Source organism: Levilactobacillus acidifarinae DSM 19394 = JCM 15949 (genome assembly GCF_001434835.1).
Classification (GTDB): domain Bacteria; phylum Bacillota; class Bacilli; order Lactobacillales; family Lactobacillaceae; genus Levilactobacillus; species Levilactobacillus acidifarinae.
This window is the reverse complement of sequence record NZ_AZDV01000027.1, coordinates 29,856-87,526: the sequence shown is the minus strand read 5'-3', so window position 1 is coordinate 87,526 and position 57,671 is coordinate 29,856. Positions and strand designations below refer to the sequence as shown.

The 57,671-nt window shown below is 52.5% G+C and carries 28 protein-coding genes (1 of these 28 only partly in view); 16 read left to right on the top strand and 12 right to left on the bottom strand.

The genetic code is table 11. The annotated features are described in order from the left end of the window. From FD25_RS11520 to FD25_RS11510, 3 genes are all read right to left on the bottom strand, one after another. Nucleotides 1-1,698, bottom strand: the 5' portion of a protein-coding gene (locus tag FD25_RS11520; RefSeq protein WP_057804436.1) for a heavy metal translocating P-type ATPase. It extends 204 nt beyond the left edge of the window; the window shows 1,698 of its 1,902 coding nt (coding positions 1-1,698); it begins with the start codon at nt 1,696-1,698; its stop codon lies beyond the left edge, outside the window. A gap of 256 nt (nt 1,699-1,954) precedes the next feature. After that, nucleotides 1,955-2,506 (bottom strand): ferritin-like domain-containing protein, encoded by a 552-nt coding sequence (locus tag FD25_RS11515; protein WP_057804435.1) that lies wholly within the window; start codon nt 2,504-2,506, stop codon nt 1,955-1,957. 19 nt (nt 2,507-2,525) lie between these two features. After that, entirely contained in the window at nt 2,526-2,753 is a 228-nt protein-coding gene (locus FD25_RS11510; protein ID WP_057804434.1) for a heavy-metal-associated domain-containing protein, read from the bottom strand. 340 nt (nt 2,754-3,093) lie between these two features. Between FD25_RS11510 and FD25_RS11505 the strand changes: the two genes are divergently transcribed. The 5 genes from FD25_RS11505 to FD25_RS11485 all read left to right on the top strand — a co-directional run bounded on the left by FD25_RS11505 (nt 3,094) and on the right by FD25_RS11485 (nt 8,534). Continuing rightward, nucleotides 3,094-4,266, top strand: coding sequence for an MDR family MFS transporter (locus FD25_RS11505; protein WP_057804433.1), 1,173 nt, complete (start codon nt 3,094-3,096; stop codon nt 4,264-4,266). Between the two features lie 151 nt (nt 4,267-4,417). Further along, on the top strand, nt 4,418-5,431 hold the full coding sequence (locus FD25_RS11500; RefSeq protein WP_057804432.1) for a LacI family DNA-binding transcriptional regulator: 1,014 nt from the start codon (nt 4,418-4,420) through the stop codon (nt 5,429-5,431). 240 nt (nt 5,432-5,671) lie between these two features. Next, nucleotides 5,672-6,412: a glutamine amidotransferase gene (locus FD25_RS11495; protein ID WP_057804431.1), complete on the top strand. Its 741-nt coding sequence runs from the start codon at nt 5,672-5,674 to the stop codon at nt 6,410-6,412. Nucleotides 6,413-6,469: 57 nt separating this feature from the next. After that, nucleotides 6,470-7,465 (top strand): DMT family transporter, encoded by a 996-nt coding sequence (locus FD25_RS11490; RefSeq protein WP_057804430.1) that lies wholly within the window; start codon nt 6,470-6,472, stop codon nt 7,463-7,465. A 19-nt stretch (nt 7,466-7,484) separates the two neighbouring features. Next, nucleotides 7,485-8,534, top strand: a complete 1,050-nt coding sequence (locus FD25_RS11485; protein WP_057804428.1) for a linear amide C-N hydrolase — start codon at nt 7,485-7,487, stop codon at nt 8,532-8,534. Nucleotides 8,535-8,636: 102 nt separating this feature from the next. On the opposite strand, the gene FD25_RS11480 is transcribed toward FD25_RS11485, so the two are convergent. Continuing rightward, nucleotides 8,637-9,386 (bottom strand): NADPH-dependent oxidoreductase, encoded by a 750-nt coding sequence (locus tag FD25_RS11480; protein ID WP_057804426.1) that lies wholly within the window; start codon nt 9,384-9,386, stop codon nt 8,637-8,639. Beyond that, nucleotides 9,379-9,852: a class Ib ribonucleoside-diphosphate reductase assembly flavoprotein NrdI gene (nrdI, locus tag FD25_RS11475; RefSeq protein WP_057804424.1), complete on the bottom strand. Its 474-nt coding sequence runs from the start codon at nt 9,850-9,852 to the stop codon at nt 9,379-9,381. The genes FD25_RS11480 and nrdI overlap by 8 nt, the downstream gene beginning before the upstream one ends. Before the next feature lie 347 nt (nt 9,853-10,199). Here nrdI and FD25_RS11470 point away from each other — a divergent pair, with 347 nt between their 5' ends. From FD25_RS11470 to FD25_RS11460, 3 genes are all read left to right on the top strand, one after another. Next, nucleotides 10,200-11,720 carry an ABC-F family ATP-binding cassette domain-containing protein gene (locus FD25_RS11470; RefSeq protein ID WP_057804422.1) on the top strand — a complete coding sequence of 507 codons (1,521 nt, stop codon included), beginning with the start codon at nt 10,200-10,202 and terminating at the stop codon, nt 11,718-11,720. 92 nt (nt 11,721-11,812) lie between these two features. Next, entirely contained in the window at nt 11,813-13,255 is a 1,443-nt protein-coding gene (locus FD25_RS11465) for a DHA2 family efflux MFS transporter permease subunit (protein WP_057804420.1), read from the top strand. Between the two features lie 258 nt (nt 13,256-13,513). Further along, nucleotides 13,514-13,780 carry a helix-turn-helix domain-containing protein gene (locus FD25_RS11460; RefSeq protein WP_057804418.1) on the top strand — a complete coding sequence of 89 codons (267 nt, stop codon included), beginning with the start codon at nt 13,514-13,516 and terminating at the stop codon, nt 13,778-13,780. Between the two features lie 56 nt (nt 13,781-13,836). On the opposite strand, the gene FD25_RS11455 is transcribed toward FD25_RS11460, so the two are convergent. Beyond that, nucleotides 13,837-15,198 carry a hemolysin family protein gene (locus FD25_RS11455; RefSeq protein WP_057804415.1) on the bottom strand — a complete coding sequence of 454 codons (1,362 nt, stop codon included), beginning with the start codon at nt 15,196-15,198 and terminating at the stop codon, nt 13,837-13,839. Nucleotides 15,199-15,555: 357 nt separating this feature from the next. On the opposite strand from FD25_RS11455, the gene FD25_RS11450 reads away from it, so the two are divergent. The 5 genes from FD25_RS11450 to FD25_RS11430 all read left to right on the top strand — a co-directional run bounded on the left by FD25_RS11450 (nt 15,556) and on the right by FD25_RS11430 (nt 23,314). After that, nucleotides 15,556-15,927, top strand: a complete 372-nt coding sequence (locus FD25_RS11450; protein WP_057804413.1) for a hypothetical protein — start codon at nt 15,556-15,558, stop codon at nt 15,925-15,927. 485 nt (nt 15,928-16,412) lie between these two features. Then, nucleotides 16,413-17,501: a bifunctional glycosyltransferase family 2/GtrA family protein gene (locus FD25_RS11445; protein WP_057804411.1), complete on the top strand. Its 1,089-nt coding sequence runs from the start codon at nt 16,413-16,415 to the stop codon at nt 17,499-17,501. Then, nucleotides 17,491-19,482 carry a glycosyltransferase family 2 protein gene (locus FD25_RS11440; protein WP_057804409.1) on the top strand — a complete coding sequence of 664 codons (1,992 nt, stop codon included), beginning with the start codon at nt 17,491-17,493 and terminating at the stop codon, nt 19,480-19,482. The genes FD25_RS11445 and FD25_RS11440 overlap by 11 nt, the downstream gene beginning before the upstream one ends. Before the next feature lie 52 nt (nt 19,483-19,534). After that, a complete protein-coding gene (locus FD25_RS11435; RefSeq protein WP_057804407.1) occupies nt 19,535-21,370 on the top strand; it encodes a hypothetical protein in 1,836 nt (611 codons plus the stop codon). A gap of 87 nt (nt 21,371-21,457) precedes the next feature. Next, a complete protein-coding gene (locus FD25_RS11430; protein ID WP_057804405.1) occupies nt 21,458-23,314 on the top strand; it encodes a glycosyltransferase family protein in 1,857 nt (618 codons plus the stop codon). Nucleotides 23,315-23,496: 182 nt separating this feature from the next. Here the strand turns inward: FD25_RS11430 and FD25_RS11425 are convergent, their stop codons facing one another. From FD25_RS11425 to secA2, 6 genes are all read right to left on the bottom strand, one after another. Next, nucleotides 23,497-24,369, bottom strand: a complete 873-nt coding sequence (locus FD25_RS11425; protein ID WP_057804404.1) for a hypothetical protein — start codon at nt 24,367-24,369, stop codon at nt 23,497-23,499. Then, nucleotides 24,359-25,807, bottom strand: coding sequence for a glycosyltransferase (locus FD25_RS11420; RefSeq protein ID WP_057804402.1), 1,449 nt, complete (start codon nt 25,805-25,807; stop codon nt 24,359-24,361). Before FD25_RS11420 ends, FD25_RS11425 begins: the two co-directional genes overlap by 11 nt. After that, on the bottom strand, nt 25,804-26,556 hold the full coding sequence (gene asp3, locus FD25_RS11415) for an accessory Sec system protein Asp3 (RefSeq protein ID WP_057804400.1): 753 nt from the start codon (nt 26,554-26,556) through the stop codon (nt 25,804-25,806). Before asp3 ends, FD25_RS11420 begins: the two co-directional genes overlap by 4 nt. Beyond that, nucleotides 26,553-28,139: an accessory Sec system protein Asp2 gene (gene asp2 / locus FD25_RS11410; RefSeq protein WP_057804398.1), complete on the bottom strand. Its 1,587-nt coding sequence runs from the start codon at nt 28,137-28,139 to the stop codon at nt 26,553-26,555. Before asp2 ends, asp3 begins: the two co-directional genes overlap by 4 nt. Beyond that, complete coding sequence (gene asp1 / locus FD25_RS11405; protein WP_057804395.1) at nt 28,063-29,661, bottom strand: accessory Sec system protein Asp1; 1,599 nt, start codon at nt 29,659-29,661, stop codon at nt 28,063-28,065. Before asp1 ends, asp2 begins: the two co-directional genes overlap by 77 nt. A gap of 74 nt (nt 29,662-29,735) precedes the next feature. Beyond that, complete coding sequence (secA2, locus tag FD25_RS11400) at nt 29,736-32,135, bottom strand: accessory Sec system translocase SecA2 (RefSeq protein WP_083484158.1); 2,400 nt, start codon at nt 32,133-32,135, stop codon at nt 29,736-29,738. A 492-nt stretch (nt 32,136-32,627) separates the two neighbouring features. Here secA2 and FD25_RS11395 point away from each other — a divergent pair, with 492 nt between their 5' ends. The 3 genes from FD25_RS11395 to FD25_RS11385 form a co-directional block, all read left to right on the top strand. After that, nucleotides 32,628-33,056 carry an Hsp20/alpha crystallin family protein gene (locus tag FD25_RS11395; RefSeq protein ID WP_057804393.1) on the top strand — a complete coding sequence of 143 codons (429 nt, stop codon included), beginning with the start codon at nt 32,628-32,630 and terminating at the stop codon, nt 33,054-33,056. 601 nt (nt 33,057-33,657) lie between these two features. After that, a complete protein-coding gene (locus tag FD25_RS11390; protein ID WP_083484157.1) occupies nt 33,658-34,422 on the top strand; it encodes a KxYKxGKxW signal peptide domain-containing protein in 765 nt (254 codons plus the stop codon). 29 nt (nt 34,423-34,451) lie between these two features. Further along, nucleotides 34,452-57,671: hypothetical protein (locus FD25_RS11385; RefSeq protein WP_202814021.1), on the top strand; the 23,220-nt coding region annotated here is incomplete at its 3' end.

Here is a 57,671-nt window from a genome sequence, read left to right as displayed (position 1 = left end):
GGTGTTGGCGGACGTCTTCCGGGCTAACCCCACCGCGTGATTTAAGGCGGTGAAGCTGGACTGCATCAGCACCACGTCGGCGGTTTCGATGGCCACGTCGGTCCCGCCACCCATGGCAATCCCAATGTTGGCAGTGGCTAACGAGGGGCTGTCGTTGATCCCGTCGCCCACGAAGGCCACGTGACGGCCTTGGTCTTGAAATTTCTTAACGAAGGTCACTTTGTCGGCCGGCAAGAGGTCGGCGTGAACTTCGTCGATGGCTAACGAGGCGGCCACGGCATCGGCGGTGGCTTGGTTATCCCCGGTCAACATGACCAGATGCTTGATGCCTTGGCGTTTCAAGGCGGCCAGAGCGGCCGGAACTTCTGGACGAATCTGGTCGGCAACCCCTAAGATGTAGACCAGTTGCCCCTGGTAACCCACTAAGACCGTGGATTGACCGTCGTCTTGCATGGTGTGCAGGTCTTTTAATTGGGCAGCGGTCAACGAAATGTCGTTTTCGGTCAGTAACTTGGCGTTGCCGACGTAGAGGGGCGCACCCTGCCAGGTCCCAATCATCCCGCGACCCTTGACAGTTTCGGTGGTCATGTCGGCGGTGGATTCGGTCAGGTGGGCGTTGAGGTGTTGGACGATGGCCTGGGCCAACGGGTGGTCGGAGGTCTGTTCGACTTGGGCGACCCCGGCTAATAAGGCACGGTCGGTGGTGTAGCTTTGGGTGGCTGTGACGGTCATTTTACCGGTAGTTAAGGTCCCGGTCTTATCGAAGACTAGCGTGTCGACTTTAGCCAGGCTGTCGACCACGTCGCCCCCCTTGATCAGAATGCCGTGCTTGGCACCGTTCCCGATGCCGGCAACGTTGGAGACGGGGGCCCCGATGACCAGAGCTCCGGGGCAACCTAGGACCAACACCGTGATAGCTAACCGCAGATCACGGGAGAAGAGAAAGACCAGAATGGCAATGACTAGAACGGCGGGCGTGTAGTATTGCGCAAATTTGTCGATAAACTTTTCGGCGGGCGACTTGGTGTCTTGTGCTTCTTCGACCAGTTCGATGATCTTAGCGAAGGTGGTCTCGTCACCGACCTGGGTGGCGGTAATCTGGACCGTGCCACTTTCGACGATGGCCCCGGAGAACACGGTGTCGCCGGTTTGCTTATTAATTGGGCGCGACTCACCGGTAATGGAGGCCTCGTTGACGTAACCGGACCCGCTGGTGACCGTTCCGTCAACGGGAACTTGCCCCCCGGCCTTGACGATGACCACGTCGCCTTCGTCGAGATCGTCGACGTCGACTTCGCTGGTGGTGCCGTTAGCGGCCAACAGGGTGGCGGTGGTCGGGGCCATGTCGGTCAGCGACTTGATAGCGCCCCGGGTCTTGGCCAGGGTCTTTTGTTCCAGGTAGGATCCGAAGAGAAAGAGGAAGGTCACGATGGCGGATTCCTCGAACTCGCCGATGGCAAACGCGCCGATAACGGCGATGCTGACCAAAAGTTCGATACTGAAGACCTTGGCCTTTAACGCGCTGATGGCCCGTAAGACGATGGGGGCCGCGGCAATCACGGATGCAATGATCCAGGCGGTAGCGGTCACGGCGCTGAGGTGGACGAACCAGGTGTTAAGAAACCCGAGAATGATGAGGCCGGCCGACCAGAAGGTGATTGGGGTGGTGTGCTGATAAATATAACGTTGAACTGTCATGTCAATCGTTCCTTTCTAACGTGGGGATTGAGTAAATTAGCGATTTCCTTAATTGATGAGTTCATTATGCGCGGGAAATAATCCCTTTAACTTGATGTAAATCAAGTAAGCAAGAAAAGTTGTGAGTTTCTGTTAACGAAGAAAAACATTCATCATTAAGTCAGCAGCTAACAATCAAAAAACGTCCCAACTTCCATTGCGGAAATTGGGACGTTTTTTTGACTAGGCCCAGCTCGCAGTCTCGGCCTTGAAGGCGTTAATCTTCGTCATCATCGTCTTCTTCGTCCAGCCCGTCGCGAGCATCGTTGCCCAAGACGGCTTGCAGTTCGCGGATGATGTGGTTGTTGGTTCCCCGTAGGCTGATCAGGAAAGCGGCTAATGCTGGCCGTTCTTCGTTTTCAGCTAACTTGATGGCTCGGTCGATGAAGAGGTTGTGGGTGTCGGCGTCGTGGACCAGCTCACTGACTTGGTCTTCGGCACTGAGGTACTTCTTGGCGCCACTTTCGTTTAACATGTTGTAGTCGTGAAACTCTTGGGTGGTGGTCGAGACGATTTCGCCTTCGTCCAAGAGCAGTTCACCTAACGCGTCGAATTGTTGACGGTAAGTGGCGATGTAGGTGTTCAGTAACGTACGGACACTCAGGGCTAACGGGCCCTTAATCGACCACTGAACTTGGTGGAACTTCACGATGGAGATGTGCAGGTTGGCCAGGATGTGGTTGGTCATGGCGCCGGCCGTTGGGACGTGGTGGTCGTGGTCGGTTTGGGCTTGTTCGGCAGCGTAACGGTCTTCAATCGATGTGGTCATGGGAAACTTCCTTTCTAAATTAGAGGGCTTTAACTTTAGAACTCTTCACTTCGTAGCCAAGGTCGGTGACCACGTTGGCCAGGTCATCGGCGGAGGTTTGACTGTCGTCAAATTCGGCTTTGATCTTGCTGGCGTTAAACAGGACTTTGACGTTTTGGACGCCGGTTTGGTGGTTCAGGGCGCCTTCGATCTTGGTCATGCAAGATGGGCACGTCAGATCGCCTAATTTCATGGTTACTTTATTCATATTGAATTCCTCCTGTCTTGATAACAAAACCTAGTATACGGGCAGGGCATCGAAGAAAACTTGACTCAAATCAAGTTAGCCTCAAAAAGTTTAAAAATTTTCGGTGTTCTAAATTTTATGCAGAAAATTAATAAATGAATGGTTTCCAATAAACATGCAGTTCTCTGTAACCTGATCGATGAGTTTTCCGAAACGGGGTGCGACCGGGTATGCACCCGCATTAATATTCCCGCTAAGCTAATCAGGGGGTCGGGGGGATTGTTGGGGTTAGGTGTTTTAGTTTAGCGCGAGATATGCGACAATGAGCCATGGAATCAAAGAATAAGCGAGGGAAATATAAATGTGGAAAACCAAGCAAGAAGTCAGTTTGTTGGGGATCCTGGCTGCGACCTTACTGTTAAACGCCGCGGCGGCCTGTATGTGGCCGTTGACCACGGTGTATATGCATAATCAATTGCATCAAAGTTTGACGTTAGCCGGCATCGCCCTATTGGGGATGTCGTTGTGTATGATTTTAGGCAACTGGCTGGGGGGCTGGTTGTTCGACCACTGGTCACCGTTCAAGTCGGCCTTGATTGGGACGATGTGTTCGTTTATCCCGATGGTCACGTTGATCTTCTTTCATGGCTGGCCGGTCTTTGGCATCTTATTACTCTTTATCGGCCTAGGCGACGGGATCGTGATGACCGTGGTCAATTCGTTTGCGGCTAACGTGAAGAGTATTGCTAGCCGCAAAGTCTTCAACTACCTCTATATCGGGATGAACCTGGGGGTCGTGATTGGGACCCTCACGGTGGGGTACCTGATGGATCACGGGGTGGTGCTGGTCTTTATCGTGGCAAGTCTTTTCTACTTAGTGTTATTGGTAATTCTGCTGGCCGACTTCAACGTGCAACTGACCAAGTCGGCGCATACGCGCGAACAGGGGCCCGTCAAGCCTGCGCACATCAAGCTGATTTGGCTAATTGCGGCGATGGTGTTCTGCCTGTACCTGAGTTATACCTTGTGGGAAAGTGTCATTTCGGTCCACATGGTCAACCTGGGAATTTCGTTTGAAAAGTACAGTCTGCTGTGGACGTTAAACGGGTTGATGATCGTCTTCGGCCAACCATTGGCGAACCGGATTGGGGCTAACTTTAAAATGAGTCACCAGATTTTCGCGGGGACGTTGGTCTTTATCCTGTCATTTCTGTTGTTGGTCTTCGATCGAACCTACACCATGTTCGTGGTCACGATGGTAATCCTAACGTTGGGGGAAATGACCGGGTTCCCGGGAATGCCGGCGTGGATCGATAGCCTGGCCGGGGATAACGACAAAGGGAAATTCCAGGGGATTTATAACATGGCGATTTCTTTCGGTCGGGCCATTGGACCCTTGTACGGGGGATTGTTGATCGAATACAGCAGTTATCAGATGCTTTTCTGGTCGGTCACCATTTTGATGCTGATCTCGTTAGGCGCGGTAATGCTGCACAACCGGCAGATTCAGCGGCGACGGATTAAACAGAATTAGAAATTATTTTTATGAAGGGCTCTTGAACTGAAATTGGTTCAGGGGCTTTTTAGATTTCCCGTTTATGGCAAAATACTACTAATTTAATTGAGTATCGACCCGAAAAATGCCTATAATTAAGCCAATAAAACAGGAATGGAGGCGGTTGCACATGGCATATTCAATGAAAGATATTGCCAAAGAGGCCAAGGTATCATTGACGGCAGTTTCTTTAGTGTTGAATGACAAAGACACGCGAGTTTCTGAAAGTAAGAAGGCAGAAATCAAAAGAATTGCTAAGCAAATGAATTATCGACCAAATTCGGCAGCAGTTTCATTAAGTAAGAATGTCAGTTATAACGTTGCTTTGATTGTTCCGGATATTACTAATCCGTTTTTTGCTCGAATTGTACGTGAAATTACAACTTTCTTGAACACGAAGGGGTATGGAACACTCTTAGTGGATAGCGATAATTCTTATAAAAATGAAAAATCGGCTTTGCAGAATTTAATCTCTCGCGGCGTAGACGGGGTTTTATTGGTTCCGTCGAACGAAATTTTTTCGGAGAATCAAACAGAGGTCACAAAACTGCTACAAAATCTGGCTAAACCGTTAGTCTTATTGAACGCTTATACCACTCGTAAGGTTAGCTATGTCAATTTTGATAACGTAAAGGGGGCTGAGATGGCTACCCAAGAGCTTATTAATTATGGTCATAGACAAATTGCGTTTATTCGGGGAGAAAATAACTTCGTAAATGCTCTTGAACGGTATGAAGGGTATGAAAATGTTCTTAAGAAAAATCAAATCACGTTAAATCAAAACTTAGTTTTTAGGGGAGATTACAGCATGGAGAGCGGATATCGCTTAGCTCCCGATATTTTGAAGAATCGACAGATTACTGCAATTGTAAGTTCAAACGATTTAATGCTTTTTGGGGTAATTAAGTGGGCTAAGGAACATCAGATTCCAATTTTTAAACGTTTGTCAATGATTGGATTTGATAACACACCATATACTGAAATTCTGGAAGTTCCATTAACCACAATTGATCAGGATACGGAAAAAATGGCGACGGATGCTAGTGAATTGTTATTGAAAATGATTCAAACTAAGCAAAAAATTGTAAAGAAAATTATTATTGATCCAATTTTAATTCGACGCCAATCAGTTTGGAAACGATAGTGATTAGTCGCTTTCATAAAAGATTTGAAAAAATGTAAAAAAATACAGGTTTAAACTTCTAAGGGTGAGCCTTGACTTTCGGAATAACCATGATAAACTGGGCTTGAAAATGATAACGCTTCCAGGCGTTTTTATTTTTAACTTTTGATAAAGCGCTTTACCAAATCAACGACAATATTTAAACCCTCTGTGCGCACAGAGGATTAGGTATTAAAAAGAGAATAATTAGGAGTGTTCAAAATGGCTAAAATTCTTTTGGCAGGCGAATCATGGATTTCAACAACGACAGAATATAAAGGATATGACTCCTTCACGAGTACTAAGTTAGAAATTGGTTGTACGAAACTACTGGCGGACTTACGGCAATTAGGTCATGAAGTGACGCACTTACAGGCCCACGATGTTCCAGAACATTTCCCGTGGACTAAGGCTGAATTGAATCAATACGATGTCGTTATCTTATCAGACATAGGTTCTAATTCGCTTACGCTTGCAAATCAAGTTTTTGCGGAAGGTCGACCGACTGTTAATCGGATGGAGCTACTTAAACAGTGGGTGTTAGATGGTGGCTCCTTAATGATGGCAGGCGGATACCTATCGTTTGGCGGATTTGAAGGTAAAGCGCATTATCATAATACGCCGATTGAAGACATTCTCCCTGTCAAAATTTCAGCATCTGATGATCGATTTGAAGCGCCGCAAGGTTTAGCTCCACAAGAGGTTCAAGACAATCCTATTAGTGAGGGATTAGGGACATTTCCAAGTCTATTAGGCTATCAACAAGTTACAGTTAAACCAGAGGGAACTATGTTGATGACTATTAACGATGATCCATTACTGGTTACGGGAAAGGCGGGGCAAGGACGGACGCTGGCTTATATGACGGATATTGCGCCTCATTGGGCTTCTCAAGACTTTATGGCTTGGCAATATTATGGTGAATTTTTCTCACGGTGCTCAACCTGGTTAGCTCAAGATTAAGTCATGTTTGGATGATAGTGGTTAATGATGCGTTTTGATAGAAATGGAGAGAGTATTATGAATGAATCGGAAACGAATCACAAAACCGAGAAAACGGTTGTTGTACCTTTACTATTAATTGCGACAATCTTAGCCGGAATGTTATCCCCGATGCAGTCAGCTGTAAATGGGCAAGTGGGTAAGCAACTTGGCGATGGGAATGCTTCAGCAGTTGTTTCATTCGGATCAGGTTTAGTGGTTATGGCAATTATTATTTTAGCTCGTCGCTCAACACGGAAACAATTCGCCTCAATTCCACATAAGATTTCAAAACGTTCAATTCCTTGGTGGAACTGGTTAGCTGGTTGCTGTGGTGCGATGGTTGTCTTTTCAGAAGGTGCTTCAGCATCGGTATTGGGAGTTGCAACTTTTCAAACAACTTTGATTTCAGGGATGGTTATTTCTGGATTAGTCTGTGACCGTTTGGGAATTGGTGTGGCAGTTAAGCAGCCTTTCAACTTACCTCGTATTTTGGGGGCGATTTTAGCAATTGCTGCCACGGTACTCGTTGTACTACCGAGCTGGCAGGCACCTAAGGTTATTGCGTTAGCAATTTTACCATTTTTAGCAGGATTGCTAGCTGGTTGGCAACCTGCAGGTAACTCTGCGGTAGCCCAAGAAACAGGTTCGATGTTAGTTTCGATTACTTGGAACTTTATTGTTGGATTTAGCATTTTAGGATTAGCCCTCTTAGTACGAGTTTTGATGGGACAGGTTACATTTAGTCTTCCTGGAACTTGGTGGATGTATCTCGGCGGCCCATTAGGATTATTATCAATTGCGTTAATGGCTTTATTGGTTCGAGGGCTAGGCCTTCTGTTATTAGGGTTAGCTTCTACGGCGGGACAATTAATTGGTTCAGTTTTGATTGATTGGTTAATCCCAGCGTTAGGTAATCAAGTCTACATGGTCACTATCTTGGGTGCGGTAGTTGCACTAATTGGAGCGGGCATTGCGATGATTCCGTCCGCTGGAAAACATGTTGCGTTAGATGACCTAGAAGGAAACAATTAACCAGATTGGAGGAATTAGGATGTGCACAGGAATTGAGTTGATTAGTCAACAAGGGCATCCATTTTGGGGTAGAACTCAAGACTTTGAGCAACACTTCGAATACTCTGGAGTTAAGGTCCCACGGGGATATCAGTTTACAGCGACATTTACACCGTTTACTGCTGAAAGAAGCGTTATGGGAATCGCGTGGGCCAAGGATTTACATCATTCGCCGGTAATCCTAGACGGAATTAATGATTACGGGATTTGTGGCGGATCATTTTACTTCGATCACTTCTTCAATTACGCATCGACTAAAACTATTGAAGCGGCAGGAAAAGTAGCAATTCGTGGTGAAGAACTGTGTACTTGGATTTTGACACATTATCGTAGCCTGGATGAGATTAAACAACGGCTTAAGAACGATGTGGGAATTACGAATGAAACGGGTCCCATGATGGGAATGTCAGTTCCACAGCACTGCGTTTTTCAGGATGAAACGGGACGTTCTATTGTGATTGAACCGTCCGTTGAGAATGGATTTAAAATTTTTGAAAATCCTGTGGGTGTGTTCACGAATGCCCCAACGTTTGACTGGCATCTAACCCAATTAAAAACCTGGTTGGAACGTACAACTAAGCGGACTTACACATACGACGTTGCTGAAAAGATTGATCAAATTGGACTTGACGAAGCAACTAGTGGGCTAGTTGGTATTCCGGCCGACTATAAGCCAGAATCACGTTTTCTACGAGCAGCATACGCAAAGCTGTTATCAATCAAGGTAAATGATGATGAGGCGATGAATCAGATTTTTCAATTGCTGACAACGGTTAATACTCCTAAAGGAGCTTTAAGAATTGATCAACCTGAGACACCAGTCGCGTGGACACAGTATACGGCAGGGTATGATATTCAAAATAAAGTGTTATATGCATTTACGTATGACAACCGGAATTTACGTTCACTAGAGTATGGAGACCCAGATGAGTGGGGAACAGAACTCCGTTACTTTAGCTTTATTTCCAAGCAAACGGTGACGCCATTTGTTGAAAAAGAGCAGTGGCATGAGGGTGAAAATACGATCTGAAGTGTGGAAGTTTTTAAATGTAAGATAGATTAAACTAAAGGACCGCCCTGGTAGTTTTCTAGGGCGGTCCTTTGATTTAACAGTTGCTAATGGGTGACTAAATTATTCTTGTAAAAATCCCTGTTGCTGCAACGCCGCTAGAATCCCAGCCCGTTGTTGCGGGTCGCGACTTAGTTCGGTCGCGAGGTGGTGGGTGAAGGTTTCTTCCCGTTGGTTGGTGGTCCGTTGTTGATAGTAGCGTTTCAGTAACGCATCGTAAGCCACCACCTGGGGATCGGCCGCCGTGACGGGGTGGTAGGTGTTTTCAAAATGCATCAGCTTTTGGGGCAAGCGGGGCTTGTGTTCCGGCTGTTCGGCCGGGTGTCCGATGGCCAGCCCCAAGACGGGGAAGGTCAGTTCCGGTAATTCGAACAATTGGATCAGACGAGGCACGTCGTTTAAGATGCTGCCCATGATGGTGCTCCCCAAGCCCAGACTTTCGCCTGCCGTGACCACGGCTTCCGTGGCAATCGTGGCGTCGAAAATACCGGCCAACAACTTGTCCGTACTGTGAAGATTGGTCGCCGTCGTAATCGTTTTGGGCGCCAATTCCTGGTTCCGGTACTGGTCGACCAGAAAGATGAAGTAGTGACCGGCTTGTTCTAGCCAGTGGTGGCCGGTGAGGTCGCCTAATGCGGCCAACTTGGCGGGATCGGTGACGCTTAGAATGCTGTATTGTTGGGAAAAGGTGCTGGTCGGTGCGTGTTGGGCGGCCGTGACCAACGTCGTGATTTCTTCGGGGGTCAGTTTTTGGTCGGTGAACCGGCGAATGCTGCGGTGGGCCAGTAACGTGGCCAAAGTGGGGTTAGTCATCGGTGACCACTTCCTTCATCCGGGTCACCAGGGCCTGGTAGACGCGTTTTTCGTCGGCCGGAACCCCGCGCAATTCGTAGTTGGCAACAAATGGCGCGTCGAACTTCTTAGCGTAGCGTTTGGCGGTTAGGCAGTACTGTTCGTTAAAGTTCCGGTTGCCGCTGCCCACGACGCCGACTAGGTGCTGGGCGTTGGCTCCGAAGTCGATGTACTCCCCTAAAACGTTGGTCATCAGTTCCTTAACGCCGTTGTCGATGCCATTGCCGCCGTTGAGGTAGGTCGGCACGAAACAAAAGTACGGGGTGGTTTCGGGCGTGAAGTCGCTAGCGTCGCTGATTTCGGTGGCTTCGATGGTCGGCAGGTCCGCGTTGGCCTCGTGCTGAGCCAAAGCGTAAGCTGTCAGGTGTTCCACGAAGTTGCGGGTGTTGCCCTCAATCGAAATAAATAAAATCCGTAGTGGTTGCATGTGAATTCCTCCGGTCGTTAGTTTAGTTCTAGTGTACTCGGATTCGGGGGAAAATGTGCGGCGGATTTTGACCGGACTTGCCAGGTGAAAATGACTATGGTATCCTGTAAGCATTCTAAGAAAGAACGAGGTATTGCCGCCGATGCGTAACTAAGTAGACTCGATTGTTAGACTCCTGTGCCACCCGTCAAGGGGCGCAGTGGGTTCTCAATGGGGACTGCTCGTTACGCCGGCTGGGGTACTCAAGGACCATCAGTGGGCGCCGTTTTCGTCAGGAAAACGCGGTCACTTTTTTTGTGCTCGAGACTTGACCAGCAGTCGCCACACGCTTAAAGGGGGACGACTTTTTGACACAACTTTATTTAAATCACATCACCAAATTAATTGCGGGCCAACCGCTTTTTACGACAGACCAACTGACCGCCCAGACCGGCGACCGGGTCGGCATCGTGGGCGCTAACGGGGCGGGGAAGACCACCCTGGCCAAGATCATTACCGGTACCGACCGCGACTTTACCGGCCAACGGCAACTTAACGCGCCCGTCGTGCGGGTGCCCCAGATTGCGCCCACTCAAGGCCAATCCGGTGGACAAAGCATGTTGGCCCGGGTTCGTCAGGCGTTGGCACAACGGCCGGAGATCTTGATTCTCGACGAACCGTCCGCCAACCTAGATGATCGTCACCAGGCCTGGTTAAGTCAGGCGTTAGGCCACTTCGACGGCTTACTATTACTCATTTCTCACGACCGGGACCTGCTCCAACGCGTGGCCACCAAGCTTTGGGTGGTCGATCAGGGGTGCTTTACTCAGTATAATGGGACGTTTGCCGCCTACCAGACGGCCAAACAACAGCGGGATGCTAACGAAATGACTCAGTATCAGAATCAACAAAACGACCGTCGGAAGCTGCAACTCGCGGCGCAAAAGAAGCGTGAAAAGGCCCACCGGGTGCGTAAGGGAAACCGCAAGATGAGTGCCGCCGAACGGTCAAATTCCCGGACGTTGCGTGAACAAAACGCCGGGCGGCTGGAACGTAACGCCCACGACCTCGCCGAACGGGCGGCCCAGCAAGTCACGACCACCAAACCCCACACGACCGCGGGAATCAAGCTGGTGGCGACTGACCTACCGCCGGTCACGGGAAAGTACCTAGTTAACGTGACCGACCTGACCCTCAAGCGGGGCAAACATCAATTGCTGACTAGGGCGTCGCTGCGCATTCGCCCCGGTGAACGGGTAGCCCTGACCGGACCTAACGGCAGTGGTAAATCGACATTGCTAGACGCCTTACTGGCCCATCACGCGCAGACCCATCTGGCGGCTAGCGCCCGGATTGGGTATTTCTACCAGGATATGACCGCCTTACCCGCCGATCAGACCGTCTGGCAAGTGATGAGTCGGGCGACTACGCTGGATGCCGATCGAACCCGCCAGGTGATGGGGGCCTTTGGCTTAGACGCTAAATTCTACGACCGGCTGGTGGGCGATCTAAGTGGCGGTGAGCAGGTGAAACTTCAGCTGTTGAGCATTCTGGTCAGCGCCAGTAATCTACTGTTATTAGACGAGCCGACCAACTACCTGGATTTACCGGCCTTACAAGCCTTAGCCGATTATCTAGTGGGGTATCCGGGAACGGTCCTGTTCGTGGCCCACGACCAGACCTTTCGCCAACAAGTCGCGACCCGGACGGTTCAATTGACCGACCACCAACTAGTGGATCCTCAACGGACGGCCCAGGGCGTTCCGGCCAGTGACCTGCCACGGTTGCGGTTCGAGTACGATCGGTTGATGCTGGACCCCACCGCTGACACCGCTAAAATTCGCGCGTTACGGGAAAAAATCGCCGTTATTCAGCGTGAAAACGGTTAACTTTAACTTTTTATAAAAAAACACTTACGAGGGAAATTTTTTTCTGGTAGAGTAATCCATTGTGTTGAAATGAAAGTGAGTGTGAAAAACCAATGGATACTGTACAAAATAACCAAGCAGCAGCTGCTAAAACTGCACGGGTCCCGGTGGCCCATCCCATGCTGGCCATGATGGGGATGCTGATTGGGGGCTTCGTCGGGATGTTTAGTGAAACGTCGTTAAACATTGCTTTACCGCAATTGATGACGCAACTAAACGTGTCGACGGCAACTGTGCAATGGTTAGTCACCGGCTACATGCTGATGATTGGAATTGTGTTACCGTTATCAAGTCTAATTAGCAAATGGTTTACCACCCGGCAAGTCATTCTCTTTGCCTTGGTGGACTTCGCCGTGGGTGCCGTGATCTCGGCGTTGGCTCCCGGCTTTGGCGTATTACTGTTCGGCCGGATGATTCAGGGGATTGCCACTGGATTGATTCTGCCACTGATGTTTACCGTGGCGATGCAAATCTTCCCACCTTATAAATTGGGGGCGGCCATGGGGATGATCGGGTTAGTCATCATGTTTGCCCCCGCCGTTGGTCCTACGCTGGCTGGTCTGGTCTTAGGTCTAGCGTCTTGGCGGTGGATCTTCTGGCTGTTTATTCCGTTTTTGATCATTGCCTTTGTCTTTGCCGTGATCTCGCTGAAAAACATTGCACCGGTCACTCGGCCTAAAATCGACTTCCTGTCCATCCTACTATCGATGGTTGGGTTTGGGAGTCTAGTGGTCGGGGTCAGTTTGGCTAGTGATCACGGGTGGGGCTCCGCCGTTGTGTTAGGTAGCCTCGTTCTTGGAATCCTGGTGCTGGCCTGGTACACCCACCGGCAACTGACCATGGAGCACCCCATCTTAAACTTGCGGGCCTTCGCCATTCCCGGTTTCCGGGTCGGCGCCAGCCTGGTCATGATTAACTTTGGAATTATCCTTTCCGCCATGTACCTGTTACCGATGTACATCCAAAAGGGACTATTGGTTCCGGTTGCCTTGACCGGGATCATCATGTTTCCAGGGGGACTAGTTAACGCCTTTGTTTCCGCAGTTTCCGGTCGGTTGTATGACCAAATCGGCGCTCGGATGCCCGCCATGCTGGGTTTTATCATCTCGATGGTTGGGGCGTTGATGCTGGCTTTGACGACGACGCATAGTGCGATTTGGTACGTGATCTTAGCCCACATTGTCTTGATGATTGGGGTCCCATTGGCCATGTCGCCGTCGCAAACCCACGGGTTGAACTCGCTGACCGGGCCCATTGCCGCCGACGGGAGTGCCATCATGAACACCTTACAACAGGTGGTTGGGGCCATTGCTACGGCGGTTGCCACTAGTCTATTAGGTATTGGGCAAGCCGCTTACTTTGCTAACGGCGCGCATCAAGCCGCTAGCGCCTTCACTAACGGTGCCCACTACGGGTTTTACTTTACGTTGATTTTAACCATTGCCGGGTTCTTGCTGGCCATGCGGTTACCAAAACACAAGGAAACCGTGCGTTAGGTTGACGGCAATTGTGACAAATATTAAATGAACCTTGAATTTTAAGGCGTCATCGTTAACGGTGGCGCCTTTTAATTGGACATAAGCTAGTTTCAAAGACTAGTTCAGCCCAAAGTTAGTGTGCACTAACCAAGGTGCTTATGGCGATATAATCATCAAATTGACGGATGAGTAAGTCGTCTAATTAACTCCCCAATACGTCTGTTAATTAGGCAATAGTTCATGGTATACTCTTGAAAGAGTTAGGGGGAGTATAGCATGGACTTAGGACAACAGATTCGCGTCGCCCGTAAGCAGCATAACATGACACAGGCTTATTTGGCACAACGACTGGGTGTCCAGCCGATGGTCATCGATAGGTGGGAAGGGGCAATTTGTAATCCAGCCCCTTCACAACTCAAAGAGTTAGGGAAAATTTTGGACATGTCGCTCAATCTGGGCAATCGAACTGACACCGATCGGGGGATGGTGTCAGCAAGTAATCGATTCTGGCCCTGGCGAGCGGTTGCTCGGTATTGGCGGTAGTGCCGTGACGAGCGCAAAAAAAGCACCGATCAACTGGGGGCTGATCGATGCTTTTTTTAATCGTTTTCGTCGGATTCGACGGTCGTTTGTTTGGGTTTTATGGGATTGACCGTAACTTCAAACCAGTTGATAAAGGAATTTTCGTAATCCAGAACCTTCAAGTCGAAGTTTTCCAAATGAACCACATCGTTGATTTTAACGTCAGGATAATTGTCAATAATGTATCCCGCCAACGTCACAGTGTCGGTGGATTCAAAGTCCTTAATGTCGACGCTAAAGTACCGTTCAAAGTCGTAGGTGGTCATCTTACCGTTGACCTGGAAGGTGCCATTGGGTTGCTTAAAGATGTATTGATCATTGGCATCGTCGATTTCATCGCGGACCGTTCCGAAGAGTTCTTCGTAAATGTCCTTATCGGTGATAATCCCGGACGTCCCACCGTACTCGTCAACGACCACGACGATTGGCGTCTGGTGTTTGATCATCTGTTGCAACACCTGCGTAATCGGCGTGGTTTCGGGCGTGGTGGTAATGTCGCGCAGCAATTTGTCGATTTTAATGGAAGAATCCACTTGTTGTTGGCGAATCAAATCGTAATTGTAAACGTAACCCAGGATCTTATCCTTGTCGTTATCGGCCACGACCGGCAGGCGACTGAACCGTTCCTGTAGATACATGGTCAGGGCTTCCTTCACCGTGGCGGTGATATCGATGACCGTTAATTGCGTCCGGTCAATCATGATGTCCTTAGCGACCTTGTCGTTTAATTCAAAGGCCCGTTGCATGTAGACTAAATCGTTTTTTTCTAGTTCGCCGCCTTCCACGGCACTCCGGGAAAGGCTCAGAATTTCGGCTTGAGAGAAGACTTCGTCGCTTTCGTTAGCAACTTTGAGTCCCATTAACTTGACCACGCCGGTCGCACTGGTGTTCAGTAACCAGACGAACGGGTAGAAGATCACGTGGCAGTAATGCAGTGGCGTGACCACTAACATTAGGACCCGCATGGGCATATCAATGGAAATGTTCTTCGGCACAATTTCGGTAAAGACCACTTCTAAGTACGTCAGGAGTAGGACCCCGATGATGGCGCTCACCGTGTGGGCCGTGGCCCCTGTTACGTGTAAAGGCGCGACACCAGCTAACAGGATGTCGACGAAGAAGGTTTCCCCAATCCACCCGAGGATAATCCCGGCAAGCGAAACCCCCACTTGAGTCGTTGATAAATATTCATTTAAGTTCGTGACCATCTTCATGGCACGATTTAACTTAGTCGAAGGCTTGTCACGTTCGTCAATTTTTTCCTGGAGCGCACTCGGGCGCGTCTGGACTAAAGCGAACTCGCAAGCCACAAAGAAAGCTGCAAAGAAAAAAGTAACTAAAATAATCACTAAATTCACAACTATCTGACCACTATCCACACATCATTCCTCATTTCACTTATTCTATCTTTCTATTATAACGCGTCTCCACGTCATTTTGTAGATATCAGATTGTTCCAAATTCTACGCCCTTGGGCCCCTGAACGCAACCGAACACGGCGATTATTCGGGGGAATTGTCAAATCGGCTATTGGGAAGTCGTTGAAAACGCTTAACTAGTTAAAATAAGTACCCACAATCGTTGTGAGTGACGGGAGGGAGACCAAACGAGAGACCTTATGGTTGGGGACATAAGTTATTGACTGGCTAATCCACTGAATAATAGTAGAGACTGCTTAACGTTTGGGTTAAAAAGGACTAGACTGAATTTAGAAACGTTAAAGGAGATTTTGGATTATGGCAGATACACCAAAGAAAGACAAAGCAGAAGAACCGAAAATTGACATTCCGGCAGAGGATGTTAAGAAAGCGGCTGCACTGATCTTAAAACCGGGGTATGTGACGAAACACGATCTACCAAAAATGGTAGAGTTGCCTTGGGCAACCGCATTAGCGGATGCGGTAACGCAGCACTTCTTAAACGATGACGACGATCACGATCCGTACGTCTACTTCGAACAATTCGACTACGCCGGTGGGGATATTGATTCCATCATCTTTAACATGGATGTTATCCCAACGCGAGATAAGGCACTGGAAATTTTAGGGCATGAAGTTGGCGAAAAGTTAGTCACACCACCCGAACATGTTGAAAACTTTAGAGGTTAAAGACCGATTTTAAAGGGCGTCCCCGCGGGGGCGTCTTTTTTTGTGTGTCCGGGACGGGGACGCTAATTATACGTGGATTAAAATAATTTATGATTCAAGTGGTTTAAAGGCGCTTTGATTCGCCACTAGGGTCAATCCGGTTTAACCCCCCAAATGGTGTTACACGTCATTTGCTTCCCGGCTAGACTGAACCGACCGGCTATTCGCTAACCGTGCATGTGGTCGCATGCAATCGGGCAACTAGTGGTTGCTATAACTAGTTTACAGGGGTCAACGGCCAACTGATGACAGCAGCGATAAATCGTCCCGTAATTAATTAACCATTATGGGAATTGTGTCCCAAAACGGCTGGTTTATTTAGGCCGATGCGTTAATATGATAATTGAATAATCAAACATACTTAAATTATATTAACGGCTGGCCGCCGTTAGGACCGAACTCGGGGGACGAGTTCGGTAAGACGCCATTAAAGATAGGGGAGGGCCATGCAAAACTTTGGAATCTTGATCCCGGCATTAGATCCGGACGAAAAACTCATCACACTGTTACGGCAACTATTGGCGAGCCAACAGGCCATTACTAGCATCGTGGTCGTGGATGACGGGAGCGATGCCGCTCATCAGGCCATTTTTACGCAAGTGCAACAGTTGCCCGATAATCGATTACACTTATTGCGCCACGCCCGGAACCAGGGGAAGGGAGCGGCCTTAAAAACCGGTTTTCGGTATTATCTACACCAGGCTAAGACGGCACCGGTCGCGGGGATTGCGACCATGGATGCCGACGGTCAACACACCGTTTCCGCACTGGAACAGTGCCTGCGGTTAGCGACGGGGCGCCCCCACGATCTAATCATTGGGGCCCGACAATTTACCGGGAATGTCCCGTGGCGTAGTCGTTTTGGGAATATATTAACGGATAATTTAGTTCGGGTATTAACTCACCAAACCATTAGCGATACGCAGACGGGACTCCGAGTGATTCCGCTAGATTACGTCCGCCTCGCCGTTGATTTTCCCGGCGACCGGTTCGAATTTGAATTCGATATGTTGTTGGAAGCGAAGAAGCACCACGTCACGATTAGCGAACAACCGATTCCCACCATCTACCTCGACGGTAACGCGTCGTCGCATTTTCGGGTGATTCGCGATTCACTGGCGATTTACGCGCGATTCTTTAAGTTTGCGGCGAGTGGTCTGGTGTCGTTTATCATTGATATTGGTCTATTTAGCGTCCTGATGTTACTACTGGACCAGAATCAATCGTTGCGGGCCATCATGGTGGCAACGGTACTGGCCCGGGCGGTGTCGTCGATCGTGAACTACCTGGTAAATCGGCACGTGGTGTTCGATAATGCGGGCGAACAGACCCTGCTTAAATACGTGGCGTTATTAATTGTGCAGACGTTAGCTTCGGGCTACTTAACGCACGGGTTAACGCTGGCCCTCGGGATGATCTGGCAGAGTGCCTTAACGCCCACCTTAGCTAAGCTGGCCGGAGACTTTTGCCTGTTCTTAGTGAGTTACTATATTCAAAAGAATTTGATTTTTAAGAGGCGATCCCATGTCGAATAAACGCCGCGCATTAAACATCTTAGCGGTCGTATTATCCGTGATTTATCTGTTATGGCGGGTCTTCTTTACGATTCCGTGGCACGCTCACTTATTTACCCTGATTTTTGCGTTATTGTTGGTACTGAGTGAGATTATTTCTAACTTTACGGGCTTCATGTTGATCTTTTTTCGCATGCTGGCGACGCGTCAGAAACAAGACTTGCAGATCCCGGGTTACGATCCTCAGCAACCGTTGCCGGACGTGGATTTGATCATCGTGACGCATAATGAAGACGTGGACCTGTTACGTAAGACCATCAATGCGGCGACCTATATCAAGTACCCCAATCATCGTCAGGTTCATATCGTGGTGGCCGATGACGGGAACCGGCCGGAAGTCCAGGACCTGGCGACCTACTACCACATCCGCTACATCGGGATGGAGGGCAACAAGCAGGCCAAGGCGGGGAACATCAACCATGCCTTAGAACAACTAAAGTCGCCGTTATTCGTGATTTTCGATACCGACATGATCCCGTTTTCCGGTTTCTTAAACGATACGGTTCCGTTGTTCCAGCAGAACTTTCAGGAACTAAAGGACGACCCGGATCACGCGGAACCGCTGGGTTTTGTGCAGACACCGCAGAGTTTCTATAACGCGGATATCTTTCAATTTAACTTGTTTTCCGAAAAAATCGTGCCCAACGAGCAGGACTTCTTTTCCCGTGACGTGAACGTCTTGAACGGGGGTAACAAGCGGGCCCTGTTTACCGGGTCCAATGCGGTCTTTTTACGGGAGGCCGTCGATAAGGTCGGGGGCTTTCCCACTGACACCATCACCGAGGACTTCGAATTGGGGACCGAACTGAACATGGCAGGGTACATCAGTCTGGCGACCAAGGTACCCCAATCCAGTGGGATTACCCCGATTGACCTGAAGGGGGTCATCAAGCAACGGACGCGCTGGGCCCGGGGCGTGATTCAGAGCTGTCGCAACCTGCACATCTTTACGAACCCGAAACTTTCCTGGATGAACCGGCTGATTCTGATCAACACCTACTTCTACTGGTGGGCGTTTTTCCGCCGCATCGTCTACATCATCGCGCCGATCCTGTACGCGTTGTGGAAGATTCAGGTCGTCAACGCGAACTTCTGGGTCCTGATGATTGTCTGGGCGCCGGGCTACTTCCTGCTACATTACGTCATGGGGGATACCTCGGGGCGCGGTAACCGGGAGGGCATGATTCGTAACGAACGGTGGGGTGAGGTGCAAGAGACCTTCTTTGCGCCGTACCTCTTCATTCCCGTGATCCTCGAAACCATCGGCATTAAGGCCAAAAAATTCAAGGTCACTTCGAAAAACGTGACCTTCTCGTTGAAGGATAAACTCTACATCATTCCGTACCTGGTCCTGTGGTTGGTAACGTTAGTGGCCATTATCAAGTTTAATTACGGCAAATACGGGTCCGAAATCCTGGTCGGTAGTGTCATTACCTTCTGGTTATTGATGCACTTTATCAACCTGAGTATGTGTCTGTTCATCGCGATGGGCCGCCACGTTTACCGGAAGAAGGAACGGTTCACGCGGACCGTTCCGGGGAAGGTCAAGCTCGCTTCCGGGCGGGATTGGCATCCCCTGATCACCAGTGACGTGTCCGAGGGTGGGGTCGCCTTTACCTTCACGGATACGGGAAGTCTGGCACTTCAAGCGGGCGATGCCGTGGAGATTCGCCTGAAACGACAGCACGTCTGGATCACGTTGACCGGTAAAATCGCCCGGGTCGCTCACCGGGGCAAGCAACCGATCTACAGTGCGCAGGTCAGCGTGGCGCCGGACCATAACCGCGACAATTACCTGCAACTGATTTACGACGGGGCCAACGAAACGTTGCCCCAGGTGCAAGACGCCTGGATTACCCCGTTTGACGAGTTGTACATGAACCTGGTCGTCCGGACGCAGGCGTACGAACGGCGGTTGAGTCACCGCTTTAACCGGGTTTAACGCATGATGAAAATTTAAGGGTGCCGTGTGGGCACCTAAAGGGGAGCAAGCCATGACAGCCTGGATTGGCGGGTTAAGTTATCTACTAGGATTATTGGGCTACACCGGATCGCTACGGCGGTTGGGGGTCAGCCCTTATTTACGTTGGATTACGGCCATGTTGGTCCAAATTCTGTTACTGTATGGGTTTGCCATGTTTAACCAACTCCGGTTCGGAATTTACTTGATTACCGGCGTCGGGATCGGGTTGTGGGTCTTGTGGCAGATCCTGGGCCTGTTTCACCGGGGCAGTCTACCGTTTGAAGGTCTGCATCTGTTCGATTTTTGGATGGTGGTGCTGGGCTGGGCGATGGCCGACGTCTTGGGTCACAGTCCGTTGGTGCACTACGATAACTTCTCGCACTGGGCCGTGATGGTCAAATTCATGGTCTTTAGCGGCCACCTGCCGGGAGCGGGGGACCACCTAATCTCGTTTACCTCGTACCCACCGGCGACGGCGCTGTTCATCACCCAGTTTGTCACCTGGACCGGATTTAGCGAGGGCGCCATGTTAGTCGCCCAGTTTGGGTTGATCTGGGCGGCCGCTTACGCGGTGTTTGCGGTACTCCGGGACCGGACACGGGCGCTGACCGCCATGATCCTGTGCCTGACGATTGCGGGGTCGTTTGTCTTTAATATCGCGATTCGCCTAAATAACCTGTTGGTCGACTACGTTTTGCCAATCTTGGCCGTGGCCGCCTTAGCCGGGATCTTCGCCTACCGCACGCGGCCGTGGCTCCTGTGCGGTCACGTCGCGGTCTTCGTGGCGGCGCTCTTACTGGTGAAAAATTCGGCAACCTTTTTTGTGGTGGTCATCGCCGGTTACTTCGTGGTGACGTTATTGAAAACGGGCCGTACCGGCTGGTCGATCCCCGGCAACCTCTTACGGGCGGCTGGAACGTTGGCCCTGGGGAGTCTGCCGTTTCTGGTCTGGCAGTGGCACGTGCACACCACGTTTCCGGTCTCCAAACACGAAATTAGCGCGCAGGCCTATCACCAACAGTTAGCGGAGGAGAGCCCCGCCGTCTTGCTTAAAATTGCCCGCAAGTTTGGGGAGCAGCTCCTAAATCCCCAATCGTTGTCCACGCAGGGAATTTTGCTGATCAACGTCCTGCTCATTGGTACGTGGCTGATCCTGCGTCTCGCTAAAGGGCAGCGTAGCGGGTTACTGAAAACGGCGCTGGGACTTGACCTGATGTTTGGTCTGTACGACGCTAGCCTATTGGGGATGTACGTGTTGTCGATGCCCTACGCCGAAGCCATCTTATTGGACGGTTTCGAGCGTTACCGGGGCAGCATCGTGATCCTGGGCCTCTACATAGGAGCGATGGTGCTGGTCCGGGAGCTGGACGCCAACTTTTACGAACAGAACTTTGAAAAACGGGACTCGCGGGCGTTTGCCACGATCACGTCGAAAAACGCGTATCAGCTGAGTACTTTAGTGGCGGGCTTCTTTGCCATCACCATGATGTACTCGGAAATTACGGGGACCAACTTTACCAATCGCATGGCGCATAATACGCTACCGCTACAGCTACAGCGCTGTTCACGGCCGTGGACGCACCTGAACCACCGTAAGGTCTTGGTGGTCGATCCGCACGCCGTGGACGTCAACGACTACTATGCCGGGTACGCCGCACGGTACTATTACTTTACGGATCGGGCCGTGGGCCAAGAAGACTTCATGGTCCCACCCACAGTGTTCAAACAAACCGTGCAGGCCTACGATTACGTGGTGATTCCGGAATTTCACCGGACGTTTACGGTGCTGACCCAGAAGGTCTACCACCAGCACATCATCACGGGACTGTACCGGGTGACACCGCAGCGGTTGATTCGTGAACACTAAAGTAACCTGAAACGGTTCATTAGATTGTCGGTCCCGGTGGGAAAGCGGGTCGACGTTTAGGATTGGAAAAAAGGGGAAATTACTACCGTGACGTGGTTAGGACTAGGTTTTTATGGATTAGGTGTCTTGGGATATAACGCAACTTTTCGCCGGTTAGGGGTCAGTCCGTACCTCTCGTGGGTGACCGATTTTTTAACCCAGATTTTATTACTATACGGGTTCGCCATGGTGGGATGGCTGACGGTGGGCATCTGGGCCATCACCATATTGGGTGTAATCATGCTGGTGGCCTGGACGATTCTCGGTCGCTTCGGCCGGGGCGCCTTACCCTTTGAAGGCCTGCATCTGTTCGACGGTTGGATGGTGGGATTAGGCCTGGTCATGATCGACGTGTTGGGCCACAGTCCCCTGGTGCACTACGACAACTTCTCGCATTGGGCCGTGATGGTGAAGTTTCTGACCTTTACCGGCCACTTACCGGGTGCCCACGACACCATTATCTCGTTTACGTCCTACCCACCGGCCACGGCGCTGTTCATTACACAGTTCGTTCACTGGGTCGGCTTTAGCGAAGGCGCCATGTTGATCGCGCAATTTTTGCTGATCTGGGCGGCTTCGTATTCGGTCTTTGCCATCTTACGGGACCGGACGCGCGCCCTGACGGCATTTTTACTCTGCCTAACCATCGCGGTATCCTACGTGTTCAACATCAACATCCGGTTGAATAACCTGCTGGTCGATTACGTATTACCGGTTCTGACCGTGGCGGGGCTGGTCGGGATCTACGTCTACCGGCAACGACCGACGCTCCAATGTGCCCACGTGGCGCTGGTCGCGGCCAGCCTATTGTTGGTCAAAAACTCAGCGACCTTCTTTGTGGCCGTGATGGCTATCTACTTCTTGGCGGTTCTGATCACCCAGCAGCGGCACAGCTGGTACCGCAATACGGCCACCGTCCTGGGCCGGTTTGGCGGGACGCTGGTGGTGGCGGCCTTACCGTTTCTTTGGTGGACCTGGCACGTCAAGCACACCTTTAGTGAATCGAAACACGAAATCAGTGCGCAGGCTTACAGCCAACAGTTAAGTCACGAGGGTGGGGGCACCGTCGTCAAAATCGGGCATAAGTTCTTGGACCAAATCTTCGGGGGCCAGTCATTGTCGACGGCGGGCATCTTGCTGATTAACGTCTTACTGGTGCTCTGCTGGCTATTGATCCGCTGGCGGACCCACCACCGCAACCCGCTGTTAAAGACGCTTTTAGCTATCGACGGGATGGTACTGCTGTATTACGGGAGTCTGTTCGGCATGTACGTACTCTCGATGCCCTACGCCGAAGCCATCACGCTCGACGGGTTTGAGCGGTACATGGGCAGTACCGTCATCTTGGCGTTGTTTATCGGGGCGATGGTGCTGGTGCGCAGTATCGACTACGCCTTTTACGAGCAGAACTTTGAGAAACGCGATCTGCGGGCCTTTCGGTCAATCGTGACTAAGAACGCCTATCAACTAGGCAGTTTCTTGATGATTTTCTTTGCCATCATCATGATGTACTCGGAAATTAACGGAACCAAGTTCACCAACGAGATGAACCGGGGGACCTTACCGGTACAATTGGCCCAGACGTCGCGGCCCAGCACGACGCTGAACCACGACCGGATTCTCTTGGTCGATCCGCATCCGGGCGATGTCGACAGCTACTATGCCGGTTTCTTAGCGAACTACTATTATTTCACCAATAAGGGTGTCGGGCAGGAAAACTTCATGGAGTCACCGGCCCAGTTCAAGCAAAACGTGCAACGGTACCAATACGTCGCGATTCCGGAGTACCACCACACCTTTACCGTGATGCTGCGGAAGACCTATCATCAAAACGTGCGCACGGGATTGTTCAAGGTGACACCGCGGGGGCTAGTACGGGTTCGAGCGGTAACCCCCACAAAATAGGAATGCTTAGGGACTGAAACTGGTCACCTTCCGGCTGGTAATGGCCGATAAATGCTCTACAAACTGACCGATAACATCATTAAAAAGATGAGTCAAAAAACGGGACTTCACGAATTTTTCGCGAAATCCCGTTTCTTATAGGCTAACGTTGTGAGGAGGTACCTGGTTGATTGAAACCAGGCCTAGTCGTTGTCTAATTCGGCGACGACTTTAGCTTTGTCGAGGGGAATGTTCCGTAACGCCAGCGCGTTGTAAGCGGCCTGGGTCATCTGAACTTCCTGAATGTATTGAATGTCGTTGTTTAAAATCCCGAGCAGGTTCCCGCGGACCTCACCTTGTTCGTCGATGGGGTCTTCGGAAAGGCGCAGAATGTTGTGCGACTTCGCGTAACGAAGGGCCATCATTTCCATCCCCATGTAGCAGACCGTGACCTGATCTTGAACCGTTAACAACTTGGCTACCTGTTGACAGATGAATTCGTTCAAGTTGTCGTAGTGTTCCAGAACGTCTTGGGTCTCGGGATCTTCGATGGTGATGTAGTTGAGGACGTCTTCGTAGTAGTAATACCGAATGACGGGCTGACCCTGAAGGTTCAAGAAATCGAATTCCTGTGGCTTGCCTTCGTCGTACAATAATTGCGTGTACTGGCGCCCGTCGGTGGCGTATTCCTCAATCATGTCGTTAGAACCGTCCGGGTTGAAATAGTCGATTTCCTTGACCGCCCGGTTGGTGTTGGGGTAGAGCTTCATCTGACCAATCGGGGCACCGTCGTATTCGAGCGCCAAATAACCGTCGGCGTTCATCAAGATGTTGGTGCCGTCCGGAACTGGTGCGCGGTTAAAGAAGAGGTAATCGTCGGGATTGTAGATGGTCCGTTTGGTGATGTAGTCGTACAGGTTAACGCTGTGCTTAATCCCTTCCTGCTTCATCGTGCCCGCAAAGTTGGGGGCCGACCCAATGGAGAGTAGGTGGAGTTTCTCCGCCTGTAAGAGTTTCTTTTCCTGTTGCCAAATGTCCATGTTGGTGTGGACACCATTAACTAATTCATAGCGCATCGACTAACTTCCTCCAATCTTCCGCGATCACGTGATCTTGGTAACGTGCAATCTTCTTAGCCGTGTTGGCCCGTAATGTGCCGTAATCGGCGGCCATAAACTTTTGAAGCGCCTGGTGAAGTTGACCAACACTGTAGTCGGCATCTTCGCGGTTAAAGTCTGCGAGGTAACCGGTCTGACCGTCATCGACCAGGTCCTGGGCCCCAAAACGGGCGTTAAACGTGATGATGGGGAGCCCAGCGTTCATGGCTTCGATGTAGGTCAACCCAAAGCCTTCGGAGTAGGACCCGGACACGTAGGCGTCAAACTTCGGGTACTCCTGATCCAACGTGGCGGATTGGCCACGCATGGTGATGTAATCGCCCGCCTTACCGTCTTCGATGGCCTGCTTGATGCGTTTTTCTTCCTCACCGGCCCCGAAGATATCGAGGGTCAGGTTGACCCCGTCTTCGTCGTGAAGTTTAACCAGGGCCTTAACGATGAAGTCCACGTGCTTTTCAACGGCTAACCGTGAGGCCGTCACGAATTTGATGGGGTTACCCGGTCGGCGTTGCAGGTCGATCTGTGGGTTGTCGCGCACCCCACCCACGGGGATGGTCACAATCTGGTTGCCACGGTCTGGGAAGTCGACCAACATGTCTTGACGTTGTTGGTCCGTCGAGACCACAACCTTGTCGACTTGATCGAGGTGGGTCAGCATGTACTCGTTGTAGTTGTTAAACAGCGGATAACGGGGGTCTTTCCGGTTGTTGAGCTGGTCGGCATGAATGACGTCGACGATTTTGAGCTGGTCGGAGTGCCGGCTGAACAGGGCAACTTCGGGATCGGTCCCCCGGTCAATCATGTAAATGTTCTTCTGGTTGTAGGCCAAGTTCAAGCGGTCGAAGAAGTAACGAATCAGTTGCATCCCGTTAGAGAAAAAGAGGTGCTCGCCACCGGCTTGATGGTACAGGTGGATGTTGCGGATGATGACCTTCCGGTGCTGATCATCGTAAAATAAAAACTTGGCCATTTTCTGACCGGTATTCATGTTGAAAATTTCTACGTGGTTAGACCCAACTAACAAAAGGTTGGTTTTTTTGTGCTTGTCCGGGTGCTTGATCATGTGATCGACCACGTGCAGGCCGCTTTCCGTGTAAGTATCCCGTTTCCGGTGAGTGTTCGTTGAATCAATCACCAGCTTGGTACTATGTTTGTGGAGCTTTTGGACGCCGTGAAAAAGGTACTCTTCCCCCAACGTGAAATACTCCCACATATTAATCACTTGGTCGTTGGCGAGTCCCCACCGCCGCATGGGCGCCTGAAGGTCGCGGTTGAGCCGATAGAAGAGGTATTTATAGGGGAGGCCAGCTTGCTGCAAGACCTTTCCCCGGTAAAATTCCGCGTGTTCAACCCCGGAATTTCCCATGCCAATAGTTCCGTTCACAAAAAATATCATGACTGATCCTCCTGAAATGATTGTGATTGCCAGTAGTGCTGCTTAGCCTGCCAGGCCGTGACCCCGGCGGTAACGGGGTCGGTGGGCGGTTGGTGAGCTAGGAAGGTGTGGCGTTCTTGAGTGATTTTTTTGATCCAGTTCTCGTCTTTGAGTTGCCGGGGCGTGACGAACACGACCAGGTTGTTGCAGTGCGGTAAGAGGGCGAACGGTTTGGTCGCCCCTTCCCGCACCTCCAAGGTCACGTGGGCGGCCGTCGCGTCGGGCGTTAAGGCCTGTACCGCTCCGGTGAATTGGTCGACGGTCAACGTCTGTTGTTCGTGCGTGGCACTGTCCATCAGTAGTAAGGAGCGAAAGATCACTTGCTCGTGGTGGGTGTTGACCAGTTCGAGGGTGTAATTAACGGCGTCAACCGGCATTTCGAAGCTACCCGCGGTCCCGTCGATAATGGTCGAGGTGATCTCGGTATCCTCAGAATCGAAGAACTTTAGCCGTAAGTAGACGCCGCCCCCGGTGACCGTGATGTTACCTTGAAGGTAGTAGGTCATCTCCGGTTGGAGAATGGGCAGTTCGGCGGTCAGGTGTTCCAGACCGTAGTTGCGGTGGGACCGCCAGTCGTGAATGACTTCACCCGGGGGCATCAGCGGCGCCCGAAACGTCACGACGTGTTCGGGCGTCATGCTGACTTGGCAACCGTATTCGTAGGTGCTGTGCAGGTGCCGGGGCCATAAGAGTAGGTAAGCAAGACTCATGAGGACACGACCTCCTCGTCGGCAAAGTGGCGGCCGTATTCTGAAGTGAGGATCATGCGGAACTGTTTGACAAACCAGGTGTTGACGGCCGGCGTGTTATCGTTATGCCGGCCCAGAATGCCCTTGTGGAGAAATCGCACGTGGGGGAATTCGTCGGTGATCCAGTCGAAAAGTTCCAGGAAAGTCGTATTATCGAAATCGTCCTGGTACATGTGCGCCACGGCGAAGGTGGTGTGGCTAAAGTCGCCTTGTTTGAATCGATGCCAGACCCGTTGATTGAGTTGTTGAGCCGTTTTGGGGGTTACGTCACCGGTGTGGGACAATAGAAGGTCAAACGAAGGCTGAAAATCCTGGGTCCGTTTGATTCGGCCGTTCGTGGCCATGGTTCCCAGGTTGATCAGGGGCTTACCCGCAATGATGGCGCGGGGCTTAAGTAGAGCACCGTAGTAAAAGGTCGCGACGGTCCCTTCGGAGATGCCGGAGAGGACCAGGTCATTGGGCGCAAAGCCCAGTCGTTTCAAGGTTGCTTGAATGACGGTGACAAACTGTTGCTCAAAGGCGTCGCTCCCGACGTAGAAGCCACCCCCGTTGAGACGCGGATCGCTGACCAGTAAGAAGGGCGCCCCGAAACGTTCCATCATGAAGTTCCCTTCAAAGTGATCGGTCATGTTGAACCCACTGAAGTACACGTTGAGGGGGGGCTGCATGTCCCCGGCGTCAAAGTAGGAATAGAAGTTTTCGTTGAGACTGCCGGGGATATGGTGAAATTGACCGCCGGGAAAGAGGCTCCCGAAGCGCTCCCGGCCGCGCGAGATGTGCACGAGGCCAATGTCGAGTTGGCCTTGCCCCATCGCCAGGACGCTGAGGGTGTAGTAATAGTCGGTATCGCCCAGGTGGAGCGTCTTACCGTTAGGATAATCGGCGGGGTTAAACGTCAGGGTGTGGAGTGGCTGATCGGTGGTTTGGTTGACCAGGGTTAGCTGGTAACGCACCAGGACCTCGTCACTGGCCTGAAATTCGGGTTGGAACGTTAAATCGCGATTGCGTCCGGCGTAGCCCTGAGTTTCCCAGATGACGACGGGTTGAAAGGCGTTGCCGAAGTTACCCGTGAGTTGCAGATGGTACCGGCCAAAGCGGTGAACGGTTCCTTCGAAGTTTCCTAAGACCCGGAGACTACCATGGTCGAGCTTGAACGAATCTTGCCCGGGGAACCAGTCACGGTTGATGGTGTTCGTCAGGGTCGCGGCGTCGTTCATGTTGATGGCAAAGGCACCCTTTAGGTCAAAGAGGGCCCGCACCGTCGGATTCAACTCGACAGACTCGTCGTACAGAATGTGGTTAGCGGGCAACGCCTCGAGAATTTCGAGGTTGTGCCAGGTGGGGTCGTCGAAGGAAAGGAGGAACAAGGCATTGCGCCAAAACGGTAGCAGGTAACCGGCCGGGGTTCGCAGTGTGTTGGGCATGCTGCGGGTCTGTTCTCTGTCGGGGAAGTAGCACCACTGAAAATCAGGGGTGAGTTGCGCCGGCTGAATCACCGGCTGGCCGCCCAACTGGACCACGGGCATTTGATGACTGTTCGCCATGGATGATAACCTCCTTCCAATAGGCCAAAAGTTTCGGTTCAGCAAGGTTTTCTAGAGAACTGATGGTGGCCACTAAGCTTTCGTTCCAATGCGCTAGCGTTCCTAAGTAATAGTCTAAGGCGGGCGTTAACTTGCGTAGCTGGGTGATGATCAACCCGTTTTGGTGGTTGCGCACGTAACCGGTGGTCGTCGTGTTGATTTGCGGGATACCGGCGCTGATTGCGGCAATCTGGAGTTGCAGGTCCGGCATGGCTCCCAGGTCGACGAGGACCCGGGCCGCACCCAAGATCCGCTGGCGTTGTTGGTCGTTGAGCCGATAAAGGACCTGAATACGTAAGAGTTGATCGAGGACTTTTAAGACCTCGGGGGGCAACTGGTCGCGGTCGACGGCTTGTTTCTGCTGAAGCTGGATTAGGAGCCCCTGCAGGAGTTGGGCCGTGGGGGATTCGAGGGGAATCCCGGCTAACGATAAGATTTGTTGCCGGAGGAGCGTAGTGGTTTTTTTGATGGCGGCTTGAGATGTGACGATGGTCGTCAGGTAGTGGTGCTCGTCTTTAGCCAACCAGGCGAGGATCTGGTGAGCCACCACGGTTTGGGCGGTCGTCGTTAAATGATTGACGGCCCAAACCACCGTTGTCTCGGGTAATTCCGTACTGTTCCCCAGCGCAAACGTGGTGGCGTAGGGGGAGACGGCTTCTACCGGCGTTCCCAGATTAGCGTTAACGTCCTTGAACTTGGTAATCATCTGGGTGGTCGGCACGATGACCCGTTCGACGGCCCCCAAGAGGTCTTCCGGTAAGGTTGGCGCCATCTGAGTGGATAGGAGGTAGGCGATGCGATGATGCTGGGCGAGCTGGGTTAAAATAGTGGCGGTACCCGGGTTAGCGTCACTGATCAAGAGGTCGGACCGTTGGGCGAGGTGGGCCTGAGTCCGTTCGGCGATCAATGCGTCTAGCGACTTGTAGACCCGCTGGGTGGTACCGTCCGCGGCGAGCAACTGAATCTGATTATCGGTCAAGCGCCGCATGACGGGATGGGTATCCGGGGCGAACCAGCGGGTTTCCAACCGTTGTCCCCGGTGGTTGTAGACGGTTAACGTGGAACAGAAGCCACGATCGTCGTAGACCTTGACGGTTCGTTGTCCGGTTTCGTCGGTCATTTCGACCCAACTGACAAAGCCGGCCGGGTGAAAGTGAACTTCACCGTAAAGCTGGCCGGCGCGTTGTAGTAGCACCGTGTCACTTAAGTAGACGAATTGAGTTCCGCGGGGCAGGGCCAGGTCTTCTAGACCTAACGGTAGGCCCGTCGCTTGGTGGACCTGTTGCAGGTCGTCGAAAACGTTCCACCAGGAAAGCGAGGTTAATTGGTTGGTTTGTAACTGATAGCGTAACCACGGCAGCGGTTGTAGTAGCAAGAGTTCGACGGGAACTTGATTGTCAATGAAGAGCCGGGCTAATTTAACGACTGGCGTATCGGCCAGTCTGAGCGCGTCGCGAGACCACGCCGGAATAATCACAGTCATCGTGACACCTCCTGAGTGAGCCATTAAATCGATTATTTATGAGTTATAAAGATAACAACGTCATGAGCCCCGGTTTACGGGTACGTCACGTCGATGGAGCCGTCGGGCTTGAACTCGAATTCGGACAACAGTAGGTTCCGCACGGCATCGCGGGCAAAGTCTTGTTTCATTTCACCGAAGGCCTTACGTCCGTCCTTCAGGTATTCCAGTAACGGATCGTGTTGGGCGGTGCTACGGTTGGTGGCGATTTGCCGTAACTGTTGCAGCATGTCGACCTGATCGATCCAGGCGTTGTCCAGCGACTTCAGCAGACACATTCGTTCGAAGTAAATCTGCTGATCATCGTTAATGTCCGTAAATTTCTGGGCTAAGTGATCGACCATAAGCTTTTGTAAGAAGGGTCCGGTCTCCTTGGGACGATCAGCGTGCCAGTTCTGGTCGATCACGTCGGCGACGACCAGGTGGTTATCGATGGTGTTCAGCACGTAATCGGCTAATTCGCTCCGCGTGGCGTGGGGATGCTTCTGGGTGAAGGTCTGTGCCGCCATCCGAAAGACACTCCCCATTAATGGGGTCAGATCCTTGCGCGTCATAATTTCTTGACGTGTCTGGTAGATGGTGTCCCGTTGAACCCGCATAATTTCGGAATATTGTAAGGTTTGATTCCGCGCCTGACGGTCATCCTTTTCGGCGTTGTGTTGTGCCTGGGTGATCAAGTGTTTGAAGCGGTGGCGGGTGAGAAATGGCTTACGGATGGGCTTAGCCGGCCGGTCCGCGGAACGGTGACGCTTGGCGTCATCTAACCGCCGCCGGTACCGCCGGAGCCACTTGGGGCCGTGTTCCAAGAGAATGGAATCCTCGATAGAAACTAAAAAGACGCTTTCGCCGGGGGCGCCTTGGCGGCCGGCCCGGCCCCGTAACTGGTTGTCGACTCGCGCGGAGTTCATCCGTTCGGTCCCGACGACGAGCAATCCCCCGAGTTCTTCGACGCCCGGGCCCAACTTGATGTCGGTCCCCCGGCCGGCCATGGAAGTGGCCACGGTCACGGCACCGGGTTGACCGGCTTCCTTGACGATCATGGCCTCCTTGGCCACACTACGGGCGTTTAAAAGGTTGTGGGGAATCTCTTCTCGCAAGAGAATCCGGGAAAAGAGGTTAGATAAGGAGACCGAACCGGTTTCGATCAGCACGGGCCGCCCCACGTTGTAGGCTTGTTTAACCATCTTTACGGCACTTTCTAGTTTCCGGTCGGTACTCATGAAGAGTTGGTCGGGCAAGTCGAGCCGTTGGGACGGTTTGTTGGTCGGAATCGGCACGACCGACAGCCGGTAGGTTTCCTGTAGCTCGGCGGCATCGGTCATCGCGGTCCCGGTCATCCCACTCAGGTGACTGAACATCCGAAAGAGATTTTGAAACGTGATGGAGGCCATGGTCCGGGTCTGGTTCGACACGGGCATCTGTTCCTTGGCTTCCAGTGCTTGATGCAGGCCGGCTTCGAGCTTCATCCCGGCAAGCTTGCGGCCGTTTGAGAGGTCCAGCAAAGAAACCCCGTCCTCGTCGACCACGTAGTCCCGGTCGCGGGTGAGGGTTTGGTGCGCCTTTAACGCTAAGACCAAGTGGCGGTACAACGTCCGGTGAGGGGCCGTCAGTAGGTCACTAAGGCCAAGGTATTCTTCCATGTGGGCGATGCCCTTAGGGGTGAACCAGACCTTTTTATGGTCGTTACTCCGCTCAAAGTCGATGTTTTGCCGGAGAAGACAAATCACTTGATCGGCAATTCCAAAGAGGTTGGACCGGACCCGCGGTGCCCCGGAAATGATGAGGGGCATCTGGGCCGAGTCGAGCAGAACCGCGTCGATTTCGTCGAGCAGGGCGAAGTGGAAGCCTTGGAGGAACCGTTCACTGGCGGAGCCGGCTAAATTATCCATTAAATAGTCGAAGCCTAGCGTCGAGTTGGTGGTGTACACAATGTCGGCGCGGTAGATCTCTTGGAGATTCCGGTCGTGCGGATCACCACCGGCCGGGGCCACTCCGGGAACGGCGGTAAGGCCGAGCCAACGGTAAACGCGGCCCATCTTCTGGGCGTCCCGGTAAGCTAGGTATTCGTTAGCGGTGACCAGAAAGTTACCGCTGCCCGTCAGCCCGTTTAAGTACATGGGCATGGTGGCGGTCAGGGTCTTTCCTTCACCGGTCTTCATCTCGGCAACGTTGCCGTCTTGCATGACGAGGGCACCTAAGACTTGGACGTCAAACGGGAACATGCCTAAAACCCGTTGGTCGGCTTCACGAACAACGGCGTACGCGGCGATTTTTAGGGAGTCGAGTGACTTTCCCTGGGCCAACTGCTGGCGGAAAATATCGGTTTGGGCTTTTAAGTCGTCGTCGGACATGGCCCGATACTTAGGGGCCAACGCAGTGACGGCCCGCATCTGTCGCTTGTACCTCTCAGGCGTTCGGTTATGTGAGAATGGCATCCTACTCATTTCTTTCCATCCGAATCAATAAGATTCTTCTGATTTAGCGGTAATCGGTAATTCCAATTATAGCATGTTGCGGAATATATAAAGGAGGAAATGTCACTGAAATGGGCCTTTTTCCCCAGAATCCCGTGGGACGGGGCCAGCAGCTGAGTTTTGATGTAGTGAATTCGGCTAATCAGAGAAATGGATTTGAGGCGCCCCTATAAAATAATTGATGGAAAATTCACTAAGCAAACGAACCACCCGGGAAACGGTCCCTGAGTTGGCGTAATCAGACCGTGAAATGAGTTTGACCTTTTACTGATAAATAAATTGATTACAAACGAAAAGGTGATAGACTCTAATCACACATCGGGTTGCATCAGGGATTAAGAGCCGAAATTAGCACTATAAAAATTGAGTGCTAATTATTTGCCTTTCTGACCAATACTGACTATTATAGAAAATGTAAAGAGAAACAAAGAACTTTGAAAGGGGTTATTGATAATGACTAACGAAATGATGAACCGGAACGATGACTTGTTTAATCCAATGAATTTCTTTAATGAAGTGGGTAACTTGGGCCGCGATTTGTTTAACGGCAACGATAACCCGATGAAGACTGACGTTGTAGAACACGATAAGGATTACGTTGTGACTGCAGAAATGCCAGGCTTTAAGAAGGAAGACATTCACGTGGATTATCGTGATGACACGTTACGGATCTCCGGGAAAACAACGGCCAGTCAGGACACCAAGGATGATGACGGCCGGATCTTACGGCAAGAACGTTCTAGTCAAAACGTGTCCCGGGCCTTCTACCTCCCAAACATTCAATTGAAGAACGTTTCTGCGAAGTACGACCAGGGAATTTTGACCCTGACCTTACCAAAGGAAACCGATCAAGAAAATCAACACAAGATTAACATTGATTAATTAGCAAACCTGAAAAATGCCGTTCCCGCGTCTGGGGAACGGCATTTTTTGGGTTAACGATCAATGCGGTCGAAAATTAGCATTAAAAGTTAGTGATGATGTGAAAATTACCGACTTTGTGAATGATTTGAGACGCTCAGATTTTGAGTTTTCACCTGAAAGGTGACTTAACCGTTGCCCCCGTAAGGTTCATAGCGTATTTTGTCAGGATTGCACTTACTTATTGGGGACAATTGAATTTATTATAGATAGTTTACACTGTATTAATAAATTTTAATCAGTCATAATAGTTGGAAAAATGAAATAACTATTGGGTAAATAAGCGGTATAAAACGGTTTCAACGGGTTTGACTCCGACTGATTTTCAACGAAAAAGGGGCAAAAAATAGGAAAAACCATTCAGTGTGTATTTTTATTTTTCCCTATTTGAATTAAACAACCAAAATGCACAATCTCCCGCGGCAACAATTAGTAGAAGAAATTTGCCCCAGAAATGTTCAACCCATTTATCCATAGGCCCAAAAATGTGGTAATATAAAATTATCTATTGAAATAAATAAAATGTTGTATTTGAAGTACTTAAGGTTAATGGGGCGATTTCATGAAGGGATTAGATCCAAAAAGAGCTTCTGAGCTGTTTCGGTCGAACAGCAAGGAGCACTTTAAGATGTACAAGGCAGGAACTAAGTGGCTTGTTGCTGGGATCTCAACGCTGAGTGGCCTCCTCGGATTAGGAACCGTATCAGGTTCGTCCGCTAAAGCGGATACCAAGACCGGGGCAGCTCAGCAAGTGGATTCTAAAGACGTGGCGGCGACGCAGGAGTCGGGGACGATTCCTGCTACCTCGCAGACCACGTCGACTTCAACGAGCACGACGGAAGCAACGAAGACCAGTACGACCACGGCGAGTGGCTCAACGACGAGTACGTCGACTGAGGGGACTAGTGGGTCCACCTCGACGACCGAAACGTCGACGACCACCGCTCAATCGACGACTACCAGTGAGTCAACTGCACAGACCAGCACGTCGACTTCAACGTCTACATCGACATCGACGTCGACGGCAGACAAATCAGCAACGTCCACCGCGTCCAAAACGACGGCATCAACCAGTACGACTAGCGAGGATGCGGCCTCGACCAGCACGACTAATAATAGCGGCTTAACCAGCACTAGTTCTGACGGGACTAGTGCTTCTACGAGTCTCTCAACCAGTGGCACCAGTACCAGCACAGCTAGCACCAGTACAGTTGATCCGTCGACGGCCTCGGCCAACGCTTCGGCTAGTGCTGAGACCAGCGCGGCGGAAGCCCAACTGGAAGACCAGATGGATACCATTGCAACACGTACGGCGTCGAGACGTTAAACTCTCTGATGACCACGTACGCGGCTTTTATGGCGGAAGATTTATCGTTAGATGCGACGAACCCGTTGTCACACCCGGGAGAAGCCATTAACGGTGATACGAATGCTTATAATTTAGGGACTTCTAATGCTAAGGCAGGTATTGAATACCTTATCAGCCAATTTGACATTACAGGGGGCACTGGGCAGACCAATCTTGTTGTGAACTATCAACCAATTACGAATGCCATTACTAAAATCTCGCAATTGTTAACGGATTATCAAAACGATAGTTCCTTGCAACACGATACGGGGTATGCGGCACCGGTTTGGACGGATGGTCAAAAATACCAAGATCATAATTCAGTTGAAACTTGGGACACTTACGGTGGTTTCTTAAATCTTACGAAAACAACCTACCATACCGCCGATTATAACCAAGGTTATTCCGATTACATTCGCGACTACGCTTCGGGATTGCAAAATTGGTTGGATGGGTTAACTGCTAAAGCTGCGGACCCTGCCAATGCCGCTAATATGATTGACCAGAACTATAGCGCTTCTGACTTAACGGGAAGCTCAATTAGTGGGACTGGTTTAACCTTCCTGAACTCAATTAGTAAAATTATCTCGGGGTCTTCAAACTATGCGCAAAAAGTCTTAGGTTATACCCAAGACAGCAGCAATACCGCTACCGCAGATATTGCAACGACGACCAAAGCGATTACCGCCTTTGCCGATATTTTAGCACCATCCATCATTAACGGGATTACCCATGAAGCCATTGGCGATATTCGTTCAGTGGGTGGCATCCTTGACATGGATACCTCACCGTACGCTCCCGCCACATTGTCAGAGGCCGTGGCCTTGAACGGGAACTTACAGACGATGGTGACCATGTTAGGGCTCAATGGGGTCCTGGATAACCCCATGTTACAGTCCATTTACACGGGGATTAAAACCAACGCTTTAAACGCGATTCTTTCTAATTGGTCCATCGGGATGAACAATGCCATCACTGATATTATGGCGGGACACGTGTATGACGATCCGTATGCGGTCAACCACGCCTCCGTCAACGGCACCAACTACAACACAATTAACGGCTTTTCTGTGACTGATCCCGGTGCGATTGCGGATACGACTACCACGACGGCTTTGTCTACGGTGGTTCAAGCCGCAGCCTATGCTTGGGGTCAAAAGGTCTTGGGTAACGTTACCACCATGGCGGATAACGATGCACTGACGGGGAACCAGAAGACGTCGGTCACCGATATCGTCAATCAACTGGTCACCAACGGAAAATTATCCCAAGACCAGGCCAATCAACTGTTGAACGATGCGGCCCATGCTTATAGTGGTACGAGTTATACCCGGAGCGGTGCTGGGGCAGAACAAGTTATTCAAGAAATGTATAACAACCAGTACAACACGGTCCAAGCCGCGGTGAACGACTACTTGGCTGATCCTACCGGTTACTACTTCAAAGGAACGTCAACCAACGCTAATGCCGACTTCATTAATTTCTTAACTCAAGATAACCAATATAGCTTTAAGTATTCCGGGTCCTTTGGACAAGCTGCCACCACTGGGCCTAATTTGACCTACGATATGGTTCGTGAAGCGTTGAACGTTATGGACGCACACTACCGAGCCATGGTCGTCGCCGATGCTGCCGTGATTGCGGCTAAGAGTGGGGAGCTAACCACCGATACGAACCCGCTAGACTTTAGTAAAATTACGGGCATCAGTTTAGGGGGGACGCCGTCTGGCTACTTGCCGCAGTTTATGGTCCGGGTCAACAGTATTACGTCGGATACGATGGCGACTCAGGCCTTAACGACCAGTAACGTCAATGCCTTAACGGCCATCGGACAAAAAGCCTACGTGCAAAGCTACGCCGATGAATTACAGAAGGCGGATGCCGCCTTTAACGCCGGGGCTGCTTTGGCGCAACAACAGTACGCTGAGTCGACGGACGGGACCATTCCGGTGGTTGCTGAAGCGGGTTCTTATGACGGTCTGAATTACCAGGCCGATGGAACCGCGCTGGATACTGGGAGTAAGCTCTTAACGTCGAAGTATGGGTCGTCTACGCCAGGATTAGCCTTTACCACCGGGTATAACGCTAACTTGGTTCAGATCACCATCACCACTAGTTCTAGCGATGCGGGCTTCTCTAGTACCTCGATGGCCACCGCCGGCAAGACGGTCAACGTCTTATTAGGCGGGGATGCCCAAATTTACGCCCCAACGCCTATATCTGGGTGGAGTGTTTCTTCCACTAACCCAATCGCGTTAAGCGACGTCACGACACCGCAAACGCTAAACTTTACTTATAAAAAGACGGCCGCCTTTAACTACAACGGTCTGACCACTCAAGAAGTGAAGTACACCGGGACTAACGCCAGTGGCTTATTAAGCAACGAATCGTTAACCCCAACTTGGAACGATTCGACATCTGGGACCAGCGTCACGCTGGAGAATGGCTGGTTTACGGTCGACAACGATGACAGTAAAGTGGGGACTTACACCTACCACTTAACCAGTGCCGGTGCCCAGGCCTTGATTGCTGAATTACAAGCTAATCAAGGGACCAGTTACTTTACCACGCACGAACTGCCGAACGCCACGAGCCTGATGGCCATGACGGGGACCATCGCCATTGACCAAACAGATGATCCTAGCCTGTTACCAAAGATCTCCGCGCACGATCAAACCATCGTTGCGGGACAGAGCTTTGTCCTCAGCCTGGTTGATGGGGCGACGGATGCTCAGGGACATTGGTTATCACCGTCCTTAGTTAAGGCTAGTCTCGCAAACGTCAGTTTCAATACGGTTGGAACTTACGATGTGCCGTTGACCTTAACGGACCCAACGAGTAACCAAACCGTCACAGGCGTGGCCCACATTATCGTAATTTCACAGGAATCCTCCACTTCCGCGAGTCAGTCAACGAGTGAAGTCTCCCAGTCGCAATGGGAAAGTGACTCGATCAGTCAGTCGGCCAGTGACCAGTCCGTTAGTGACGTGATCACCAGCCTATCCCAGTCCGAAAAGAGCTTGAGTGACCGGTCGATTTCCGATGCAAACTCACAAACTAGTCAGTCTGCTCAGGCGTCGGCCAGCGATGCGAGTCTGAGTGACCGGTCAATGTCCGATGCCAGTCTGGCTTCCGTGTCGGTTACTTCTGAAGCGAGTGCCAGTGCGTCGACGAGTACGGCTAAAAGTAGTCAGTCGGCCGCTGAATCGGCTTCAAATAGCGCTTCTGTGAGTGCGTCGACCAGTGCCATGCAGAGTCAGTCAATGGCCAGCGAGGCCTCGACCTCTGCCAAGGCGTCGGCTGATCAATCGGCTTCCGAAGGCAGTTTGAGTGACCAATCCATCTCGACCTCATTGTCCAACACGTCACTGAGCGTTGAAGCCTCACAGAGTGCCTCAATCTCGGCATCGATTGCCATTGACAACTCACAAGTTTCTGAAGCTCGAAATAGTATGAGTGATGAGTCCGTCAGCGTGGACTCGATGATTAGTGCTAGTCAGTTCAGTGAGTTGTCTACGGCCTCTCAATCCTTATCGCAGGCCTTATCACAGGTGGTTTCCGCTGAGAAGAGTGCCAGTGCGGCGTCACAATCTCAAGTTATCGTTAACTCCCAGACGTCGGCATCCATCGCGAGTCTGAGTGAACAATCGATTTCTAATGAAAGTGCTAAGGATTCCTTGTCCGACCTGATCGTGTCACAATCCATCGCCAACTCGAATTCCGTGGTTTCGGCCTCGTTAGCAAGTATTAGTAACCGGGTGGACTCCGACAACAGTATCATGTCGGAAGTCAGCGTCTCCGAAAGCAACGCCATTTCTCAATCACAAGCAAACAGTAACATGATGTCCGACATCTCGGCATCTGAAGCCTCGATGAGTCAGGTGCTGGCAAGTGAATCGACCAGTATTGTCGATGCTCGTAACAGCGCGTTGGTTTCCTTAAGCTTGGCCTCACAAGCCAATAGTGACTCGTTGATTAGCATGGCGAGTCAATCGTTGAGTGCGGCTAGCTTAAATTCAGCCATTGCTAGTGCTTTGAACAGTCTGAGTGACCGGTCCGTCTCCGATGACAGTACCATTAAGATTGTCAGTGGCTCCTTGACCGATCAACAAATTTCAGCTTCCGAGATGGCGAGTCAATCCGCCATTGATTCGGCGGCAACCTCGGCGCTTCTCAGTCAGAGCGTGGCGTCGGCCAGTGCGTCGGCCTCACTCGTTGCGGCTACTTCGGCTCAGGAAAGCGTTGACCAGTCAGTCAGCGTCTCGGCCGATATCTCGCTGTCTCAATCCATTCTCAGTACCATTTCTCAGTCTGATTCCCTAGACTACGGTAAAGTAACGTCCATGCAGGGCGTTTTGAGCGGCCGGGGCATTTCCGAAAATTCGATGCTCACCTCCCTTGCTGATAGTCTCAGTCTGAAATCCTTGAATAACACCAGCTTAAACGCCGCGGTTTCCGCTGCGGAAACTAGTGAACTAAATCAAAGCCTGAGTCACTTATCGGGTGAGATTAGCAACATTCTCGCTTCGGCCAGCGCTTCAGCTGCCAGTCAAAGCGACTTCTCAACGTCTATGACCAGCATGTTGTCTCAGATTTCGACGTCTGAAAACAGTTTGAGTGACGCGTCATTAAGTATCCTATCGGCCAGCACTTCGGTTTCGACCAAGAGCCTGAACAGCGCTAACTCCGCTACCAGCAGTCAAAGTGAGGACACCGCGGCTTCCGAAGCCAGCTTGATGTCCCGTTCGGCTGTCGATAGTCTGAGTCTTGCCTCGTTAGGGGATTCCCGGACGTCACTTCAGACGTCGCAAAGCCAGTCGGCAAGTGATTCGGCGATTGTTTCGGCTTCCGTTTCTCAGCAACAGGCCGCTTCCTTATCCAACGCTAGTCAAGTCGCTTCCGCTACGGCCAGTGAAAACGACGCGTCTACTTCACAAGTCGTTTCCGAACTGAATCAGAAGTCAATGAGCTTAAGTGTTGCTGGTGACGATGATTCGGCCGCCTTGTCGGCCATCACGTCGGCACAACTCAGCTTATCTAACGCTAGTTTGAGCAACTTATCGCAAAGTAACGCTAGTCTGGTCTCAGCTGCGAGTGTCGCATCAGTCAGCACCAGTGCCAACGTCAACTCGGTTGCCAGCCAGAACTCGGAAGTTTCCCAGTCCGAAGCGTCGATCAGTGATCAACTTAAGAGCCACGAATCGATGAGCGCCGCTTCGTTGAGTCAGTCGTCCGCTGAGGATTCGATCAGTCGGTTAGCGAGTCAAGTCGCAAGCCAGTCGGCCGACGTTTCCACGAGTGAACTTTCCTTAAGTCAGTTGTCACAAAGCAACTTGGCTTCCGCTAACAGTCTGGAATCGCAACGGTCTGCCATTGCCAGTCAGAGTGTGGTCGTGAGTGACTCGGTTGCCAGTCTGAGTGCCCAGTCGTTGTCCGATATCAGTATCTTATCGGCCACCTCGACGTCCCGGAACTCCGTACAAACGTCGCAGAGTCAATCGGCCAGTGAGTCGGCTTCAATGTCCGCGTCTATTTCTACGAACGCAGCCAACAGTCGATCACAAGCCAGTCAAGTAGCTTCCGGGAGTGCGCAACAGAGCGCGTCCGTTTCGGCTGACCAATCCGAATCCGCGGTCAACTCCTTGAACAGTATCAGCCAACGTTCCGAACAAGAAACCAGTGTCAGCAAGGCAGTGGCTTCCACGGAACAAAGTCTCAGCGTGGCTAGTGATTCATCCTATAATTCACAAATCAGTCGTTCAAACGCGAGTCTGAGTGCCCAATCGCAATCTGACGCGTCAGAACAATCACAAATCTCGCAAGCGTTGATCAGTGAGTCCAACGCCAGCCTGAGTAACCTGGCTTCAGCTAACGCCAGTGAAGCTTCGGCCGTTAATTCGGCCGCAACCAGCGTTAGTGACGCCCAAGGGTCCGCAGCTAGTCAACACTCCGAAATCTCGGCTTCCGAAGCGTCGATGAGTGACGCCTCGACCAGCCGGATGTCTTTGAGCTTAGCTTCCTTGAGCAACTTATCGCAAAGCGTTTCTGAATCCGCGGATAGTACTAGTGAACGGGTTTCCAGCGATGCCAGTCAGAGTGAAAGTACCGATTCCGCCCAAACCAGTTTGAGCAACCGGTCCGTTTCCGATAGTCAGATTCTTTCGGCCAACTCCACGTCGCGGACGGATTCTCAAAATTCCGCCAGTGCGTCGGCGGGGACTTCGGCTAGTGAATCGGCTGCCATCTCGGCGAATGCCAGTGCCAGTCAGTCGAAGGTCGACCAGTCCGTCGCTGAATCACAGGCCCAAAGTGCCAGTGACGAGGCGTCCGAATCCGCGACAATCTCGGCTTCCATGGCCAGTCTCAGTCAAGCGCAACAGTCCGAATCACAGGTATTGTCACAAGTCGCTTCCGCATCAATTAGCCTGAGTGCGGCCCAGGGGTCTTCGACCTCGGCCATGACCTCAAGCTACGCGAGCCTGAGTGCCCAATCGGCCTCTGACGCCAGTGTTCAATCCGCCATTTCCGTTTCGGAGATGAGCCTATCGAACCGGAGCTTGAGTAACCAATCACAACAAATCATCAGTGAACAATCCGTCATCTCGGCTTCTGAGTCGGCGGCTAACAGTCTTGAAACGTCCTTATCGAACGTGGCTTCCGAGGCCTCCGCTTCCGAAAACTCGATGAGTACCACGTCGGCGGAAACGTCCGCTAGTCAATCGGCTAGTCAGGCCAGTGAAGTTTCTCAGAGCTTGGAATCCTTGAGCAACGCTTCGCAAAGTCGGTCACTGTCACTGAACAGTGTGAGTGATCAGTCTACGGCCGTTGCTAGCGAGAGCCAGAAGAACTCCGAGTCCGAACAGAGTCTCAGTGACCGGTCGCTCTCCGATGCCAGTGTCGTGGCGTCAACGTCGCGGACGGCTTCACAGAATTCTGCCAGCGAATCGGCTAATGCTTCGGCAAGTACGTCAGCGTCCGTTGCGGCGTCGCAGAGCATCAGCCAGGCCCACGAGAGTCAAGTGGCCAGTGAGTCGGCTAGCGTCAGTGCGACGGGATCGGCTTCTAATTCTGCGACCGTTTCCGAATCGATGGCTAGCCTGAGTCAAAAGACATCGCTAGAAAACAGCTTGCTTTCCGAAGTGAGTGCTAGTGAGGCCAGCCTGAGCTCGGCCAACGATTCGACCAAGAACTCCGAGATTAGCGCTTCGAACGCTAGTCTGAGTGAACAGTCTCAATCCGACGCTACCGAGTTATCCACGATTTCTGAGTCCGCTCAGAGTCAGAGTGACGCCAGTGTCAGCGAACACATCGCCTCTGAAAACAGTGAATTGTCCGCCATTACCAGTGCTGAAACCAGCGCAGCGGATTCAACGGCTAGCCTGAACAGTCAATTGTCCGAATTGTCACAATCGGAAAGCTCGTTGAGTCAGGTTTCCGCTGAAAATTCGGCCTCGACCTCTGCTGCCACGTCCGCAACGGTTTCCGCCGAACAATCAGCAGAAGCTTCTGCACAGGCGTCCGCTAAGGAATCGGCCGATGCTTCGCTGAGTCTGAACTCGTTGAGTCAAGTTTCGGCCAGCAACTCGGTTTCCACCACCAGTTTGAGTAACTTGTCGACTTCGATGATCAATCAAAGTCAATCGGCTTCCGCTTCGGCGGCCAGTCTGAGTGACCGGTCGGTTTCCGATGCCAGCATCTTATCCGCTAACTCGACGTCCCGGACGTCCACAGCGGCTAGTCAAAGCGTCTCGGCTAGTGAGTCTGCCGCCACGTCGCTCTCGACGGCGTCTGAAGAAAGTGCGGCTTCGGCTAAGGCCAGTCAAATGGCTTCGGCTTCCGCCAACCAGTCGGCTGAACTCTCGGCTAGTGCTGCGGCTTCCGTATCGCAAGCCATCACCAGTTTGAGTCAAGTTACTTCGGTCATTGGCAGTGAATTATCCGCTGCGAGTGCGCAGACGGATAGCGAGAGTGCAGCTAGTTTGGCCTCGTTATCACAGAGTAACGCCAGTGACTTATCCGCCGTTTCGCAGTCACAACTGAGTGCCTCTAACCAGAGCCTGAGTCAATTATCGAACTCCGTGGCAAGCCAAGTTTCTGAAAACTCCGCTTCGGCGGCCAGCGCCAGTGACGCGGTGGTTTCGACCAGCGCAGCCATTTCCGAAATGGAACAGTCCGAAGCTTCCATGAGTCAGGTTTCCCTGAGTCAGATTTCGGCCAGTGACGCGTCCGTCAGTGACTTATCACTCAGCAACGCGTCCGTCGCGGCGAGTGAGAGTGAAGTCATTGCCAGTGGGGCCAGTCAGAGCGCGGACACGTCCGCTTCCGTGGCTAGTTTGAATTCTCGTTCAGCCGCCGATGACAGCCTGTTGTCCGACAACTCGATGTCGCGGACGTCGTCACAAGCTGAGCAAAGCGCCTCTGGTAGTGCTTCGGCTTCTGCTTCCACGTCAACGGCCGTCGTTAACAGTGAAGCTTCTGCCACCGCCAGCCAGAGTGCCTCGGTTTCGGCCCAAGCCAGTGCTGAAACGTCGGCTTCACAAGCCGCTTCGATTTCCGACGATGACGCTAGTGTGAGCGCCAAGTCCGAAGCTGAAGCGTCCTTGAGCGACGCCATCACTTCTATGGAACAAAGTTTAAGTGAAGCAAACGAGTCATCTTACAATTCTCAAATTAGTAACAGTAACGCTAGCTTAAGTGCCCAATCCGTTTCCGACGCCAACGAGCAATCGATGATGTCGACTTCGACTCAAAGCTTAAGCGATGCCAGTCTGAGTCAGGTCGTTGACTCGACCGCCAGTCAGGTGGCCAGTGTCAGCGACGCCTCAGCCAGTGCCAGCGAAGCCGTTAAATCAGCACAAAGCATGGCCTCCGAATTATCTCAATCCGAAGCGTCGATGAGTGACGCCTCGCTGAGTTTACTTTCCGCGAGTGAAAACTCGTTGAGCGTTCTGTCGGCCAGCAATTCGGCTTCGGCCAACAGTCTGAGTGAACAGATCGCCAGCGGCAATAGCCAGAGTGCCGACCAATCCGCTTCGGCGGCTAGTCTAAACTCCCGTTCCGTTTCCGATGACAGCTTGTTGTCCGACAACTCGATGTCGCGGACCTCAACGCAGGCTAGTCAAAGCGCGTCTGCGAGCGACTCGGTTAAGGCTTCCACGTCAACGGCCATCGTTGATAGTGAGGCTTCGGCGGTCGCCAGTCAGAGTGCGTCAGCCTCGGCTCAAGCCAGTGCGTCGACCTCGGCTTCGCAAGCCGCTTCGATTTCCGACGATGACGCTAGTGTGAGTGCCAAGTCTGAATCCGAAGCGTCATTGAGCGACGCCATCACTTCCATGGAACAAAGTTTAAGTGAAGCAAACGATTCATCCTACAATTCTCAAATCAGTAACAGTAACGCCAGCTTAAGTGCCCAATCCGTTTCCGACGCCAACGAACAATCGATGATGTCGGCTTCCGACCAGAGCGCAAGCAACGCCAGTGTCAGCCAGCTGTCTAACTCGATTGCCAGTCAACTTTCCGCAGTCAGCGCCTCTGATCAAAGCGTGAGTGACGCGTCGCAAGCCTTAGCGAGTCAAGCTTCCGAGCTGAGTCAATCCGAAGCGTCGATGAGTGACGCCTCGTTGAGCTTAATCTCCGCCAGTGAAGCTTCCTTGAGTCAGGTTGCGAGTGAAACGACGGATTCCGAAACCAGTCTGAGCGAACAAGCCCAGTCGATCGCCAGTCAAAGTGCTGAAGCCTCGGCTTCGGTTGCTAGCCTGAGTGACCGTTCCGCTTCCGACGCCAGTGTTTGGAACGAAAATTCCACGTCACGGGATCAGTCCCAAGCTAGTCAGAGTACGTCGGCGAGTGTTTCGGCTCAAGCCAGTGCTTCGGCTTCCACGTCGGCCAGCGTTTCTGACGCCGTGGCCAGTGGGGCAGCTTCCGAATCGGCCAAGACCAGTGCTGACATCTCGGCTTCGCAAGCAACATCGATGTCCGATGCCGACACCAGCCTGAGCCAGAAGTCCACGGACCTCGCTAGTCAAAGTGAGTCCTTGGCCTCCCTGGAACAGAGTGTCAGTGACGCTAGCGATTCCAGTTACGAGTCACAAATCAGTGACAGTAATGCCAGCCTGAGCGACCTATCGGCGTCTAACGCCAGTGAGACCTCGGCCATTTCCGAATCGGCTCTGAGCCTAAGCAATGCCAGTGTCAGTGCCCACCAGAGTCAGGTTGATAGCCAGGCTTCGGCCAACAGTCAAGCCTCGGCCAGCGTGAGTCAAACGGTCGATTCCGCTGCCAGTCAAGCCTCCGAATTCTCCACGTCTGAAGCTTCCATGAGTGAGGCGTCGTTGAGTCGGATTTCCGCGAGTGAGGCGTCCTTGAGTGATCTTTCGGCTTCGAACTCAGTTTCGGCCAACAGTGTCAGTCAAGCGTCTGAATCGATTGCTAGTCAGAACTCGATCACGTCCGAATCCGTCGCGAGTCTGAGCGAACGGTCGGCCAGTGATGCCAGTGTAGCGGCTTCCACGTCCCGGACCGAATCTGCAGCCAGTGCGAGTGATTCGGCGGCAACGTCCGCGTCAACCTCGGCTTCCGATTCCGCCAATGCGAGTGCTAGCCGGTCCGATGCCGAACAATCGGCCTCGACGGCGGCTAGTCAAAGTGCTTCTGCTTCCGCTGAAGTCTCCGCATCGACGTCCGCTTCGGATGCCAGTGTGAGTGCCAAGTCTGAATCCGAAGCCAGTGTCAGCGAGTCCGTGGCTTCGTTGGAGAACAGCCTAAGTGCCGCTTCCAACTCCGATTACAATTCTCAACTCAGTGAAAGTGCGGCCAGCCTGAGCAACCAATCCGTTTCCGACGCCAACGAGCAATCGATGATGTCCGAATCCGAATTGAGTGCTTCTAACGCTAGTCTGAGCAACGCGTCCGAATCGACGGCCAGTCAGTTATCCGAAATCAGCCAGTCGGATGCCAGTGCCAGTGCCGCTTCCGAGTCTGCTGCCAGTCAATTGTCGGCGGCCTCGACTTCCGAAGCGTCATTGAGTCAGGTTTCTCTGAGCGACATTTCGGCTAGTGAAGCGTCGTTGAGTGCTCAATCGGCAAGCAATTCGAATTCTGCTGATAGTTTGAGCCTCTACTCCGAAAGCGTGGCCAGCCAGAACTCCGCAGCTTCCGAGTCTGCCACTAGTCTGAGCGAACATTCATTGTCTAACGACAGTATCTTGTCGGCGAACTCGACATCGCGGACCTCAACGCAGACCAGCCAGAGTGAATCGGCTGATAACTCCGCGAGCGTTTCAGCTTCCAATTCCGCTGATGCCAGTGCTAGCCGATCCGATGCCGAACAATCGGCTTCAACGGCGGCCAGCCAAAGTGCTTCTGCTTCCGCTGAGGTCTCCGCATCGACGTCCGCTTCGGATGCCAGTGTGAGTGCTAAGTCCGAATCTGAAGCCAGCGTCAGTGAGTCCGTGGCTTCGTTGGAGAACAGCCAAAGTGCGGCCTCCAACTCCGATTACAATTCTCAACTCAGTGAAAGTGCGGCCAGCCTGAGCAACCAATCCGTTTCCGACGCCAACGAGCAATCGATGATGTCCGAATCCGAATTGAGCGCGTCTAACGCCAGTGTGGCCAGCTTATCCACTTCGGTTGCCAGTCAGGTTTCCGCGATGAGTGCGTCTGAAGCCAGTCAGAGTGCGGCTTCGGAATCCTTGGCCAGTCAGTTATCCGAGTTATCGCAATCTGAAAACTCGATGAGTGACACCTCCACTAGCTTTGCTTCCGAGAGTCAAGCCTCGGCGGTCGCCTCAGCCAGTGCGTCGACTAGCACCATTGCGAGCCAGTTATCCAACGTTTCCGCGAGTGAAGCTTCCCTGAGTCAACAGTCACAAAGCATCGCTAAATCTGAAGCCAGCTTAACCAGTCAGCTGGAAAGCCAGGCTAGCCAGAGTGCGAGTGTGGCGGCTTCGACGGCCAGTCTGAGTGACCGGTCCGTTTCCGACGACAGTCTCATGTCGGCCAACTCGACGTCGCGGACCTCAACGGCTGCGAGTCAAAGTGCCTCGGCCAGCGAATCCGCCACGGTTTCCGCGAGCGATTCGGCCCAGGCTAGCGCTAGCGAATCGACCGCCAGTCAGTCGGCAAGCGCGTCGGCTAAGACCAGTGCCGCGATTTCCGCGAGTGACTCCGCTTCGATTTCCGAATCGGATGCTAGTGTCAGCGACAAGTCCGAAGTTATCGCCAGTCAAAGCGAGTCGTTAGCTTCCTTATCAGCAAGTATCAGTGACGCCTCAACCTCCGAATTTGATTCGCAAATCAGTGAAGGAAACGCCAGTCTGAGTGATCTCTCAGTCTCCAACGCGTCCGAACAATCCACGATTTCCGAATCCGCCCAGAGCTTGAGCAACGCCAGTGTCAGTGACCACTTGAATTCCGTCACCAGTCAGGTCAACTCGGCGAGTGATGCTGCGGTCAGCCTGAGTGCAGCGAGTCAATCTGCCGATAGTCAATTCTCCGAAATCAGTCAATCCGAAGCTTCCATGAGTGATTACTCGGTTAGTGAAGCTTCGAAGAGTACGGTTTCCGCCGTGCAATCGGCGAGTGAGTCGGCTGCCAATTCGGCTAGCGTTTCCGCCGATGTTTCAACGTCGGATCGCTCCTTGAGTGAATTGTCCGCCAGCAATTCGGCTTCGGCCAACAGTGTCAGCGCGGATGCCTCTACTCAAGCCAGTCAAAGTGACAGCTTAGCGGCTTCGACGGCGAGTCTGAGTGACCGGTCGGCTTCCGACGACAGTATCTTGTCGGCGAACTCGACGTCCCGGACTTCAACGGCCGCGAGTCAAAGTGCCTCGGCCAGCGAATCCGCCACGGTTTCCGCGAGTGACTCGGCTAAGGCCAGTGCCAGCGAATCGACGGCTAGTCAATCGGCTAGCGCGTCGGCCAACGCCAGTGCCGCGGTTTCCGCGAGTGATTCGGCTTCGATTTCCGAATCGACTGCCAGTGTCAGTGACAAGTCCGAAGTCATCGCTAGTCAAAGCGAATCGTTAGCTTCCTTGTCACAAAGTATCAGCGACGCCTCGACTTCCGAATACGATTCTCAAATCAGCGAGAGCAACGCGAGTCTGAGTGAACTTTCAGAATCTAACGCGTCCGAGCAATCCACGATTTCCGAATCTGCCCAAAGTCTTTCCAATGAAAGCTTGAGCCAGTTGTCCGAATCGACGGCTAGTCAACTTTCTGCTAATAGTGAATCCGCGGCGAGTGTCAGTGAGGCCGTTGATTCGCAAACCAGCCAGTACTCCGAAATGTCACAATCCGAAGCTTCGATGAGCGACTTGTCGGTCAGCTTGGTTTCCGTCAGTGACGCTTCCTTGAGTAACGCGTCAATCAGTAATGACACCTCTGCCGCTAGTCTGAGTGAACAGGTTGCTAGTGGGGCCAGTCAAAGTGCCGATGCGTCGAACGCCCAAACCAGTCTGAGTGACCGTTCCGCTTCCGATGCTAGTGAGTTATCCGCTAACTCGACGTCCCGGACGATTAGTCAAACGGTCGCCAGCCAATCGGCTAGCGTCTCGACCAGCGTTTCCGCTTCCGTGGCTCAGTCCACGAGCACCGCTTCACAGGTTGCCAGTCAATCGGCCAGTGCTTCGGCTAACGCCAGTGCCGAGGTTTCCGCCTCACAAGCCACCTCGATCTCCGAATCGGACGCTAGTGTCAGCCAGAAGTCCACGGTTGAAGCTAGTCAGAGCGAGTCGTTAGCTTCCTTGTCACAAAGTATCAGCGAGGCGTCGACTTCTGAATTTGATTCACAAATCAGCGCTTCCAACGCCAGTCTCAGCGAAATTTCGGCTTCGGACGCCAGCGAACAATCGATGATGTCCACCTCCGAAATCAGCGCTTCCAACGCCAGCCTCAGTGATCACTTGGCTTCCGCAGCGAGTGAAACGTCGGCAGCTTCCGAGTCACAAGTCAGTGCCAGTGAAGCCTCCGCTTCAACGGCTAGCCAGGCTTCCGAAGCCAGCCAGTCCGAAGATTCAATGAGTTTGACGTCGCAGAGCTTCGCGTCAATGAGTCTCGACTCGTTAAGCGAGTTATCCGCCAGCAATTCAGTCTCGACGAACAGCTTGAATTCTCAAGTTGCTAGTGGGGCGAGTCAAAGTGCTGCGGCTTCCGAATCTGCTGCTAGTCTGAGTGATCGGTCCGTTTCCGATGCCAGTGCCGTGGCTTCCACGTCGCGGACGACGAGTCAAACGGTAGCCAGTCAATCAGCTAGTCAAAGTACGGCTGACTCAATTTCCGTCGCTAATTCGACGAGCGTCACGTCCGCTACTGCCAGTGAATCGGCAGGGACGTCGGCCAGTGAGAGTGCTAGTGTCTCGGCGAGTCAAGCCGCTTCTATCTCGGCATCCTTGAACAGCCTCAGTGAAGCTTCTACTAGTGAAGCCGAACAGAGTGAGTCCTTGGCTTCATTGGAACACAGCCTGAGCGTGGCTTCGAACTCCAGTTACAACTCACAATTGAGTGAGAGTGCAGCCAGCTTGAGTGCCCAGTCACAAACGGAAGCCAGTCAACAATCGTTGATCTCCGCTTCGCAACTGAGTCTCTCGAACGCCAGCTTGAGTGCCCAATCGAACTCGTTAGCGAGTCAGTACTCTGAAGTCAGTGCTTCTGCTGCAAGTCAGAGTGCCGCTTCCGAAGCGATTGCCAGTCAGTTATCCGAAGCTTCCAATTCTGAAGCCTCGTTGAGTGATATCTCGACCAGCTTTGCCTCGATGAGTACGGCTTCGGCCAGTCAATCGGCCAAGGATTCGGCTTCCGTTTCGGCGAGTGTTTCCGCCGCCGTTTCCGAAGCGTTGAATTCATTGAGTGTCTTGTCCGCTAGCAACTCGGCTTCGGCCAACAGTGTCAGTGAAGACTTGGCCAGCCAGGGGAGTCAAAGCAACAGCGTTTCCATGTCGACCACGAGTCTGAGTGAACGGTCCTTGTCTGACATCAGTATCTTGTCAGCCAACTCCGCTTCCCGGACGTCCACGGCGGCCAGTCAGAGTGCTTCGGCCTCGACGTCTGCCAAGGCTTCGGCCAGTGAGTCAGCAATGGCCAGTGCCAGCCGGTCCACGGCAATTAATTCGGCGAGTGCCTCGGCTAATCAAAGTGCGGCAATTTCCACGTCACAAGCCGCTTCGATCACCGAATCGCTGAACAGTATCAGCCAAAAGTCGGCTAATGAAGCGAGTCTGAGTGATCAGATTGCCTCACAAGTTCAGAGCTTAAGTGCTGAATCTAACTCCGACTTAACTTCACAAATTAGTGAAAGCAACGCCAGTCTGAGCCAAATCTCGGCTTCCGATGCGACTGAACAATCAACGATTTCTGAATCTGAACAAAGTCTTTCTAATGAAAGTTTGAGCCAGTTGTCGTTATCGACGGCTAGTCAGCTTTCCGATAACAATGCCTCAACGGCCAGCCTGAGCGATGCAATGAACTCGCAAGGTAGTCGTTACTCCGAAATGTCCGTATCCGAAGCTTCGATGAGCGGCTTGTCCGCTTCCGCTTCGGCCAGCGTTTCGGCGAGTGCTTCGGCTCAGGTTTCCGCCAGTGATGCATCCTTGAGTCTGGTATCTGCCAGCAACTCGGCTTCGGCCAACAGTACTAGCGAACAGGTCGCTTCCACTTCTGAACAAGAAGCCAGTGTTTCCGCGTCCGCCGCAAGTCTGAGTGAGCGGTCAATGTCCGACGCCAGCGTCTTGTCGGCCAACTCCGAATCCCGGACGTCGACACAGACCAGTCAGAGTCAGTCCGCGAGTGAATCTGCGATGACGTCGGCCATCACGTCCGCTAACACTAGTACGTCAGACGCACAAACGAGTCAAATCGCAAGTGCTTCGGCTAACCAAAGCGCCAGCGTCTCGACGTCACAAGCCGCTTCCGTTGAGGAATCCCTGAACAGTATTAGCGCCGCTTCCACTAGTGAAGCCAGCGTCAACGCGTCCGTGGCCTCCGTGGAACAAAGCGTCAGTGAAGCGTCCGATTCCTCGTACAATTCCGCCATCACCAGCGTCTTGACTAGCCTGAGTCAGCAATCGCAATCCGATGCCAGTCAGCAATCGGCCGTTGCCAGTGCCCAACTCAGTGCTTCCAACGCTAGCTTGAGTCAGTTATCCACGTCAATCGACAGTCAACAATCTGCCGTTTCGGCATCTGATGCCAGCGTGAGTGCGGCGGCCTCGGCGACTGATAGTGTTAACTCCGAAATCAGTCAGTCCGAAGCTTCCATGAGTCACCAGTCCCTGAGTGAAAATTCTGCGGCTGATCATTCCCTGAGCGTCTTGTCGGCCAGCAACTCAGCTTCTGCTAACAGCCTAAGTGAACAGGTGGCTAGTGGGGCCAGTCAGAGCGCTTCAATTGCTGAAGCTTCAACCAGCTTGAGTGAACGGTCTGCCGCCGATACCAGCATCTTGTCCGCTAACTCGATGTCCCGGAACTCAACGCAAACTAACGAGAGTCAATCCGCTAGTGCGTCGGCTGAGGCTTCGACATCAACGGCCATCGTTGAGAGTGGTGCGTCGGCTAACGCTAGTCAGAGTGCCTCGACTTCGGCAACAGCGAGTGCCTCGATTTCGGCCTCACAAACGGCATCCATCTCGACTGATGATGCCAGTGTCAGTGAGAAGTCGGCTGCTGAAGCCAGTGCCAGTCAGCAATTAGCTTCACAGGAACAAAGTTTGAGTGACGCTAATGATTCGTCCTACAACTCCCAGATCAGCGACAGCAATGCCAGCTTGAGCGAACAATCCGTTTCCGACGCCAACGAGCAATCGATGATGTCCGAATCCGAATTGAGCGCCTCGAACATGAGTCTGAGCCAGTTATCACAAACCACAGACAGCCAGTTATCGACGGTTTCCACGTCGATGGCCAGTGCCAGTGAAGCGATCGATTCCTTGACTAGTCGGACTTCCGAAGTTTCGGCTTCCGAAGCCTCAATGAGTGACGCTTCGCAAAGTCTGATCTCCGAATCCGAGAATTCGCTGAGTGTCTTGTCCGCCAGCAATTCGGCTTCCGCCAACAGCTTGAGTGAACAGGTTGCCAGTGGGGCCAGTCAGAGTGCGGACTTATCCGCCTCGGTTGCCAGTGTCAGTGATCGGTCGTTGTCCGACACCAGTGTTCTGTCGGCCAACTCCACGTCCCGGACGTCCGAACAAGCCAGTCAAAGTGCTTCGGCCTCTGATTCGGCAAAGGCTTCGGCAAGTACCGCGGCTGAAACGAGCTTAGCTTCGGCAACGGCGAGTCAGTCCGCTTCGACTTCCGCGGCTGAAAGTGCGGCAGTCTCTACTTCCATTGCCGCCTCGATTACGGAATCGTTAACGAGCTTGAGTAACCGCTCCGAAACCGAAGCCAGCCAGAACTCGGCCATTGCCTCGCAAGGACAAAGCTTGAGTGAAGCCAACGACTCGTCTTACAACTCACAGATTAGTGAGAGTGCTGCCAGCTTGAGTGCCGCTTCGCAAAGTGATGCTAGCGTTCAATCCGCGGTCTCCACGTCTGAAATGAGTTTGTCGAACCAGAGTCTGAGTGCTCAATCCAACTCGATTGCTAGTCAACAATCCGTGGTTAGTGCTTCGACGGTCAGCCTGGGTGCGGCCAGTCAATCCGCGGATAGCCAGTTCTCTGAGGTTTCACAATCCGAAGAATCCATGAGTTTGGCTTCGATGGGTGATTCCTTGCAGAGTACGGTTTCAGCCAGCACATCGGCCAGCGAATCGGCTGCGACATCCGCTAGCGTTTCGGCCAGTGTCTCGGCTGATAACTCCGTTTCGGATGCGTCGTTGAGTATCCTGTCGGCCAGCAACTCGGCTTCAGCCAATAGCTTAAGCGAACGGATCGACAGTAACGCCAGTGAAACGTCTGAGATTTCTGAATCTGCCTTGAGCTTGAGTGAACGTTCAGCCTCCGTAGCTAGTGATTTATCTGCTAACTCGGTAGAACGGAACTCCACGCAAACGAGTGAAAGTGAATCGGCTAACGTTTCGGCGAGTGAATCAGCTTCGATGTCCGTTCTGACCAGTGACGCGCAGGCCTCCGCGAGTGCTTCCGCCGCCATTGTTGCCAGTGAGAGCGTCTTAGCATCACAAACGGCATCAGCCGAGATTTCAAAGTCCTTCGCTAGTGTCAGTGAACGGTCTGAGAGTGAAGCCAGTCAGGTTTCTGCCTTTACCTCAACGGAACAAAGCTTAAGCGATGCTTCGGATTCGTCCTACGATGAGTCAATGAAGAGCGTGGCTGACAGCTTGAGTGCTCAATCGCAAACCAATGCCAGTGAACAGTCTGAAATGGCCGACTCACAATTGAGTGTTTCTAACGCTAGTCTGAGTCAAGTTTCTACAGATATTGTCAGTGAGTTATCAATGGTTTCAGCTAGTGAAGCCAGCGTCAGCGATGCTAAGGTTTCGTTAACCAGTACCAACTCCGAAGTGTCGAATTCTGAGGCTTCGTTGAGTGACGGATCGTTGAGTAGAGCTTCTGCAAGTACGTCAGCCGAAGAATCTGAAAGCACGGCGTCTGCGAGTGCTTCCGCCGAGAAGTCGGAAAGTGAAGCATCCGCGAGTGCCTCTGCTGAAGAATCCGAAAGCACGGCGTCTGCGAGTGCTTCCGCCGAGAAGTCGGAAAGTGAAGCATCCGCCAGTGCCTCTGCTGAAGAATCTGAAAGCACAGCGTCCGCGAGTGCTTCCGCTGAGAAGTCAGAGAGTGAAGCGTCCGCGAGTGCGTCAGCCGAAGAGTCTGAGAGCACGGCGTCTGCGAGTGCGTCAGCTGAAGAATCTGAAAGCGTAGCATCCGCGAGTGCGTCAGCCGAAGAGTCCGAAAGCGTAGCGTCCGCCAGTGTTTCCGCTGAGAAGTCAGAGAGTGAAGCATCCGCGAGTGCGTCAGCCGAAGAGTCCGAAAGCGTAGCGTCTGCCAGTGCTTCTGCTGAAGAGTCCGAAAGCACAGCGTCTGCCAGTGCTTCCGCTGAGAAGTCGGAAAGTGAAGCGTCCGCGAGTGCGTCAGCCGAAGAATCCGAAAGCACGGCGTCCGCCAGTGCCTCTGCTGAAGAGTCTGAAAGCACAGCATCTGCGAGTGCTTCTGCTGAAGAATCTGAAAGCACGGCGTCCGCGAGTGCATCAGCCGAGAAGTCGGAAAGTGAAGCGTCCGCGAGTGCTTCCGCTGAAGAGTCTGAGAGCACGGCCTCCGCGAGTGCTTCCGCCGAGAAGTCGGAGAGTGAAACGTCCGCGAGTGCTTCCGCCGAAGAGTCTGAGAGCACGGCGTCTGCAAGTATTTCTGCTGAAGAATCCGAAAGCACAGCATCTGCGAGTGCCTCCGCTGAGAAGTCAGAGAGTGAAGCGTCCGCGAGTGCGTCAGCTGAAGAGTCTGAGAGTACGGCGTCCGCGAGTGCCTCCGCTGAGGAATCTGAAAGCACAGCATCCGCGAGTGCTTCCGCTGAGAAGTCAGAGAGTGAAGCCTCCGCAAGTGCATCAGCTGAAGAGTCCGAAAGCACAGCGTCCGCGAGTGCGTCAGCTGAAGAGTCTGAAAGCGTAGCCTCCGCGAGTGCGTCAGCTGAAGAGTCTGAGAGTACGGCATCCGCGAGTGCGTCAGCTGAGAAGTCAGAAAGTGAAGCGTCCGCAAGTGCGTCAGCTGAAGAATCCGAAAGTGAAGCGTCTGCAAGTGCTTCCGCTGAGAAGTCAGAGAGTGAAGCGTCCGCGAGTGCATCAGCTGAAGAATCCGAAAGCGAAGCGTCCGCGAGTGCATCAGCTGAAGAATCTGAGAGCACAGCGTCAGCAAGTGCATCAGCTGAAGAATCTGAGAGCACAGCATCCGCGAGTGCGTCGGCCGAAGAATCCGAAAGCGTAGCGTCTGCAAGTGCATCAGCCGAAGAATCCGAGAGCGTAGCGTCTGCGAGTGCGTCAGCCGAAGAATCTGAAAGCACGGCGTCCGCGAGTGCGTCAGCTGAAGAATCCGAAAGCACGGCATCTGCAAGTATTTCTGCCGAAGAATCTGAGAGCACGGCATCTGCGAGTGCTTCTGCTGAAAAGTCGGAAAGTGAAGCCTCCGCGAGTGCCTCTGCCGAAGAATCTGAAAGTACGGCGTCAGCAAGTGCTTCTGCTGAAGAATCTGAAAGCACGGCATCTGCAAGTGCGTCAGCCGAAGAATCCGAAAGCACGGCGTCAGCAAGTGCGTCAGCTGAAGAGTCTGAGAGCACGGCATCCGCTAGTGCATCAGCCGAAACATCTGAAAGCGTAGCGTCTGCGAGTGCTTCTGCTGAAAGATCCGAAAGCGTAGCGTCAGCAAGTGCTTCTGCCGAGAAGTCGGAAAGTGAAGCGTCTGCGAGTGCGTCAGCCGAAGAATCTGAAAGCACGGCCTCCGCAAGTGCATCAGCTGAAGAATCTGAAAGCACAGCATCCGCGAGTGCCTCTGCTGAAGAGTCCGAGAGCACAGCATCAGCTGAAGAGTCCGAGAGCACGGCGTCTGCAAGTATTTCTGCCGAAGAGTCCGAAAGTACAGCATCCGCGAGTGCCTCTGCTGAAGAATCTGAGAGTACGGCATCCGCGAGTGCCTCTGCTGAAGAATCTGAGAGTACGGCATCCGCGAGTGCTTCTGCTGAAGAATCCGAAAGCACGGCGTCCGCGAGTGCATCAGCCGAAGAATCTGAGAGCACGGCGTCTGCAAGTGCTTCTGCTGAAAGATCCGAAAGCGTAGCCTCTGCGAGTGCATCAGCTGAAGAGTCCGAAAGCACGGCATCTGCGAGTGCTTCTGCCGAGAAGTCGGAAAGTGAAGCCTCTGCCAGTGCTTCTGCTGAAGAATCTGAAAGCACAGCCTCCGCAAGTGCATCAGCCGAAGAATCTGAAAGCGTAGCCTCTGCGAGTGCTTCCGCTGAAGAATCCGAAAGTGTAGCATCTGCGAGTGCTTCCGCTGAAGAATCCGAAAGTACGGCGTCCGCAAGTGCATCAGCCGAAGAGTCCGAGAGCACGGCGTCTGCAAGTATTTCTGCCGAAGAATCCGAAAGTACAGCGTCTGCGAGTGCATCAGCCGAAGAGTCCGAAAGCGTAGCGTCCGCAAGTACGTCCGCTGAAGAGTCCGAAAGCACAGCATCTGCGAGTGCCTCCGCTGAAGAGTCTGAAAGCACGGCGTCCGCAAGTGCTTCTGCTGAAGTATCCGAAAGTGAAGCGTCTGCGAGTGCCTCTGCCGAAGAATCTGAAAGCACAGCATCAGCAAGTACCTCTGCTGAAGAATCCGAAAGCGTAGCCTCTGCGAGTGCTTCTGCCGAGAAGTCAGAGAGTGAAGCGTCCGCGAGTGCGTCAGCTGAAGAATCGGAAAGCGTAGCGTCCGCAAGTGCGTCAGCTGAAGAGTCCGAAAGCACAGCGTCCGCAAGTGCTTCCGCCGAAGAATCTGAGAGCACAGCGTCCGCGAGTGCGTCAGCTGAAGAATCTGAAAGTGTAGCGTCTGCAAGCACTTCTGCTGAAGAATCTGAAAGCACAGCGTCTGCAAGCACTTCAGCTGAGAAGTCGGAGAGTGAAGCCTCCGCAAGTGCATCAGCTGAAGAATCTGAAAGCACGGCGTCCGCAAGCACTTCTGCTGAAGTATCCGAAAGTGAAGCGTCTGCGAGTGCATCAGCTGAAGAATCTGAAAGCACGGCGTCTGCCAGTGCGTCAGCCGAAGAGTCCGAAAGTGAAGCGTCTGCGAGTGCATCAGCTGAAGAATCTGAAAGCACGGCGTCTGCCAGTGCGTCAGCCGAAGAGTCCGAAAGCACAGCATCTGCGAGTGCATCAGCCGAAGAATCTGAAAGCACGGCGTCCGCGAGTGCGTCAGCCGAAGAATCCGAAAGCACGGCATCTGCGAGTGCCTCTGCTGAAGTATCCGAGAGTGAAGCGTCTGCAAGCACTTCCGCTGAAGAATCCGAAAGCACGGCATCTGCGAGTGCGTCAGCTGAAGAGTCTGAAAGCGTAGCCTCCGCGAGTGCTTCTGCTGAGAAGTCAGAGAGTGAAGCGTCCGCGAGTGCCTCCGCTGAAGAATCCGAAAGCGTAGCATCTGCAAGCACTTCTGCTGAAGAATCCGAAAGCACAGCATCTGCAAGTGCTTCTGCTGAGAAGTCGGAAAGTGAAGCGTCCGCGAGTGCTTCCGCCGAGAAGTCGGAAAGTGAAGCGTCCGCAAGTACTTCTGCCGAAGTATCCGAAAGTGTAGCCTCCGCGAGTGCGTCAGCTGAAGAATCTGAGAGCACGGCATCCGCGAGTGCCTCTGCTGAAGAATCCGAAAGTGAAGCGTCCGCGAGTGCGTCAGCTGAAGAGTCTGAGAGTACAGCGTCCGCAAGTGCGTCAGCCGAAGAGTCTGAGAGTACGGCGTCTGCAAGTGCTTCCGCCGAGAAGTCGGAAAGTGAAGCGTCCGCGAGTGCGTCAGCCGAAGAATCGGAAAGCACAGCATCTGCAAGCACTTCTGCTGAGAAGTCAGAGAGTGAAGCATCTGCAAGTACTTCTGCCGAAGAATCTGAAAGCACGGCGTCCGCAAGTGCGTCAGCTGAAGAATCCGAAAGCACGGCGTCTGCGAGTGCTTCTGCTGAGAAGTCAGAGAGTGAAGCCTCCGCGAGTGCTTCTGCTGAAGTATCAGAGAGTGAAGCGTCTGCAAGTGCTTCTGCCGAAGTATCTGAAAGTGAAGCGTCTGCGAGTGCTTCTGCTGAGAAGTCAGAGAGTGAAGCCTCCGCGAGTGCGTCAGCCGAAGAGTCCGAAAGCGTAGCGTCTGCAAGTGCCTCTGCCGAAGAGTCCGAAAGCACAGCCTCTGCGAGTGCGTCCGCTGAAGAATCTGAGAGTACGGCGTCTGCGAGTGCCTCCGCTGAAGAATCCGAAAGCGTAGCGTCTGCGAGTGCGTCCGCTGAAGAATCTGAGAGCACGGCATCAGCAAGTATTTCTGCCGAAGAATCCGAAAGTACGGCGTCCGCAAGTGCATCAGCTGAAGAATCTGAAAGCACAGCCTCCGCAAGTGCGTCAGCTGAAGAATCCGAAAGCACAGCATCAGCAAGTATTTCTGCCGAAGAATCCGAAAGCACGGCGTCTGCAAGTGCGTCAGCCGAAGAGTCCGAAAGCGTAGCCTCCGCGAGTGCGTCAGCCGAAGAATCCGAAAGCGTAGCGTCTGCGAGTGCATCAGCTGAAGAATCTGAAAGCACGGCGTCCGCGAGTGCGTCAGCCGAAGAGTCCGAAAGCACGGCATCTGCGAGTGCCTCTGCTGAAGAA

Coding starts and splice junctions, on each gene's coding strand:
- FD25_RS11515 (WP_057804435.1), bottom strand. CDS start 2,506: ATGACCACATCGATTGAAGACCGTTACGCTGCCGAACAAGCCCAAACC.
- FD25_RS11510 (WP_057804434.1), bottom strand. CDS start 2,753: ATGAATAAAGTAACCATGAAATTAGGCGATCTGACGTGCCCATCTTGC.
- FD25_RS11505 (WP_057804433.1), top strand. CDS start 3,094: ATGTGGAAAACCAAGCAAGAAGTCAGTTTGTTGGGGATCCTGGCTGCG.
- FD25_RS11500 (WP_057804432.1), top strand. CDS start 4,418: ATGGCATATTCAATGAAAGATATTGCCAAAGAGGCCAAGGTATCATTG.
- FD25_RS11495 (WP_057804431.1), top strand. CDS start 5,672: ATGGCTAAAATTCTTTTGGCAGGCGAATCATGGATTTCAACAACGACA.
- FD25_RS11490 (WP_057804430.1), top strand. CDS start 6,470: ATGAATGAATCGGAAACGAATCACAAAACCGAGAAAACGGTTGTTGTA.
- FD25_RS11485 (WP_057804428.1), top strand. CDS start 7,485: ATGTGCACAGGAATTGAGTTGATTAGTCAACAAGGGCATCCATTTTGG.
- FD25_RS11480 (WP_057804426.1), bottom strand. CDS start 9,386: ATGACTAACCCCACTTTGGCCACGTTACTGGCCCACCGCAGCATTCGC.
- nrdI (WP_057804424.1), bottom strand. CDS start 9,852: ATGCAACCACTACGGATTTTATTTATTTCGATTGAGGGCAACACCCGC.
- FD25_RS11465 (WP_057804420.1), top strand. CDS start 11,813: ATGGATACTGTACAAAATAACCAAGCAGCAGCTGCTAAAACTGCACGG.
- FD25_RS11460 (WP_057804418.1), top strand. CDS start 13,514: ATGGACTTAGGACAACAGATTCGCGTCGCCCGTAAGCAGCATAACATG.
- FD25_RS11450 (WP_057804413.1), top strand. CDS start 15,556: ATGGCAGATACACCAAAGAAAGACAAAGCAGAAGAACCGAAAATTGAC.
- FD25_RS11445 (WP_057804411.1), top strand. CDS start 16,413: ATGCAAAACTTTGGAATCTTGATCCCGGCATTAGATCCGGACGAAAAA.
- FD25_RS11440 (WP_057804409.1), top strand. CDS start 17,491: ATGTCGAATAAACGCCGCGCATTAAACATCTTAGCGGTCGTATTATCC.
- FD25_RS11435 (WP_057804407.1), top strand. CDS start 19,535: ATGACAGCCTGGATTGGCGGGTTAAGTTATCTACTAGGATTATTGGGC.
- FD25_RS11425 (WP_057804404.1), bottom strand. CDS start 24,369: ATGCGCTATGAATTAGTTAATGGTGTCCACACCAACATGGACATTTGG.
- FD25_RS11420 (WP_057804402.1), bottom strand. CDS start 25,807: ATGATATTTTTTGTGAACGGAACTATTGGCATGGGAAATTCCGGGGTT.
- asp3 (WP_057804400.1), bottom strand. CDS start 26,556: ATGAGTCTTGCTTACCTACTCTTATGGCCCCGGCACCTGCACAGCACC.
- asp2 (WP_057804398.1), bottom strand. CDS start 28,139: ATGGCGAACAGTCATCAAATGCCCGTGGTCCAGTTGGGCGGCCAGCCG.
- asp1 (WP_057804395.1), bottom strand. CDS start 29,661: ATGACTGTGATTATTCCGGCGTGGTCTCGCGACGCGCTCAGACTGGCC.
- secA2 (WP_083484158.1), bottom strand. CDS start 32,135: ATGCCATTCTCACATAACCGAACGCCTGAGAGGTACAAGCGACAGATG.
- FD25_RS11395 (WP_057804393.1), top strand. CDS start 32,628: ATGACTAACGAAATGATGAACCGGAACGATGACTTGTTTAATCCAATG.
- FD25_RS11390 (WP_083484157.1), top strand. CDS start 33,658: ATGAAGGGATTAGATCCAAAAAGAGCTTCTGAGCTGTTTCGGTCGAAC.